The 56323-nt window shown below is 70.3% G+C and carries 56 protein-coding genes and 2 pseudogenes (1 of these 58 cut by a window edge); 32 read left to right on the top strand and 26 right to left on the bottom strand.

Annotated elements, in window-relative coordinates; translation table 11 throughout:
• From CUT39_RS18895 to CUT39_RS18885, 3 genes are all read left to right on the top strand, one after another.
• A protein-coding gene (locus tag CUT39_RS18895) for an endo-1,4-beta-xylanase (protein WP_157930836.1) crosses the window boundary here: on the top strand, positions 1 to 1465 show its 3' portion. Its footprint begins 578 nt before the window's first position; only the last 1465 of its 2043 coding nucleotides appear in the window; its start codon lies off the left edge, out of view; the stop codon is at positions 1463 to 1465.
• On the top strand, positions 1456 to 1953 hold the full coding sequence (locus CUT39_RS18890) for a GNAT family N-acetyltransferase (RefSeq protein WP_232805826.1): 498 nt from the start codon (positions 1456 to 1458) through the stop codon (positions 1951 to 1953). Before CUT39_RS18895 ends, CUT39_RS18890 begins: the two co-directional genes overlap by 10 nt.
• 100 nt (positions 1954 to 2053) lie before the next feature.
• Entirely contained in the window at positions 2054 to 3409 is a 1356-nt protein-coding gene (locus CUT39_RS18885) for a hypothetical protein (RefSeq protein ID WP_100449016.1), read from the top strand.
• Between the two features lie 22 nt (positions 3410 to 3431).
• Here CUT39_RS18885 and CUT39_RS18880 read toward each other — a convergent pair whose 3' ends face one another.
• Complete coding sequence (locus CUT39_RS18880) at positions 3432 to 3791, bottom strand: pterin dehydratase (RefSeq protein ID WP_157930835.1); 360 nt, start codon at positions 3789 to 3791, stop codon at positions 3432 to 3434.
• Between the two features lie 423 nt (positions 3792 to 4214).
• Here CUT39_RS18880 and CUT39_RS18875 point away from each other — a divergent pair, with 423 nt between their 5' ends.
• Positions 4215 to 4613 carry a (deoxy)nucleoside triphosphate pyrophosphohydrolase gene (locus tag CUT39_RS18875; protein ID WP_100449014.1) on the top strand — a complete coding sequence of 133 codons (399 nt, stop codon included), beginning with the start codon at positions 4215 to 4217 and terminating at the stop codon, positions 4611 to 4613.
• On the opposite strand, the gene CUT39_RS18870 is transcribed toward CUT39_RS18875, so the two are convergent.
• Complete coding sequence (locus tag CUT39_RS18870; RefSeq protein ID WP_100449013.1) at positions 4610 to 5812, bottom strand: type III PLP-dependent enzyme domain-containing protein; 1203 nt, start codon at positions 5810 to 5812, stop codon at positions 4610 to 4612. The genes CUT39_RS18875 and CUT39_RS18870 overlap by 4 nt on opposite strands.
• A 36-nt stretch (positions 5813 to 5848) precedes the next feature.
• Here CUT39_RS18870 and CUT39_RS18865 point away from each other — a divergent pair, with 36 nt between their 5' ends.
• Both CUT39_RS18865 and CUT39_RS18860 read left to right on the top strand, forming a co-directional pair.
• Positions 5849 to 6271, top strand: coding sequence for a RidA family protein (locus CUT39_RS18865; protein ID WP_100449012.1), 423 nt, complete (start codon positions 5849 to 5851; stop codon positions 6269 to 6271).
• A gap of 23 nt (positions 6272 to 6294) precedes the next feature.
• A pseudogene (locus CUT39_RS18860) lies at positions 6295 to 7872 on the top strand (N-acyl-D-amino-acid deacylase family protein); the annotation flags it as partial.
• 15 nt (positions 7873 to 7887) lie between these two features.
• Here CUT39_RS18860 and CUT39_RS18855 read toward each other — a convergent pair.
• Together CUT39_RS18855 and CUT39_RS18850 are read right to left on the bottom strand one after the other, a co-directional pair.
• A complete protein-coding gene (locus tag CUT39_RS18855) occupies positions 7888 to 10623 on the bottom strand; it encodes a S8 family serine peptidase (RefSeq protein ID WP_100449011.1) in 2736 nt (911 codons plus the stop codon).
• A 247-nt stretch (positions 10624 to 10870) separates the two neighbouring features.
• A complete protein-coding gene (locus CUT39_RS18850) occupies positions 10871 to 11614 on the bottom strand; it encodes a hypothetical protein (protein WP_100449010.1) in 744 nt (247 codons plus the stop codon).
• 41 nt (positions 11615 to 11655) lie between these two features.
• On the opposite strand from CUT39_RS18850, the gene CUT39_RS18845 reads away from it, so the two are divergent.
• The 4 genes from CUT39_RS18845 to CUT39_RS20575 all read left to right on the top strand — a co-directional run bounded on the left by CUT39_RS18845 (position 11656) and on the right by CUT39_RS20575 (position 14551).
• Complete coding sequence (locus CUT39_RS18845; protein ID WP_100449009.1) at positions 11656 to 12801, top strand: DNA recombination protein RmuC; 1146 nt, start codon at positions 11656 to 11658, stop codon at positions 12799 to 12801.
• A gap of 136 nt (positions 12802 to 12937) precedes the next feature.
• Positions 12938 to 13228, top strand: a complete 291-nt coding sequence (locus CUT39_RS18840) for a hypothetical protein (RefSeq protein ID WP_100449008.1) — start codon at positions 12938 to 12940, stop codon at positions 13226 to 13228.
• 631 nt (positions 13229 to 13859) lie between these two features.
• A complete protein-coding gene (locus CUT39_RS20580) occupies positions 13860 to 14264 on the top strand; it encodes a hypothetical protein (RefSeq protein WP_157930834.1) in 405 nt (134 codons plus the stop codon).
• Positions 14261 to 14551 (top strand): hypothetical protein, encoded by a 291-nt coding sequence (locus CUT39_RS20575; RefSeq protein WP_157930833.1) that lies wholly within the window; start codon positions 14261 to 14263, stop codon positions 14549 to 14551. The genes CUT39_RS20580 and CUT39_RS20575 overlap by 4 nt, the downstream gene beginning before the upstream one ends.
• A gap of 260 nt (positions 14552 to 14811) precedes the next feature.
• Here the strand turns inward: CUT39_RS20575 and CUT39_RS18830 are convergent, their stop codons facing one another.
• On the bottom strand, positions 14812 to 15771 hold the full coding sequence (locus tag CUT39_RS18830) for a 4-hydroxy-3-methylbut-2-enyl diphosphate reductase (protein WP_100449006.1): 960 nt from the start codon (positions 15769 to 15771) through the stop codon (positions 14812 to 14814).
• Between the two features lie 95 nt (positions 15772 to 15866).
• On the opposite strand from CUT39_RS18830, the gene xseA reads away from it, so the two are divergent.
• A complete protein-coding gene (gene xseA, locus CUT39_RS18825) occupies positions 15867 to 17066 on the top strand; it encodes an exodeoxyribonuclease VII large subunit (RefSeq protein ID WP_100449005.1) in 1200 nt (399 codons plus the stop codon).
• Positions 17066 to 17281, top strand: a complete 216-nt coding sequence (locus tag CUT39_RS18820) for an exodeoxyribonuclease VII small subunit (RefSeq protein ID WP_100449004.1) — start codon at positions 17066 to 17068, stop codon at positions 17279 to 17281. The genes xseA and CUT39_RS18820 overlap by 1 nt, the downstream gene beginning before the upstream one ends.
• Here the strand turns inward: CUT39_RS18820 and CUT39_RS18815 are convergent.
• Positions 17278 to 17826, bottom strand: a complete 549-nt coding sequence (locus CUT39_RS18815) for a DUF4245 family protein (RefSeq protein WP_100449003.1) — start codon at positions 17824 to 17826, stop codon at positions 17278 to 17280. The two genes, CUT39_RS18820 and CUT39_RS18815, sit on opposite strands and share 4 nt — an antisense overlap.
• 197 nt (positions 17827 to 18023) lie before the next feature.
• Here CUT39_RS18815 and CUT39_RS18810 point away from each other — a divergent pair, with 197 nt between their 5' ends.
• Both CUT39_RS18810 and CUT39_RS18805 read left to right on the top strand, forming a co-directional pair.
• Positions 18024 to 18911 carry a carbohydrate kinase family protein gene (locus CUT39_RS18810; protein WP_232805833.1) on the top strand — a complete coding sequence of 296 codons (888 nt, stop codon included), beginning with the start codon at positions 18024 to 18026 and terminating at the stop codon, positions 18909 to 18911.
• Positions 18912 to 19283: 372 nt separating this feature from the next.
• Positions 19284 to 19820: a hypothetical protein gene (locus CUT39_RS18805; protein WP_100449001.1), complete on the top strand. Its 537-nt coding sequence runs from the start codon at positions 19284 to 19286 to the stop codon at positions 19818 to 19820.
• Between the two features lie 73 nt (positions 19821 to 19893).
• Here CUT39_RS18805 and CUT39_RS18800 read toward each other — a convergent pair whose 3' ends face one another.
• The gene (locus CUT39_RS18800; RefSeq protein ID WP_198587278.1) at positions 19894 to 20637 is read right to left on the bottom strand and encodes an MHYT domain-containing protein; all 744 of its coding nucleotides are present in this window, start codon (positions 20635 to 20637) and stop codon (positions 19894 to 19896) included.
• A gap of 393 nt (positions 20638 to 21030) precedes the next feature.
• Between CUT39_RS18800 and CUT39_RS18795 the strand changes: the two genes are divergently transcribed.
• The 3 genes from CUT39_RS18795 to CUT39_RS18785 all read left to right on the top strand — a co-directional run bounded on the left by CUT39_RS18795 (position 21031) and on the right by CUT39_RS18785 (position 22233).
• Positions 21031 to 21303 carry a hypothetical protein gene (locus CUT39_RS18795; protein ID WP_100448999.1) on the top strand — a complete coding sequence of 91 codons (273 nt, stop codon included), beginning with the start codon at positions 21031 to 21033 and terminating at the stop codon, positions 21301 to 21303.
• 85 nt (positions 21304 to 21388) lie between these two features.
• Positions 21389 to 21622, top strand: a complete 234-nt coding sequence (locus CUT39_RS18790; RefSeq protein WP_100448998.1) for a hypothetical protein — start codon at positions 21389 to 21391, stop codon at positions 21620 to 21622.
• A gap of 5 nt (positions 21623 to 21627) precedes the next feature.
• Positions 21628 to 22233, top strand: coding sequence for a hypothetical protein (locus CUT39_RS18785; RefSeq protein WP_100448997.1), 606 nt, complete (start codon positions 21628 to 21630; stop codon positions 22231 to 22233).
• Positions 22234 to 22247: 14 nt separating this feature from the next.
• Here the strand turns inward: CUT39_RS18785 and CUT39_RS18780 are convergent, their stop codons facing one another.
• Both CUT39_RS18780 and CUT39_RS18775 read right to left on the bottom strand, forming a co-directional pair.
• Positions 22248 to 24389 carry a HelD family protein gene (locus CUT39_RS18780; RefSeq protein ID WP_198587277.1) on the bottom strand — a complete coding sequence of 714 codons (2142 nt, stop codon included), beginning with the start codon at positions 24387 to 24389 and terminating at the stop codon, positions 22248 to 22250.
• 72 nt (positions 24390 to 24461) lie between these two features.
• A complete protein-coding gene (locus CUT39_RS18775; RefSeq protein ID WP_100448996.1) occupies positions 24462 to 25154 on the bottom strand; it encodes a DUF2306 domain-containing protein in 693 nt (230 codons plus the stop codon).
• A 94-nt stretch (positions 25155 to 25248) separates the two neighbouring features.
• On the opposite strand from CUT39_RS18775, the gene CUT39_RS18770 reads away from it, so the two are divergent.
• Positions 25249 to 25908: a MerR family transcriptional regulator gene (locus CUT39_RS18770; RefSeq protein ID WP_100448995.1), complete on the top strand. Its 660-nt coding sequence runs from the start codon at positions 25249 to 25251 to the stop codon at positions 25906 to 25908.
• 401 nt (positions 25909 to 26309) lie between these two features.
• Entirely contained in the window at positions 26310 to 26852 is a 543-nt protein-coding gene (locus CUT39_RS18765; RefSeq protein ID WP_100448994.1) for a thioredoxin family protein, read from the top strand.
• Between the two features lie 62 nt (positions 26853 to 26914).
• Here the strand turns inward: CUT39_RS18765 and CUT39_RS18760 are convergent, their stop codons facing one another.
• The 4 genes from CUT39_RS18760 to CUT39_RS18745 all read right to left on the bottom strand — a co-directional run bounded on the left by CUT39_RS18760 (position 26915) and on the right by CUT39_RS18745 (position 30495).
• The gene (locus CUT39_RS18760; protein WP_100448993.1) at positions 26915 to 27508 is read right to left on the bottom strand and encodes a Maf family protein; all 594 of its coding nucleotides are present in this window, start codon (positions 27506 to 27508) and stop codon (positions 26915 to 26917) included.
• Entirely contained in the window at positions 27505 to 27762 is a 258-nt protein-coding gene (locus CUT39_RS18755) for an acyl-CoA carboxylase subunit epsilon (RefSeq protein WP_157930831.1), read from the bottom strand. Before CUT39_RS18755 ends, CUT39_RS18760 begins: the two co-directional genes overlap by 4 nt.
• Before the next feature lie 8 nt (positions 27763 to 27770).
• Positions 27771 to 28730 carry an NYN domain-containing protein gene (locus CUT39_RS18750; RefSeq protein ID WP_232805824.1) on the bottom strand — a complete coding sequence of 320 codons (960 nt, stop codon included), beginning with the start codon at positions 28728 to 28730 and terminating at the stop codon, positions 27771 to 27773.
• 190 nt (positions 28731 to 28920) lie between these two features.
• A complete protein-coding gene (locus CUT39_RS18745; RefSeq protein ID WP_198587275.1) occupies positions 28921 to 30495 on the bottom strand; it encodes an acyl-CoA carboxylase subunit beta in 1575 nt (524 codons plus the stop codon).
• A gap of 132 nt (positions 30496 to 30627) precedes the next feature.
• On the opposite strand from CUT39_RS18745, the gene CUT39_RS18740 reads away from it, so the two are divergent.
• From CUT39_RS18740 to CUT39_RS18730, 3 genes are all read left to right on the top strand, one after another.
• The gene (locus tag CUT39_RS18740; RefSeq protein ID WP_157930830.1) at positions 30628 to 31347 is read left to right on the top strand and encodes a biotin--[acetyl-CoA-carboxylase] ligase; all 720 of its coding nucleotides are present in this window, start codon (positions 30628 to 30630) and stop codon (positions 31345 to 31347) included.
• A 12-nt stretch (positions 31348 to 31359) separates the two neighbouring features.
• The gene (locus CUT39_RS18735; RefSeq protein WP_100448990.1) at positions 31360 to 32343 is read left to right on the top strand and encodes a hypothetical protein; all 984 of its coding nucleotides are present in this window, start codon (positions 31360 to 31362) and stop codon (positions 32341 to 32343) included.
• Between the two features lie 230 nt (positions 32344 to 32573).
• Positions 32574 to 33098, top strand: coding sequence for a PH domain-containing protein (locus CUT39_RS18730; protein ID WP_100448989.1), 525 nt, complete (start codon positions 32574 to 32576; stop codon positions 33096 to 33098).
• A gap of 78 nt (positions 33099 to 33176) precedes the next feature.
• Here the strand turns inward: CUT39_RS18730 and CUT39_RS18725 are convergent, their stop codons facing one another.
• A complete protein-coding gene (locus CUT39_RS18725; RefSeq protein ID WP_100448988.1) occupies positions 33177 to 33677 on the bottom strand; it encodes a GtrA family protein in 501 nt (166 codons plus the stop codon).
• A gap of 59 nt (positions 33678 to 33736) precedes the next feature.
• Entirely contained in the window at positions 33737 to 36262 is a 2526-nt protein-coding gene (locus CUT39_RS18720; RefSeq protein ID WP_100448987.1) for a sigma-70 family RNA polymerase sigma factor, read from the bottom strand.
• A gap of 363 nt (positions 36263 to 36625) precedes the next feature.
• Between CUT39_RS18720 and CUT39_RS18715 the strand changes: the two genes are divergently transcribed.
• Positions 36626 to 37456, top strand: a complete 831-nt coding sequence (locus tag CUT39_RS18715) for a hypothetical protein (protein ID WP_100448986.1) — start codon at positions 36626 to 36628, stop codon at positions 37454 to 37456.
• Positions 37456 to 38145: a tRNA (guanosine(46)-N7)-methyltransferase TrmB gene (gene trmB / locus CUT39_RS18710; protein WP_100448985.1), complete on the top strand. Its 690-nt coding sequence runs from the start codon at positions 37456 to 37458 to the stop codon at positions 38143 to 38145. The genes CUT39_RS18715 and trmB overlap by 1 nt, the downstream gene beginning before the upstream one ends.
• Positions 38146 to 38253: 108 nt before the next feature.
• Here trmB and CUT39_RS18705 read toward each other — a convergent pair whose 3' ends face one another.
• The 10 genes from CUT39_RS18705 to CUT39_RS18660 all read right to left on the bottom strand — a co-directional run bounded on the left by CUT39_RS18705 (position 38254) and on the right by CUT39_RS18660 (position 47113).
• Positions 38254 to 38469 (bottom strand): type II toxin-antitoxin system VapB family antitoxin, encoded by a 216-nt coding sequence (locus CUT39_RS18705; protein WP_100448984.1) that lies wholly within the window; start codon positions 38467 to 38469, stop codon positions 38254 to 38256.
• An 88-nt stretch (positions 38470 to 38557) separates the two neighbouring features.
• Positions 38558 to 39802: a deoxyguanosinetriphosphate triphosphohydrolase gene (locus CUT39_RS18700; protein ID WP_198587273.1), complete on the bottom strand. Its 1245-nt coding sequence runs from the start codon at positions 39800 to 39802 to the stop codon at positions 38558 to 38560.
• Positions 39803 to 39846: 44 nt separating this feature from the next.
• On the bottom strand, positions 39847 to 41703 hold the full coding sequence (locus CUT39_RS18695; protein ID WP_100448982.1) for a hypothetical protein: 1857 nt from the start codon (positions 41701 to 41703) through the stop codon (positions 39847 to 39849).
• Positions 41704 to 41761: 58 nt separating this feature from the next.
• Positions 41762 to 42520, bottom strand: a complete 759-nt coding sequence (locus CUT39_RS18690; protein WP_100448981.1) for an MBL fold metallo-hydrolase — start codon at positions 42518 to 42520, stop codon at positions 41762 to 41764.
• Positions 42521 to 42526: 6 nt separating this feature from the next.
• Entirely contained in the window at positions 42527 to 43330 is an 804-nt protein-coding gene (gene murI, locus CUT39_RS18685; RefSeq protein WP_100448980.1) for a glutamate racemase, read from the bottom strand.
• Positions 43331 to 43508: 178 nt separating this feature from the next.
• Positions 43509 to 43913 carry a hypothetical protein gene (locus tag CUT39_RS18680; protein ID WP_100448979.1) on the bottom strand — a complete coding sequence of 135 codons (405 nt, stop codon included), beginning with the start codon at positions 43911 to 43913 and terminating at the stop codon, positions 43509 to 43511.
• A 34-nt stretch (positions 43914 to 43947) separates the two neighbouring features.
• Positions 43948 to 44898 carry a PLP-dependent cysteine synthase family protein gene (locus CUT39_RS18675; protein ID WP_100448978.1) on the bottom strand — a complete coding sequence of 317 codons (951 nt, stop codon included), beginning with the start codon at positions 44896 to 44898 and terminating at the stop codon, positions 43948 to 43950.
• Between the two features lie 19 nt (positions 44899 to 44917).
• Positions 44918 to 45196, bottom strand: coding sequence for a MoaD/ThiS family protein (locus CUT39_RS18670; RefSeq protein ID WP_100448977.1), 279 nt, complete (start codon positions 45194 to 45196; stop codon positions 44918 to 44920).
• Positions 45197 to 45267: 71 nt separating this feature from the next.
• Positions 45268 to 45750: a Mov34/MPN/PAD-1 family protein gene (locus CUT39_RS18665; RefSeq protein WP_100448976.1), complete on the bottom strand. Its 483-nt coding sequence runs from the start codon at positions 45748 to 45750 to the stop codon at positions 45268 to 45270.
• Between the two features lie 43 nt (positions 45751 to 45793).
• Entirely contained in the window at positions 45794 to 47113 is a 1320-nt protein-coding gene (locus CUT39_RS18660) for an MFS transporter (RefSeq protein ID WP_157930829.1), read from the bottom strand.
• A gap of 218 nt (positions 47114 to 47331) precedes the next feature.
• On the opposite strand from CUT39_RS18660, the gene CUT39_RS18655 reads away from it, so the two are divergent.
• From CUT39_RS18655 to CUT39_RS18630, 6 genes are all read left to right on the top strand, one after another.
• Entirely contained in the window at positions 47332 to 48624 is a 1293-nt protein-coding gene (locus CUT39_RS18655; protein ID WP_100448974.1) for a nicotinate phosphoribosyltransferase, read from the top strand.
• Between the two features lie 72 nt (positions 48625 to 48696).
• On the top strand, positions 48697 to 49470 hold the full coding sequence (locus tag CUT39_RS18650) for a sporulation protein (RefSeq protein WP_100448973.1): 774 nt from the start codon (positions 48697 to 48699) through the stop codon (positions 49468 to 49470).
• Positions 49471 to 49631: 161 nt separating this feature from the next.
• On the top strand, positions 49632 to 50153 hold the full coding sequence (locus tag CUT39_RS18645; protein ID WP_100448972.1) for an EXLDI protein: 522 nt from the start codon (positions 49632 to 49634) through the stop codon (positions 50151 to 50153).
• A gap of 236 nt (positions 50154 to 50389) precedes the next feature.
• Positions 50390 to 51343, top strand: coding sequence for an ATP-binding cassette domain-containing protein (locus CUT39_RS18640; RefSeq protein ID WP_100449140.1), 954 nt, complete (start codon positions 50390 to 50392; stop codon positions 51341 to 51343).
• Positions 51340 to 52125 (top strand): ABC transporter permease, encoded by a 786-nt coding sequence (locus CUT39_RS18635; protein WP_100448971.1) that lies wholly within the window; start codon positions 51340 to 51342, stop codon positions 52123 to 52125. The genes CUT39_RS18640 and CUT39_RS18635 overlap by 4 nt, the downstream gene beginning before the upstream one ends.
• 89 nt (positions 52126 to 52214) lie before the next feature.
• On the top strand, positions 52215 to 52877 hold the full coding sequence (locus CUT39_RS18630) for a molybdopterin-dependent oxidoreductase (RefSeq protein ID WP_100448970.1): 663 nt from the start codon (positions 52215 to 52217) through the stop codon (positions 52875 to 52877).
• A gap of 145 nt (positions 52878 to 53022) precedes the next feature.
• On the opposite strand, the gene CUT39_RS18625 is transcribed toward CUT39_RS18630, so the two are convergent.
• Positions 53023 to 53445, bottom strand: coding sequence for a hypothetical protein (locus CUT39_RS18625; protein WP_100448969.1), 423 nt, complete (start codon positions 53443 to 53445; stop codon positions 53023 to 53025).
• 127 nt (positions 53446 to 53572) lie between these two features.
• On the opposite strand from CUT39_RS18625, the gene CUT39_RS18620 reads away from it, so the two are divergent.
• Both CUT39_RS18620 and CUT39_RS18615 read left to right on the top strand, forming a co-directional pair.
• Positions 53573 to 55108: a recombinase family protein gene (locus CUT39_RS18620; RefSeq protein WP_332870164.1), complete on the top strand. Its 1536-nt coding sequence runs from the start codon at positions 53573 to 53575 to the stop codon at positions 55106 to 55108.
• A 432-nt stretch (positions 55109 to 55540) separates the two neighbouring features.
• Positions 55541 to 56313, top strand: a pseudogene (locus CUT39_RS18615) (transposase family protein).
• The last annotated feature ends 10 nt before the right edge of the window (positions 56314 to 56323 follow it).

Genomic DNA, 56323 nt, shown 5'->3' with positions numbered 1-56323 from the left:
GCGCGCCTCGCTGGCCAAGGGCGAAGGCTGGTACCAGGCGCTCGGCTCCGACTGGGTGGAGCTCGCGTTCCTGAAGGCCGCGGAGGTGGTCGACGCGGGCGGCTGGGACGTCAAGCTCACCTACAACGACTTCGGGCTGGACTCCCCGGAGAAGGCGCGCGTGGTCTACGAGATGGTGCAGGACATCAACGAACGCAACGAAGGCGTCCGCCCGGACGGCAAGCCGCTGATCGAGGTGATCGGCATGCAGGGCCACTACAACCTCGACACCGACGTCGCAGACGTCGAGAGCAACATCCAGCTCTTCGCGTCGCTGGACGACGTGGAGGTCAACGTCACCGAGATGGACATAGCCCTCCCGCCCGGCACGCTGACGCCCGAGAACGAGAACAACCAGGGCATGAAGTACGCCGAGCTGTTCCAGGTCTACCGCGACCACGCGGCCGGCCCGGCCAACACCACGAGCAATCCGCACGTGATCACCGCCGTGAAGCTGGCCGGCGTCCGCGACGTCCGCACCGGATGGAAGGGCGGCGAGTTCGCCATGCCCTACGACTACGACGGCAAGGCCAAGGACGCGCTTCTGGGCATCCTGTACCCGGCCGGATTCCTCGCCGCGCACGACTACATCGAGACCCCGGGAGGCGGGGACCTCCCATCGCTCCCGGGCGTCCACGTCTTCGACACCTCCAGGGGCGACACCTGGAGCGGCGCCAACATCATCCTGGGCGACGACGCCTCGGTCTGGCCGTGGTCCACCACCGACGACGGCGAGGTCGCCTTCCGTCCGGAGCAGGGGGAGACCTACCGCTTCACCGTGAACTACACCGCCAAGGGCACGACCGCGATCCGCGTCCGGTGGATCGAGGACAACACCAACGGCGGGTACACCAGCGGCGACGGCGCGGTCGTCAACGACCACCAGTACGGGGCCGGCGAGACGGCCACGTTCATCCCCGCGTACTTCAACAGCGGCATGGTCAACATGGGCACCTACGACCTGGTAACGGAGATCACCCTCGACGGGAGCCAGCCTGCCGACGCCCTCGTCGGCAACATCGCAATCCGCGGCGGCGGGGGCGGCAACGCCTACTCGATCAACGCCATCACCGTGGAGCAGGTGAGCGACGACGGCGACCGGGTGCTCGTGAACTGGCCGGAGGGTGTCCCCGAGGCTCCGAGTACGACGCTGAACTACCGGGGCAACAACTGGATCAGCGTCTCGCTGGACGCCGAGGCCGCGGACCCGGCCGCCGTCGCACGCACCGAGTACCGGCTCGACGGCGGCGAATGGGTCACCTACACCGAGCCGTTCACGCTCAAACGCTCCGACCGGCAGACCCTGACCTACCGCACCGTCGACTCCTTCGGCACCGCCGAACCGGACCGCTGCGTGACGTTCGGCCCCGGCAACGGCAGAGTGGACGTCGAGGTCGGCCCCGACGATGAGAGCGCGTGCAACTGACGAACCTGCGATGGTCGGAGCTCGTTCGCCGGGACCTGGGGCGGTTGCGTCCCGCTCGCGCCGACGAGGCCGACGAACTCTCCGGGCTCGCCATGCGGTCCAAGAGCCACTGGGGCTACTCGCCCGGGTTCTTGGAGGCATGCCGGGCCGAACTGGCCATCACCCCCGAGAAGCTGGGCTCGGGGGTGACCGTGGCCGATCTGGACGGTCGGATCGTCGGTTTCCACAGGATCGAGGGTTCGCCTCCCGCAGCGGAACTCGCCGCACTGTTCGTCGACCTCGACATGATCGGTGCGGGCGTCGGCGGCGCGCTGCTGCGCGATGCCCTGAGCGCGGCCGCCGAGCGCGGTATCCGGCGGCTGGTGCTGGACGCCGATCCCGGCGCCGAGCCCTTCTACGCCCGGTACGGAGCCGAAAGGATCGGGCAGTCGCCCAGCGGTTCGGTCCCCGGAAGGGTGCTGCCGCACATGCGGTTCGAATTGGGCTGACGCAGGCCGGCCGGGACGCCGCCGCTCCGGCGTGCGAAATGGACGTGTCGCGGACTCCTGGCATACTGGTGGTAGCCCTTCGAGACCCGCGGAGCCCCGGATGTCCACAGCAGTCGAATCCGACCGGAACCGGCGGCCGGAGCGTGCCGGGCGGCACGTGCGCCGACTGGTACCGGTGCTGGTGGCCGTGCTGCTGATCGCGGTCGCGCTCCAGTTCAGGTCCGAAAGCGGTTCGGACGCCGCATGGCGGACCGCGCTCCCGGGAGAGGGCGCGCTGGACATCGTGGACACGAACGATTCGCTCACCCTCGTCCGGACCGAGCGCGGCTTCATAGCCGTCGACAACGACGACGGCGCCGTGGCGCACCGGTTCGAAGCCGAGGACGGCGAGCGGGTGGTCGACCTGGCCTTGGCGCGGATCGGCTTCTTCGTCGTACTGGCCTCGGAGTCGGACGGGACCAGGATCGGCGCGTTCACGCCCGGTCACGGGGACGGCTCCGGGTGGCGGTGGAGTTGGCAGCGGCCGGCACCGGCCGGGACCGAACTCATCGCGGTCGACGGCCGGAACGGCATGCTGTGGAGCCCCAGCACCGGCGTCCTGACCGAGCTCGACATGTGGCTCGGCAACGAATCGACGGTCGCCGAGGACGTCGCCGAGGTGACGACCATGCCCGACCGATTCGAACTCCAGGCATGGACCTCACCGCTGGTCGTCGCCCACCGGACCGGGTCGGCCGACCACTGGTCGGTGTCGAGGCTGGAGCTGGCGGAACCGGTCGTCGACGAGGGCGCCGAACTGATCCCGGTCGACGGCGACCGGCCGCCCCGGGCGATCGACGAGGCGATCTACACCCTCGACGAGGACCGCTGCGGCCTCCGGCTGTTCGGACGTGGTTCCACGGCCGAATGGACCGAGCACGAAGTCGACTGGCCGTCTCCCCCGAGGTCGTGCTCGCCCGTCGGCTGGTCCTACGGGGAGGTCCTGTACCTGACCGGAACCGCTGAGGCGGGGCACGACGCCCTATGGGCGGTCGACACGGCCGTCGCGCAGAGATCCGTGGGAGTCGGCGAGCGCGACTCGGCGGTCGCGATCGAGTTGGACGTGCCGCAGGCTCCGGCCGACCATGAAGCACTGAACCTCCGGTACGCCGCCGGATCGGACGACCGGGCGCACCTGATCGACGGCTTGACCGGAGAGACCGTCTGGGAGGCCGAGGCGGCCCCGGGCGGCTACACCGCGACCGGATTCGAGGCCGCGTTGCTGGCCAGGGAATCCGGCTGGTGGGAACGGGTGGTGAGGGGCCGCGCGGCCACCGCTTTCGATCTGCTGTCGGTCGAGGGCGATCGGGTCGGGACCTTCTACTCCGATCGGGAGCGGCCGAGCGACGGCCTCGTCAGGAACGGGAGCGCCACCCTGCTCCTCGGCGACACCGTCGTACGGATCGAACCGGAGTGACGGCACGCTCGGCGGGTCCGGGTCACGGGCTCCGTTTGAGCCAGCGGGAGAGGCGGCTGCGGGAGAGTGCGGGGTCCTCCCGTTCCGCGCGGTCTCCGGCGATGGAGAGGTAGGCGCTCTCGACCCTTCCGGCGAAGGTCACGTCGGTGAGGCTGAAGCCGCCCTCGCGGGCGAGCACGATGAGCGTCGCCTCCTCGGACCTGGAGACGTCCGGATGGACGTCGAGCGTGTCGGCGAAGATCTTGATCTGTTCGGCGAGCTCGGCGTGCTGGGATTCGTCGAGCGGCAGCGTCCGCGTGAGGCGGCCGTCGTCCGCGACCCAACCGTTGAGCTCCCTGAGTGCGTCCAGCAGCACGTTGTCGTCTTGCTCCGTTCTCCCCATATGGCACCGTCGCCATCTGTATCGGCCGCGCGATATGCCACCCTGGCGTGGCCGGGTCGCAGCCGCTCAGTAAGGTTGATCCACATACGGCACTCGCAGACAGCAGGGACGTTCGTGTCTGAATTGTCGCCGTATCTTTATCGTTTCTGAACCGAGTCTTCCCGCTCCCTCAGCTTCTGTCCAGGGTTGCATAACCGGCATTTCGGATATTTCGGAAGGGACGGTACGGTTCTTGTCTGGTTTTGTGCCGACGGCGACGATTCCTGACCGCACGTGCCATCGAGTCTCGACCGAACGGATGAGGGACGCCGGGAATACTCCCCGGTCACGGATCGTCGCACCACGCCCCAGTCCGGTACGCACCGTTACATACTCGCGACTTGGATGTGCTAGCCGAAACCGGACGGCGGTAGACTTCCGGCCGTGAACCAACCACGAGTCGTCGTCGGCGCCGCGATCCGCGCGGGCGACAAGATCCTCGCCGCCGCCCGCGCCCACCCCCCGGAGCTGGCGGGTCTGTGGGAGTTCCCCGGCGGCAAGGTCGAAGCCGGCGAGACCGAGGCCGAGGCGCTCCGCCGCGAGTGCCGTGAGGAGCTCGGCGCCGAGATCGAGGTGGGCGAGCGCGTCGGCGGCGACCTGGTCACCGGCGGCGGGCGCTACCTGCTGCGGGTCTACCTGGCGCGGCTGGACGGCGGCGAGCCCGAGCCCCTGGAGCACGGCGACCTGCGCTGGCTGGCCGCCGACGAACTCGACCGGGTCCGCTGGCTGCCGGGCAACCTCCCGGTCGTGGCCGCCCTCCGGGCGGTCCTCGCGGGCGCCTAGAAGAACGTCCGGATCGCGTCCACCACGCGGCCGGTCGCCTCCTCGACCACCGGGATCAGGTTCCACTTGTCGAACGCCGTGCACGGGTGCGACAGGCCGAGTGCGACCACGTCGCCGACGTCCAGGTCCTCGAGCGGGCCGGTCAGGAACAGGTGCTGGTCGCTGATCTGCGTGCACCGTGCGCCCTGCAGTCCCAGGGGCACCGGCAGGCCCTGGTCGAACGGGAGGTCGCGGCGCCCGGCGTCGAGGATCGCCAGGCCCGGTTCGGGCAGTGACAGGACGCGGGTCCGGGCCTCCAGCGCCGGGAGCAGGTCCGGTCCGTCCGCGCCCCTGGCCGCGGGGGTCAGGCGCGCGTAGAAGCCGTCGTCGTGGATCAGGTAGGAGCCCGAGCGCAGCACCACCTCGGCCGGTCCCGCCAACGGGCCGAGCACGGCCGCGACCCGGTCGACGTAGGCGCTGCCGCCGGCGGTGAGCATCGGGCGGTCCACTTCGAATTCCACGGCTTCCCAGAGGTCGGCGAGGTCGCGGAGGTAGGCGTCCACGGCCGCGAGTGCTCCGGGGGTGGTCTCGCCGGTGACCGCGCCCTCGTAGCCGCCGACTCCGGCCAGGCGCAGATTCGGAGCAGACCGGACCGCCTCGGCCACCGCCAGCGCCGCGTCGATGCCGCGCGCTCCTCCCCTGCCGCCGGCGACGCCGAGCTCCACGGCCACCTCCAGCGGCCCGCCTCCGGCTCGGGCGAGGACGCCGGCTGCGGCCGGGGAGTCGGCGAAGACGGTGATCCGGGCGCCCTCGGCGGCCCACTCGGCCAGCCAGGCCGCTCCGGCGGCGCCGGTGACCTCGTTGGCGACCAGCAGCCGGTCGGCGCCGAAGGCCCGCGCCACTCGGGCCTGGGGCAGGTTGGCGACGGTGACGGCGGCGGCCCCGGCCCGGATCTGGCGGTGCCAGAGCTGCGGCGCCATGGTGGCCTTGCCGTGCGGGGCCAGGGTGAGTCCGCGTTCGGCGCACCAAGCGGCCATCGCGGCGAGGTTGTGCTCGAGCGCCTCGGCGCGCAGGACCGCCAGCGGGGTTTCGAGGTCGGACAGGTGAGGCATGGACTCCAGCCATTCGCCGAGCCGCAGGCCGTGGGCGGCGGCGGGCGCCGCCTTGAAGCGCCAGTCCAGGGTTTCCTCGCGCAGCGCGCGGATCCGTCGGTCTTCCATCTCGGCCGCTCCCAAATATGAAGGTATATTTACTATATGACAGCGAAGACTCCGATCCACACCACCGCCGCCCCCGCTCCCGCCCACGCCTTCCCCCAGGGCGTCCGCAAGGGACCGCTGCTCCAGGTCTCCGGCCAGGGCCCGGTCGATCCGGCCACCGGCGAATACCTGCACCCCGGGGACGCCGCGGCCCAGACCCGGCGCGCCTTCGACAACGTCCACGCGATCCTCACCGCCGGCGGCGCGCACTTCGACGACGTGGTCGTGCTGCGGGTCTACCTGGCCGACCGCGGCGACTTCGCGGCCATGAACGAGGCCTACGCCGACTTCGTCGCCGCCCGCACCTCCGAAGGGACCCCGCCACCGGCCCGCACCACCGTCGTGTGCGCCCTCCCGAGGGCCGAGATGCTGGTGGAGATCGACGCGCTGGCCTACGTAGACTTACGCGTCCGCGTCTAGGGAAGGGATCGTGCATGTCCGAGCTGGACCTGGTCATCCGGGGCGCCGAGGTCGTCGACGGCACCGGCGCCGCCCGCTTCCGCGCCGACGTCGGCGTCGCCGGCGGCCGCATTGCGGCCGTCGCGGCGGACGAACGGCTCGAGGGGCGCCGCGTCATCGACGCGGCCGGTCTGGTCTGCGCCCCCGGCTTCATCGACATGCACGCCCACTCCGAGCTGGCGGTCCTGACCGACCCCGAGCACCTCGCCAAGCTCGGCCAGGGCTGCACCCTGGAGGTGCTCGGGCAGGACGGCCTCAGCTACGCCCCGGTCGACGAGGCCACCGCCCCGCAGATGTGGGACGCCATCAGCGCCTGGAACGGCCGCCCCGAGGGCCTGGAGGCGGACTGGCGCGGCGTCGGCGACTACCTCGACCGGCTCGACCGCGGCACCCCCACCAACGCCGCCTACCTGGTCCCCCACGGGACGGTGCGGATGCTGGCGATGGGCTGGGACTCCCGGCCGCCCTCCGAGGCCGAACTCCAGGCCATGCGGCGCGAGGTCGCCGCCGGGCTCGAGGCGGGCGCGGTCGGGCTCTCGGCGGGGCTCAACTACGCCCCCGGCATGTACGCCGACACGGCCGAGCTGGTCGAGCTGTGCGAGGTGGTCGCGCGCTACGGCGGGTTCTTCGCCCCGCACCAGCGCAGCTACGGCGCCGGCGCGCTCGAGGGCTACGCCGAGATGATCGCGATCGCCCGCGCCTCCGGGTGCGCCCTGCACCTGGCCCACGCCACCATGAACTACGAGGTCAACGCCGGACGGGCGGGGGAACTGCTCAAACTCGTCGACGAGGGCCGGGACGAGGGCCTCGACATCGGCCTGGACACCTACCCCTACCTGCCGGGGATGACGATGCTGGCCGCGCTGCTGCCGAGCTGGTCGGTCGAAGGCGGCTACGGGGCGCTGGCCGCTCGCCTGGCCGACCCCGGCGCCCGGGGCCGGATCGTCCGAGAGCTCGACGAGACCGGCACCGACGGCGCCAACGGCGTCCCGGTCGACTGGAGCCGCATCGAGATCGCCGGGGTCGCGCGGCCCGGGCTGCGGCGCCTGGTGGGCCGGACCGTCGCCGAGGTGGCCGCCGAACGCGCCGCGCCGCCGTCCGATGTGTACCTCGATCTGCTGGTCGAGGACGACTTCGGCACCGGCTGCCTGATGCACGTCGGCAACGAGGAGAACGTCCGCCTGATCATGCGCCACCCCACCCACACCGGGTCCACCGACGGGGTGCTGCACGGGGACAAGATCCACCCGCGCGGCTGGGGCAGCTTCGCCCGCTACCTCGGCCACTACTGCCGTGAGCTGGGCATGTTCACTCTGGAGGAGATGGTCGCGCACCTGACGGGCGCGCCCGCGAGGCGGCTGGGCCTGGCCGACCGCGGCGTCGTCGCCCCCGGTTGCGCGGCCGACCTGGTGTTGTTCGACCCCGGCACCGTCGACGCCCGCGCCACCTTCGCCGAGCCCCGGCGGCAGGCCGCCGGCATCCCGTACGTCCTGGTCAACGGCCAGGTGGCCGTCGACGACGGGCGGCGCACCGAGGCCCTGGCCGGCCGGTCGGTGCGCCGCCCGTCATTAACGGGCTCACTCCGCGGGGGTCAGCCGGAAGTCGGCGCCGACCACGGCGTCGGCGACGACCTCGAGCTCGGAGGAGCCGGACCCGAACGCCTCGGCCGAAGCCTCCAATGTGGCGGCTCCGGCATCGGTGAACAGGACGTACTCACCGCGGCCGTCGGTGACGGCGCCGTTCCCGGTGGCCGGGTCGAGGACGGTCGCGCCCTCGACCGGTTCGCCGTCCTGGTCGGCGACCGTGCCGCGCACCAGGCCGCCGCCGAGGAGGTCGCAGCCGATGCGGACGTCGTCGACCTGCCAGACGAAGGCCCACGTGTCGTTGTCGGTGTAGTGGAACCGCAGTTGCACCGCTTCCTCGTCGGCCCAGGCCGAGAGGTCTATCTCCTCCAGCCCTCCGATCAGTTCGGCGTCGGTGTGCCACACCTGTTCCCAGGTGCCGCCGCCGTCGGCCGAGACGGCGATGTCGGCCTCCCCGCCGAACTCGTAGTCCGCGAACAGGTGCCGGAATGCCAGCGTCGGGTCGTCGGCCTCGGTCAGGTCGAACGGCGCGGTGATCATGTCGGTGTCGACCAGCGCCTCGGGGCCGGCCGCGTCCGAATTGGCCTGGGCGAATCCGCCGGTGCCGGTGGTGGAGTTGCCGTAGCCGAACGGGGCGTCGAAAACCCAGCCCTCGGCCTCGCCGCGGTTGACGACCTCCCAGCCTTCGGGGCGCTCGGAGGCCCCGAAGCGCTCGTCGAGGACTTCCGATCCGTAACCCGGTGCGGTGCATTCCTCCTCGAGGAAGGGGATCTCGATCAGGTCCGACTCGTCGGCGCCGACCGAGACCCCGCCGTACCCGCGGTCGAAGGCGCGGACGTCGAGTTCCCAGTCGCCCTCGACGGGGACCTCCAGGCTGAATTCCCCGGTGAACGGGTCGGTCTCGGCGTAGGCCTCCCCGCCGGAGGTGCCGATCTCGGCCGACAGCGGCCAGCCGTGGCCCGATCCGTCCGCGACCACGCCTTCGACCGTCTCGACCGGCACCCGGGTCAGTCGGGCGCTGAACTCGGCGTCGGCGCGGCGCTTGACCTTGACCCAGCCGGTCGCGGTCTCGTAGGTGAACCGCTCGGCGGTGACCCGGTACCACCCGGCCGGGATGCGGCCGATGTCGAAGGCGCCGTCGGAGTCGGTGGCGGCCACCCGGTCCACGCCCCATCCGTCGAGGGTGAGGCGGGCACCGGCGACCGGTCGGCCGTCTTCGTCGACGACCTCGCCGTCGAGCGAGCCGAACCTCCCCTCGGGCGGGTCGAGCGCGGCCTCGTAGGCGTCGAGGCGGCCGTGGCCGTAGACGTTGTTCAGCTTCGCGGTGCCGCCGCACGAGGTGTCGTCCTCGGCTACCGCGTTGCGGGTCAGGTACTTGTAGACCTTCCAGTAGTCGCCCTCGAGCTTCGGCGAGGAGGACATCATGAGCGCGACGGTGCCGGCCACGTGCGGGGCGGCCATCGAGGTGCCACGGTTCTCCTCGTAGCCGTCGCCGGGGACCGAGGAGAGGACGCCGTCGCCGGGGGCGGCGATGTCCGGCTTGACGAGTCCGTCGGCCGTCGGGCCCTTCGACGAGAAGGGGGCGATGTTCCCGTCGATGTCGGTGGCGCCCACGGTGATGACGTCGCCGTAGTCGCCGGGGCTGCCGACGGTCTCGCAGCCCTGGTCTCCGGCGTTGCCGGCCGCGAAGACCGGGATGATCCCGGCGGCGTGCCACAGGTCGACGATGTCGGCGAAGAACGGGTCCTCGGCGGGGCCTCCCCAGGAGTTGTTGACCACGTGGGGTGCCATCGCCGGGTCCGGGTTGAGGCCGCGCCGGTCGGTCGGCGCCGCGATCCACTCCCCCGCGGCCAGGAAGGTCTCCGAGGTGGGGGCTTGGCCGGCGGAGGCGGCGATCCAGGTCGCGCCCGGGGCCACCCCGATCCGGTTGCCGTCGCCGTCGTCCCCGACCATCGTGCCCATCGTGTGGGTGCCGTGGCCGAACAGATCGCAGGGGTCGCGGCCGCATTCGCCGGCGGCGTCGAAGAAGTTGTAGTCGTGGGTGAACGTCCCGTCGCCGTTGTTGCCGCGGTACCGGTCGACGAGCGCCGGGTGGTCGTACTGCACACCGGAGTCGATCGAGGCGACGACGATGCCCTCGCCGTCGACGCCCTCGTCCCACGCCTCGGGTGCGCCGACCTGCTCGAGGTTCCACAGCGGATCGTCCTGCTGCGCTTCGGCCCCGTCGGCGCCCGGGGAGAGGTGGTCCGGGCGGTCCTCGGTCCCGACCGGTTCGATGTAGTGGTATTCGGAGGGCTCGACGACCTCCTCCACCTCGTCGAGGGCCACCAGGTCCTCGAGCAGGTCGGCATCGCCGTCGACCTTCACCGTCGATGAACCCCAGAAGGTCTCGTAGTCGGCGCCGGCCGCCTCGAGCTCCTCGACCGCCTCGGCTTGGCTGGCCTCGGCGAATTCGCGGGCGGCCTCGACGGCGGCCCGGCCCTTGGCTTCCTTGTCGTCGGCGGCGGCCGCGCCGCTCCAGTCGGGGTCGCCGGCGAAGCGGAGCCACAGCTCGGACTCGCCGGAGTCGTCGATCTCTTCCAGGAGGTCGGGATCGACCTTCTGCTCCAGGAGCAGTTCGGTGTCGGAGGCGGACCGCTCGGCCCAGGCGCCGGAGGCGACGCCGGTGGATACGAGTAGACCGGCGAGCGCGGCCGCCAGGGTGCGGCTTCGCCGCAGGGTAGGTGTCACGGGATCTCCTTGTTCGGGGGGTCAGGCTGCGCGGGAGGGGTCGCGAAGCGGCGGTTTCTGCCTTTATCGGCGTTCTGGGGATCGGTGACTCGAATGCGGTAGAACCTGCTGCAGTGTTCCTACTGGGGTTGACGCGCTGAAGATCCGGAACAGTTGCATCCGGCCGGGGTTCGGCCGAAAAAAATCGGGGCCCGGAGGTTGCACCTCCGGGCCCCGAACGTCGGCCGTTCCGGGTGGTAAGACCGGGTCAGAAGTCGAAGCCGCCGAAATCGGCGCCCATGTCGCCGCCCATGTCGCCGCCGCCGTCGTCCATACCGGCGTCCCCGGCGTCGCCGCCGGCATCGGCGCCCGCGTCGGCACCGCCGGAGCCGCCCTCGACCATGCCGCCGGCGTACGCCGGCATCACCATGGCGTTGATGACCATCATGCCGACCATGCCGCCCGCGAGGCCGCCGAGCGCGGGCTTCCACCACGGCGTGTTGTACCAGCCGGACGGGACCGGCCGCCCCTCCACAGTGCCGCCCGGGTAGTAGTGGGTGTTCTGGTCGTCCGGGGTGGGCGAGCCGGTGTAGTTGCGGCCCTCGACCTCGGCCGAGACCGGCTCCTTGAGGGAGCCGGCGCGGCTCTGGCCCGGCAGGACCGGGATCTCGGGCCCGGGCTCCAGGCCCATGGCCTCCCGCGCGGCGCGGACGTAGTGGAGGCCCTCGACGGCGGTCTCGGAGACCAGCCGGTGCTGCTGGAGGGTGGCGGCCGACTCGAGCTGGGATCCGGCGGCGGTGTAGCGCTCACCTGCGTCGGCCAGGGCCTGCCCCGCCGCGGGGTTGTCGCCCGGGGCGGTCAGGTTCATCGTCTGGCCGCCGAGCCGCTCGTACAGGCGCCGCGCCTCCGCCTCGGCGTCGGCGAGGTCGCGCTCGGCGCGCCGCTTGTTGGAGTAGACCACGAAGGCGATGATCGCGATTGCGATCAGAAGCAAGGTCAACCACAGTTCCATGGAGCGAGCCTACCCGCGAGCGCGTCCGTAGACTGTCCGGTATGACATGGGTCCTATTGGCGGTGGTGTGCCTGGCCGCGGGCGCGGCCGGCGGCTGGTTCGCCGGGCGCAGCAGGCAGGCCGCGCAGTTGGCCGCGGCGCAGGCGCGGCTGGAGGCGGCGGCCGACAACGAGCAGCGCTTGGAGGCCAAGCTCAAGACCGTCGCCTACGAGGCCACCGACCACTCCAGGCAGGCCGTCGGTGAGGTGCTCGCCCCGATCGCGGACACGCTGGCGCGCTACGAGACCCGGCTCGGAGACGTGGAGCGGGCGCGCACCGACGCCTACGCGCAGCTCCGGATCCAGCTCTCGGGGGTCGCCGACATCTCCGAGGCGCTGCGCGACCAGACCGGGCGGCTGCTGACGGCGCTGAGGTCGCCGCAGGTGCGCGGCCGGTGGGGGGAGGTCCAACTGCGGCGCATCGTCGAGTCCGCGGGGATGCTCGAGCACTGCGACTTCAGCCAGCAGCAGTCCGGCGAGGTCGACGGGCGCGCGGTGCGCCCGGACCTGGTGGTACGGCTGTCGGGCGGGCGGACGGTCGTGGTGGACGCCAAGGCCCCGCTGCAGTCGTATCTGCAGGCCCTGGAGGCCGAGGACGAGGCCGACCGGGACGGGGCGCTGCGCGCCCACGCGAAGCACCTGCGCCGGCATGTGGAGACCTTGGCCGCCAAGGAGTACTGGCGGGCGTTCGACGACACGCCCGAGATGGTGGTGCTGTTCGTGCCCGCCGACGCCTTCCTCGACGGGGCGCTGCGATCGGACGCGACGCTGCTGGAGGACGCCTTCGGCCGCGGCGTGGTCGTGGCCTCGCCGGCGACGCTGATGGTGCTGCTGCGGACGGTCGCCCACACCTGGCGGCAGGAGGCGCTCGCCGAGCACGCCAAGGAGGTCCACAAGCTGGGGCGGGAGCTCCACGAGCGGCTGGCCACGGTGGCCGGGCACTTCTCGAAGCTGGGCACCTCGCTGGAGTCGGCCGTCAGCTCGTACAACGCGGCGGTCGCGAGCGTGGAATCGCGGCTGCTGGTGACCGCCAGGCGGTTCAGCGAACTGGAGGTCGCCGCCGACGCCCCGGACCCACTGGAGCCGGTGGTCACTCCTGCGCGCAAGCCCACCTGGGAGTCCGAGCCGGAGGCCGCGGAGCGTTCCTAGGCGTATTGCCCGGGGCGGTTTCGCTGTCCTTGCGGCGGTTCACTCCGGCCATCGGTTCTGCGTGGACTGTGCACAATATGTGCGAGTGGCAACCTGACCGGCGTTACGATCCCGCCGCTCTCCGAAGGAACACCCCGTGCCTCTGTACGACCTGGACAAGATCGAAGAAGTCGGCACCAAGCACGCCCCGGCCCTCGCGGACTGGTACTTCGACACGCTCGAAGCGATCGACAAGGTCGGCCGGTGGCGCGAGGACGCCTTCAGCGCCTACCTGGATCCGCTCTGGCACGACTGCTTCGTGTTCACCTACGAAGTGGTTACGAAAGCGCGATCAACCTCACTGTCGACCTCAGGGCTCAGATCGAAGAGATTGGGGATAGGTGCATGCTCCTCGAAGCGGCGGCGATTGCATGCCGACACTGGATGAGCCGGGCGCCTGGCTGTTCGAGGAGTACGCCCCCGCTGTAGTCGAGGGCATCGAATCCAGACTAGACAGATAGGACGCGCCGGGACTGAGCTGGCCGGCGTTGCAGAAAGGACTTCTTAGGTCGTGGTTCCGGTCCATGACGATGCAGCAGACGTTGGCACGGTGTGAGACGTCACCGTCGACATCGTCCTCAGCGTCGTCCAGGGCCGAGTGTCGGGCGGGAGCTCTGTGAACACGTCGCGGGGCCGGGAGATTCACTCTCCCGGCCCCGCGGTGCGTCTAGTCAATCTTCGCACGGCTGGGCGTGTCGTCCTTGACTCGGATCTGGCCCCGATGCCACAGTTTCGACACGCGCCCAGCGCAGCGAACTGAATAGGAAGCGGCGGCCCGCCCTTCCATCGCCAAACAGACTGGCGGGCCGCCCCAGTAACCATCGGAAGGAATACCTCCCTTGGTCTCTGTCAGGCTACGCGAAAACTCCGCATGCACACCAGCACGAAACGCCGCCTCGATCGAGTGGACCGCCGCTCGTCCCACCTCCGCGACCCCGGTTTGGGCGCGCCCGGCCACGCCCGGCGCACCGCGTCCGCGCGCTCCGTGGGAGCCCTGGAGACTCCCGGCCGGGCGACCCGTGCCGCACTCGGCCCGCCGCCCGCCTCAGCCCGAACCGTCCTACGCCTGGCGCATCTCGTTCGAGCAGCCCGAAGTCGATACCAAACCCGACCCCGAGCCCCGCACCGGCAGACGGCTGCTGCAACTGCTCGGTCTTGCCTACCTCATGTTGGCCGCTCTCGCCTCCGGCCTGGCCTGGACCGCCTACTTCACCGACCGCGACGACCGCGAAGGCCGGGACTGCGACGGCCAGTCCGAACCGCAGACCACCACGCCCCCGGCCGAGCCGCCCGAGCCGGATCCGAACGCGCCCGGCCTCCACACCCGCCCCGACGGGTCCCGATACCTGATCGTCCCGATCTCACCCGGGCTGGACGGACGGCGGCGACCGATCGCCGCTATCGCCCCGGGCGGTGCCGCATGAGGACGCACACCGACACCGACACGGCCGGGCTCCCCGTCCTCGGGGTCAAGAGCGTGGACGGCCGCCTCGTCCAGTACTCCTGGCCGATCGGGCAGCACCGGCTCCGGCTGCTGCTGTGCGGACAGGACCCGCCCGGACTCGGCTCGGTGGTCGGACTCGACGGCGACTCGCCCCGCCTGGTGCTGTCCGAACCGGCCCACGCCGACTGGGCCGGAGGCCAAGCCGGGCCGCTCATCGCCGCAGGCGTCCGCATCTGGCTCGGCACCTTCCGCGACTGCGAAGGATGAACGAGGTGCTCGGGGACGGCGCCGTGCGGTGAGCGGGCAAGCTCATGGGCGGAGCCCATCCCTTTGCAGCCGGGGTCCCTTGGCCCGTGGTCGTTGTCCTGTGCTACGGCGTCCGGTGCCGAGAAGGGACTCCGATGGGAATCCCCGCCTCGAATGCGGCGCGAGGCCGCGAATCGCCCCAGCGGCCATAGGGGAAGCCAGGCTGCAAAGGGACGGGCTCCGCCCGTGAGCTTGCCGGATCGTCGGCAACCGGCCCCGGCTCAGGCTTCGGCGGCTCGCATGTCGCGCGTCAGTTCGCGCGGCAACTGGAAGGTGATCTTCTCGGTGACCGGCTCGACTTCCTCGACGTCGGTGAAGCCGTGCTCGGCCAGGCGCGAGAGGACGTCGTCGACCAGGTCGTCGGGGACCGACGCGCCCGAGGAGACGCCGACCGTGTCCGCGCCCTCCAGCCAGGCGTCGTCGATCTCGCTGGCGAAGTCGACCAGGTACCCGGTCTTGGCGCCGTGCTGCACGGCGACCTCGACCAGGCGCTTGGAGTTCGAGGAGTTCTCCGAGCCGACCACGATCACCACGTCGCAGTCGCCGGCGAGCTCCTTGACCACCTGCTGGCGGTTCTGGGTGGCGTAGCAGATGTCGTCGCTCGGCGGGTCCTGCAGCATCGGCAGCCGCTTCTTGAGCCGGTCGACCGTCTCCATGGTCTCGTCGACCGACAGGGTCGTCTGCGACAGCCAGACCACCTTCTCGGGGTCGCGGACCTCCACCCGGTCGGCCGCCTCCGGGCCGTCGACCAGCGTGATGTGCTCGGGGGCCTCCCCGGAGGTGCCGACGACCTCCTCGTGGCCCTCGTGGCCGATCAGCAGGATGTCGTGGTCGTCGCGCGCGAACCTGCGGGCCTCGTTGTGGACCTTGGTCACCAGCGGGCAGGTCGCGTCGATCGCCTTGAGGCGGCGGTCGGCGGCCTGGTCGTGGACCTCGGGCGCCACGCCGTGGGCGGAGAAGACCACCACCGACTCGGGCGGGACCTCATCATTCTCCTCTACGAAGACCGCGCCCTTGTCCCGGAGCGTGTCCACCACGTGGCGGTTGTGCACGATCTCCTTGCGGACGTAGACGGGGGCGCCGTAGAGCTCCAGCGCCTTCTCGACGGTCTCCACGGCCCGGTCCACGCCCGCGCAGTAACCGCGCGGTTTGGCGAGCAACACTCGTTTCGGGTCAGCCACACCTCGATGGTAACGGTCTCGTCCGCCACGTCACAGCCTGCCGTTAGGCTGGCGACGTGACCGACGCAGCGCCACGCACCGGACCGGATGCGCCGATGAGCGCCGAGAACCCCTGGCCGCTGCGGGTGATCTCCAAAAAGATCGGCGACTGGGTCGCGCGCCTCGGCGAGGTGTGGACGGAGGGCCAGATCACCCAGATCAACCGGCGCGGCCGCGTCGTCTACCTGACCCTGCGCGACCCCTCGGCCGAAGTCTCGATGCGGGTGGTCGACTTCTCCGGCACCGCCGCGGCCGCCGACCCGCCGCTGCGCGACGGCGCGCAGGTGATCGTCCGCGCCAAGGCCCAGTGGTGGGACAAGAACGGCACGCTGTCGCTGCACCTGCGCGAGATCCGCCAGGTCGGCCTCGGCGAGCTGCTCGCCCGCCTCGAGCGGCTCAAACGGCTCCTGGCCGCCGAGGGCCTGTTCGCGGCCGAACGCAAGCGTGCGCTGCCGTTCCTGCCGTACCGGATCGGGCTGATCTGCGGTCGCGAGTCCGACGCGATGCGCGACGTGCTCAAGAACGCCAGATCCCGCCTGCCCTCGGTCGACTTCGAGGTCCGGCAGGTCGCCGTCCAAGGCACCAAGGCCGTGCCCGAGGTGTGCGCGGCGCTGGCCGAGCTCGACGCCGACCCCGACATCGAGGTCGTCGTCATCGCCCGCGGCGGCGGCTCCATGGAGGACCTGCTGCCGTTCTCCGACGAGACCCTGTGCCGCGCCGTCGCCGACGCCGCCACCCCCGTGGTCTCGGCGATCGGCCACGAGCCCGACACGCCCCTGCTCGACTACGTCGCCGACTGGCGCGCCTCCACCCCCACCGAGGCCGGCAAGAAGATCGTTCCCGACCTCGCCGAGGAGCAGCGCGGACTCAACATCAGCCGCACCCGCCTCCGCCAGGCGGTGAACGCGATCCTCACCCGCGAGTCCGACCGGCTCGCGGCGATGCGCGCCCGCCCGGTCCTGGCCCGGCCCGAGACCATGCTCGAATCGCGCGCCGAAGCGGTCGAGAACCTCACCCACCGGATGCGCACCCGCGTCCGGGCCCGCCTCGAGCGCTCGACCGACGAGCTCGAACATCTGCGGGCGCGGCTCCGCACCCTCTCCCCGAAGTCGACACTCGACCGCGGTTATTCGATCGTCACCGACGCCGCCTCGGGCGAGATCCTGCGCGACGCCTCCGACGCCGGCGAGCGCATCCGAGTCAGACTGGCCGCCGGCGGCCTGACGGCGGCCGTCACCGAGAAGGAAGAGGACTGATGGCCGACGAGAACCTGACCTACGAGGACGCCCGCGCCGAACTGGTCGCCACCGTCGAACGGCTCGAAGCGGGCGGCGCGACCCTGGAGGAGTCCCTCGCCCTGTGGGAACGCGGCGAGGCGCTGGCCGACCGGTGCCGGGCCCACCTCGAGGGCGCCCGCGAGCGGCTCGAGGCCCGCACCCGGAGCGACGAGGACGAGCAGGAGGAAGGTTAGGAGCCCAGACCGGCGGCGACGCCCGCCGCCAGCTCGGGCAGCTCGGCGATCCCGTCGGTCTCGGCGGTGAGGATCACCGTCAACCGCTCCGACTCCATCACCCAGGCCTCGCCCTCGGGGATGTCGTAGGAGGACCATTCGATCCCGGCGGCCTCGACCGGCTCCCCCGCACCGGCGACCGCCTCGTTGACCTCGGCCGCCTCCCCGTCGGTCTGCACCAGTTGCAGCCCGGCGCCCTCCGGGGAGTACCAGCCGGTCCGCAGCGTGACCGCCTCCTCGCCGGCGGCGAGCGCGCTGGAGATCGGCCGCCACTGCTCCGGCAGCTCCGGATGCACCGGAGCCAGCCCCAGGCCCTCGGCGGCGGCGTAGTCGGCCGAGGTGTCGGCGACGCTGACCTGTCGGTCGTCGGCCGCCCACTGCCACACGCCCAAGAAGATCCCCAGCGGCACCAGCAGCACCGCCAGCGACAGCACCATGTCGCGCAGGCGACGCTGCTTGGGGCGGGTGTGAGACGCGCCCGTAATCTTGAGGTCATCGCTGGACATGACCCCATGTTGAACGACCCGCCGCGACGGCCCGGCGGCACCCCACCCGCGGGTGGCGCATCCGTCGCGCTCCGCAAGGCCCGATCGCGGGACGACGGTTGTCCACAGGCCGCGCCGAACGGCCGGGCAGCCGCTTGCAATACCCTCAGCGAAACTCCATATGCCCGATCGACCGGAAGGAGTCCCCGTTGATTCTCGTGGCAGGCGAGAACGTGATCGACCTCGTACCCGCACCGGGCGGCCAGTTGCGGCCCACGTGCGGCGGCGGTCCCGCGAACGTGGCGGTGGCTCTGGCCCGGCGCGGGGTGCCGACCGCGCTGGTCGGGTCGGTGGGCGGCGACCACTTCGGCCGGCAGGTGTGGCGGCGCCACATCGCCACCGGGGTCAATCGCGAATACCTGGAGCGGACCGATTTGTCCTCCACCCTGGCGCTGGCGGTGGTCGACCGGAGCGGGGACGCGAGCTTCGACTACTGGACCACCGGGACCGCCGATTTCGATTGGAGCAGCAAGAAGCTGCCGCAGCCGGAGGCATCGAAGGTGGACGTGGTCCATTTCGGATCCCTGGCGGCCTACATCGAGCCGGCGGCCCGGGTGATCGAGCACTGGGTCAACCGCTCCCGGCGGGCGGTGCCGATCTCATTCGACCCGAACATCCGGTTGAGCGCGATGGGCGACGCCGACGCCGTGCGGCGCCGCACCGAGCGGCTGGTGGGGCTGTCGAACCTGGTGCGGGTCTCGGAGACCGACCTCGCGCAGATCTACCCGGACACCGATGTCGACAAGGTGGCGCACGAGTGGCTCGAACTCGGGCCGGAGCTGGTGGTGGTGACGCTCGGGGACGCCGGGTCGGTGGCGTTCCACCGCAGGCACGTCACCGAGATGCCCGCCCCGCAGGTCGAGATCGCCGACACCATCGGCGCCGGCGACACGTTCACCTCCGGCCTCCTGGGCTGGCTGACCTCGGCCGGCTGGATGCGGGTGGACCGGATCGCGGCCTGGAGCAACCGCACGGTGGTGGCCGCGGCACTGCGGTACGCCAGCCAGATCGCCGCTCAGGCCTGTACGGTGCCGGGAGCGCCCTGAGAGGCATAGGATCGGGGCGTGGCCGAACCGGTACCGCGCCTAAGCCGAGCGAGTGAATCTCGTCCCACGAAAGAGGGACGCACCACAGGCCCGTTGCCGATTGAACCTTCAACTGCCAACATGGATGGCACCGCCGAACATACCGCGCATACGGATCCGCTGGTGCCCGTCGGCGACGTCCGAGTAATCAGGCCCGGACGTGCCCCGAACCCCATCGATAATCCGAGCGGACGCGGCCGAACCCGCCTCCGCCCAGCGCCACAGTGCCGTGCGCCCGAATACGCCTCTCCCACGCGCTCCCGCCACACCAGGGCGGTGGAGCGTGCGGCGAGTCGACTGATGTCAACCAAGCATCATGCGAGGAACCGCGCCATGGACTACCTGATCAACTTCGACAGTTCGACCTCTCCGGCCGTCGTCAAGCGGGCCGTCATCGAGCAATGGGGGCTGCATCCGGCCAACGTCTTCGCCGGGGCCGATTTCGAGCTCGACACCTACGACGGCCCGGAGTTGGACGTCATCATCCAGTCCGGCATCGCCGCCGGGTCCTCGTTCGGCACCGAGATGCAGGCGGGCATCGATTTCGCCATGCGGTGCGACTACGCGAGCGAACTGGCGGTGGCGACCGAGCTGTGCCTCGCGATCGGCACCCGCGCCGTCATCAGTGCCGAGCTCCCCGATCCCACCAGGAGCGTCCTGATCACCGAGGACGGCTGGCACGGGCGCGTCGCGCTGGACTCCGAGGAGCTGGAGCGGGGGGCGATCATGATCAACTTCGCGCTCCAGCCGATCCCGTCCGCGCCGACCATTCCCGTCCGGACCGCCGCCTGCTGGGACGCGGGCGCGCTGGACTTCCTCCGGCTGCCGAAGCTCGGGTTCGCCCCGATGCGGCGGCTGTGGGACTGCTGAACGGGACCGCCGAGCGCCCGCCCCCGTTCGATGGCCGGTAGGTAGCGAGCCGGGCGCTCGGCGGCCGCCGCTGTCAGCCCGCCCGGTTCATACCGGGTTCGCGCAGCGGCGGCTCGGTGGCCACCACGTAGATCAGGATCAGCATCACGAACACCGTCAGGGTGGCCATCGGGAAGATCAGGTGCCACGACTCGACGCCGATGACCGGTCCGCCGCTCGCGGCTCCGGTCCGCACCCCCAGCATGGCCGTGTAGTGCATCGCGTTGACCGCCAGCGCCATCACCCCGGAGGCGAGCCAGATCGACGCCGCCCGGTCGAGCCGCCAGGCCAGCCAGAGCGCCGTCCCCGAGGCGGCGATGGCGATGCCGATCGCCGACCAGACGTAGGCCGGGTCGTGGTGGAGTTCGATGTTCGCGGTGAGCGCGGCCATGCCGGTGTAGTGCATCGCGGCCACGCCGAGGCCGGTGAGCAGGGAGGCCGATACGAGCTTGAGGGCGTTGTAGCGGCCGAGGCCGATGATGAGCAGTCCGCAGCCGACCACCGCCACCGCGATGACCGCGCTGAGCGCGGTCAGCAGCGGGTCGTAGCGGACGGTGGCCCCGTCTACGGCGAAGCCGAGCATCGCCACGAAGTGCATCACCCAGATGCCGACGCCGCCGATGGCGAAGGCCGCTCCGAGGAGCCAGGGGACACGGCGGCCGGGTCGGTCCGACTGCCGGGCGCGGCGGGTGAGCAGCAGGCCGACGGCGCTGCCGGTCATGGATACGCCGAATGCGACCAGGAGCGTGATGTAGCCGTGGGAGAAGTGTTCGATCATCGGATTACTTCCGTTAACCAAGTGCCGGGAGTTTTCTGAGGGGCCGAAGGGAATGGTGGTCCCACTGGACATTCTTACAGCATGCGAGCCGTGGGGACATCGTCGAAGCGAGCGACATTCATCTCACCGGAATGATGTATCCGGTCGTCCGCTCATCGAACGAGGGCGCTCAAGGTCGGCGCTCGGGCGGCGTTCGCCCTGGTGAAACCCGGTTCCACCCGACCCGTCGGCACGTCTAAGTGGATGCATGACTTTCACCGGGACGGCCCTCCGAACCGGCCCGACTTCACCCATTCGTGGGAGTCCCCGCTACGGCGCCGCATTCGCGGGAACCGTGCCGATCGCCGCATAGGCCTAAACTGACTCCAAAGCCACCGGAAAGGAACTACACCCATGGAAGCGGTTCTGATCTCGGTCGCCGCCGCGGCGGCCGGCAAGGCGACCGAAGCGGTCGTCAAAGGCAGCGGCACGGCGATCCGGCAGGCCGCCGACCTGGTCCGCCGCCGATTCGCCGACGAACCCGAACTCGAACGGGCCGAACTCGGCCGCCTCGGCATCGAGGACTTCGCCGAGGCGATCTTCCGCACCTGCGCCGAGGACGAAGGCTTCCGGCGCAGCCTCAGCGAGGCGGTCGGGCGGCCGATCCGGATCGCCACGGCTCGGTGACGGCTTCCCCGGCCTCCCCCGGCCTCCAAGTAGGCTCGCCGGGTCCTCGGAACGAACACCCGACCGACACCCTGGAACGACCCTCGTGAAACGAATCCTGCAGTTCTCGGCCTTCGTCGTCGGCGGCTACCTCGTAGTGCGCGCGGCGATCGACCCGTTCACCCGCGACGCCTCCGACCCCTCCACCTACGAGAACGACTGGGGCGGCCCCACCCTGATCGGCGCCTACGCGGTCCACATGGGCCCGGGTATCGTCTGCGCCGCCCTCTTCGTCTGGTGGCTGGTCGCCAGGTCCAGGCGCAGGAGGGCCGCCGAATAGCCCTCATGTTGGAACCGCTCACCGATATCGCCGTCCTTGCAGCATTCGCCCTCCCGATCCTCGCCGTCATCGGCCTCGGTGCGGCGGCGGTCTTCAGGGCGACCCCTCCCTGGCCCGTCCCCGGCTCCAGGCCGAAGCCCGCGCACCGTCGGCGCCTGGCGACGATCGGTGGACTCCTCTCGATACTCGTTCTCGTGAACCTCGCCTCGGCGATCCAGACCGCCTACGGTGCGCCGACCGGCGAACGGAGCTCCATCGCCTTCGAGGTCCTGTCGGTCGAGGCGTGCGAACGTCCTCCGACGGGCTTCGGCCTGGTCGAACAATGCCGCGCGAACGGGTATTCGTACGATTCCCCTGACCTGATCAGCTACGAGGACCTCCCGGCGGATTCTCCGGTATCGGATGCACTGGAGCCGGGAGACCGGGTCGCCCGGTACACGAGCGTCCACTGGAGCGAGCGGATGCCGCTCCACAGCGGTACGCAGTGGCGATCGATCGACGGCGAGACCCGACCCGACCTCTCCTGGCTCCCCACCGCCGTGCTGGTCGCGGGCCTGCTCGCGATCGGCGCGATCCATCTCGCGCTGCGCCGCCGATCCGCACCGACCTGAGCGTCCCGCCCGGATCAGACCACGTCGACCCTGGTGAGACGCTGGGTGGCGCGGGTCAGGACCACGTAGGCGACCCCCGGGCCGTGCCCGGTCGCTATCCCCTCCAGATCGGCCGCAATCACGGCGTCCCATTCGAGGCCCTTGGACTCCAGCGGTCCGACCAGGGTCACCCGGTCGTCGTTGACCGCGGCCGACAGCTCCCCGTGGCGGTCGTAGGGCGCGATGATGCCGACCGTGCCCTCGACCGCGTCCAGGGCTTCGGCGACCGCCCCGGCGACCTCGGGCAGGAGCGCGTCGGTCGCGACCGTCCGCTCGGCGACCTCCACCCCGGTCTCGCGGACCGCCTCGGGCAGGTCCAACGGGTCCAGGCGCGGCTTCGCCCATTCGGCCGCGTACTCGAAGACCTCCTTGGAGTTGCGGTAGTTCTTGGTCAGGTGGAACTCGTGGATTCTGCCGCGCGGGACCGCCCGCTTGCGGGCCGCGGCGCTCTCCTTCGGGCGCGGCCAGCTCGACTGGGCCTGGTCGCCCACGATCGTCCAGCCGGCGGCGCCGCCGCGGCGTCCGAGGGCGCGCCACTGCATCGGCGACACGTCCTGGGCCTCGTCGACGATCACGTGGGCGTAGTCCTCGTAGAAGGCATCTCGGGGCTGCCGCTCGGTGCGTTCGTAGTAGCGGTCCTGGGTCGTCGAGACCTCTTCCACGCCGCTCCAGGTGCGGATGCGCTCGCGGTGCTGCGGCTCGGGCTTGACCCCGAGCAGGACGCGGAGCTCGTCGAGCAGCGCCACGTCCGGGATCGAGAAGTCCGGCTCGCCGAGGGACTCGGCCAGCGCCTCGATCGAGTGCCGTTTCAGGTGGCCTTCGGCGGCCGATGCCAGGCGGTTCGGGTCGGCGCCCCAGCCGAGCACCTCGGCCGGGTCGAGGTCGGGCCACCAGTGGTCCAGGAAGGCCAGGAACTCGCCGCGGGAGCCGAGCTCCCGCGAGAACTTCGCCGGCTCGATCTCCGGGATCACCGGCTTGACCTTGCGCCACAGGGCGACCAGCAGGGCGCGCCCGGCCTCGGTCTTGGCGAGGTTCGGGCGCTGCTCCTTCTCGAACACGCGGGCGCGCGCGGCGGCCAGTTCGGCGGCGTCGAGCCGGAACACCTCGCCCTTGTAGGTGAGGCGCAGCTCGTCGGGTGCGCCCGGCGGGGTCTGCCGCACCAGGCGCCGCAGGACGGGCAGCATCACGGTGCCGCCCTTGACGGCGGCCACCTCCGGCCGGTCCTGGCGGGTGGCCTCCACGCCGGCGTAGAGCTCGCCGAGCGAGTACAGCGCGGCGGTCTCCTCGCCCAGGCTCGGCAGCACCCGGCCGATGTAGCGCATGAACACCGCCGACGGCCCGACGACGAGGATTCCGGCGGCCTCGTAGCGGCTCCGGTCCTGGTAGAGCAGGTAGGCGGCGCGGTGCAGCGCCACCACGGTCTTGCCGGTGCCCGGACCGCCGGTGATCAGGGTGGCGCCTCTGCCGGGAGCACGGATCGCGGCGTCCTGCTCGGACTGGATGGTGGCGACGATGTCGCGCATCCTGCCGGTGCGCTTGCGTCCCAGGGCGGCCATGAGCGCGCCGTCGCCGATGACCGGCAGCCGGTCGGCGGCGTCCTCGTCGAGCAGGTCGTCGCTGACCTCTTCGACGGTCCTTCCGAACGAGCGGATCACCCGGCGCCGCGCCACTTCTTGGCGGTCGACGGCCGTGGCCTGGTAGAACGGCGCGGCCGCCGGTGCGCGCCAGTCGACCAGGAGCGGCCGGTACTCCTCGTCGCGCACGCCGAGCCGACCGATGTGCCGGACGCGGCCGTCCTCGAAGTCGAGGCGCCCGAACACCAGGCCCTCGTGCTGGGAGTCGAGGTCGGCGATGCGGCGGGCGGCGCGGTAGACGAAGACGTCCCGCTCGAACTGCGCGCCGGGGACGGTGGCGTCGCGGTGGGCGAACCCGGCCTGGCGGTGGGTCTCGGCGTCGGCGCGGAGCACCTCGACGCGGTCGTAGACGCGGTCGACGAATTCCTGCTCGATCGCGACTTCCTGCTCAGAGGTGTTGGCGGGGTCGGGTGCCGGCACGGCGTGGGACGTGTCGGCGTCCTGGGGGTGTTCGACGTCGACTGGGCCTGGTTTCTCGGACACGGCGCTCCTCGCTCGAATTCGGGAACGAACCAGCCTAGCGCGTGGAAACGCCGCCCGTCCGGGAATCGGTCCTCACGCCGGGCCGGGCGCGGCGGTTCGCCGGCGCCGCAGGTAGATCTCGATGAACATCCAGTTGCACAGGAACGAGGCGACCGCGGCTCCGGTGTAGGCGGTCGCGAAGAGGCTCTCGAAGTCTCCGGAGTAGACCGGCCCCAGCAGCGGGATCTGGAGGCCGATGAACAGCCCGAGGTAGGCGCGCAGGGTGACTCCGGCGAACGTGAAGGCCATGTTCCGCATCATCCAGCGCTCGTGCTCGGCGATCCTCCCGGCTCTGACGGCGCCGAAGGCGCGGTAGGCGGAGTAGAACCAGGCCACGTCCAGCATCACCCAGGCGGTCATGGCGATGGGACCGGCGGTGGTCAGGAGCGCCACCACGATCCCGCTGAGGCTGCCGGGGAGGACTCCCGCGAGCAGGTAGGTGCGGCCGATCGCGCGGTGGACCTTCGGGTGCCTGCGGCGGATGCCTCGGAAGAACTGGAACGGCCCCAGGATCAGGGCCAGTCCTCCGGTGGCGGCGTGGAAGGACAGGATCGGCAGATGGACGGCGACGTCGTCGCGGTACTCGATCCGGGGTTCGGCGCCGGGGACGAGGTAGCGCGGAACCGCCCAGAGGGCGATGCCGACGCTGAGGACGGCGACGACGACGGCCGCGATGCGCCCGCGGCGGTTCCCGGTGGGTCGCTTCGAGTCGGTGAGTGCGGTCATGGGGGGCGGACTCCTCGATGTCAGTTAAACTATCGATAGTTAAACTATCAGAAAACCTCTCGGCCATCGAGTCCGCCTCCGGTATGAAGGAGCAATGCGAATCGGAGAGCTCAGCGCCAGGACCGGCGTTCCCACGCCGACCATCAAGTACTACGTGCGGGAAGGGCTCCTGTCCGGCGGCGAGCGGATCAGCAGCAACCAGGTGAGCTACGACGAGGGACACGTCAGGCGACTGCGGCTGGTACGCGCCCTGGTGGAGATCGGATCGCTGCCGATCGCCAAGGTCCGGGAGGTGCTGTCCGAGGTCGATTCCCCCGATCGCGACCTGGGCAGCCGTCTCGGCATCGTCGGTGCCGCACTGAGCGCTCGGCAGGACCAGCACGAAGCCACCGCACCCGCGGACCTGGACACGGCGATGGCGATCGCCGAGCGCAACGGCTGGACGAGGATGACTCGCGACCACCACCAGATCGCGACCCTGGCCGAGGTCGTCGGCACTCTGCGGCTGCTCGGACTGGAGGAGCTGATCGACCGGGCCGACCAGTACGCCCGGGCGGCGAACCTCGTGGCGGCTGCCGACATCGCTGTTCTGAAGGCCCGCAGCGACCGCGACGAGGTCCTGGAGACGATGATCGTCGGGACCGTGTTCGGCGACGCCCTGTTCGGGGCGCTCCGGAGGATCGCCCAGGTCGAGACCTCGGCGCTGCATTTCAAACAGTCCGATAAACGACACGGGTTCGCGGACGACCGGTAACCCTCTGGGGGCGACTCCCTGCCTGCGCACCTACACCCGCGCGTCCCTGCTTATGCAAGCATCATGATGTCTGCACCTGTCGGGTTTTTGACTTCGCAAGTTGATTATGCCGCTGTACGGTATTTCTGCGCACTCAAGTGATGGAACGGCCATATGAAGTCGCTGCTCGACATGAGACTTCGCTTCCATCACCAGGGGGGCCGCCCGACAAGTGGGGTAGACGGGCGGCCTGCGGCGGGGCTCCGATCACCTGGCCCGGGGCCCCGCCGCCCCACGGCCCCGCGCCGACGGCAGTGCGGCTCCCCGGATCTCGGCCTCCGGCCGGTTTCGCCCCGGTTCGATCGCCCGGAGCGGGCTAGGATTGGCCCCGGAAACGCAGTCTCAAACTAGGAGCAAAACCCGTGGCTCTCAACTCGCAGATGGTTCCGCTCGGCACCCCCGCCCCCGACTTCACGCTCCCGGACCTCGACGGGACCGACCGGTCACTGTCCGATTTCGACGCTCCGGCCCTGCTGATCGCCTTCGTCTGCAACCACTGCCCGTACGTGAAGCACATCGAGCAGGCATTCGGGTCGTTCGTCTCCGGGCAGGCCGACCTCGACGTGGTGGCGATCTGCTCCAACGACGCCGAGAACTACCCCGACGACGCCCCGTCCGGACTCGCCGAGCAGGTCGCCCGCGCAGGCTGGGACTTCCCGTACCTGGTCGACGAGTCCCAGGAAGTCGCCCGCGCCTACAACGCCGCCTGCACCCCCGACTTCTTCCTCTACGGCCCCGACCGCAAGCTCGCCTACCGGGGCGCCTTCGACGGCTCCACCCCCCGCAACGGCGTCGAACTCACCGGCGAATACCTCGCCACCGCCGTCGAGCACGTGCGCAAGGGCGAACCGGTCCCCGAGCCGCACCACCCGTCCACCGGCTGCGGCATCAAGTGGCGCGAGTGACCGACCGCTGAGCGGACCGGCGCCGTCGGCCGACACTGCCCGGCGGCGGTCCGCTCGCCGCGCTAGCGCCACAGATCGGTCAGGGCGATCTCGAGCTCGCCGAGCATGACGCGCAGCAGCGGCATCGACAGTCCGATGACCGTGCCGGGGTCGCCCTCGATCCGGTCGATGAAGGCCGAGCCGTACCCGTCGAGCGTGAACGAGCCGGCCACGTGCAGCGGCTCCCCGGTCGCGACGTACGCGGCGATCTCGGCGTCGGAGGCCTCGGCGAAGTGCACCACCGTGCCCGAGGACCGCACGATCCTCCGGTCGGCCTCCGGATCGATCAGGCAGTGCCCAGTGTGGAGCGTCCCGGTCCGGCCGCGCATCCGCTTCCACCGCGAGGTCGCCTCCTCGGCGCTCTCGGGCTTGCCGAGGATCTCGCCGCCGAAGTGCAGCACCGAGTCGCAGCCGAGCACGAGCGCCCGCGGCCCGACCATGTCGAGCACCGCCCCGGCCTTGAGCTCGGCAAGCGTACAGGCGAGCTCGGCCGGATCATGGCCCATCACCCGGCTCTCGTCGACCCCCGAGACCACCACCTCGGGCTCGATGCCCGCGGCGGTCAGCAGCTCGCGCCGGGCCGGCGAGGCCGAGGCCAGAACGAACGTCCTCGTCACCGGTCCATGCCCCTCCGCGCCGGAACCGAGGTGTCGCGCCAGGAGCGCCGCACCCGCAACCGCAGCCCCGGGTCGGCCCAGGAGGCGGCGCGGCGGCGCCGTCCGCCGTTCTCGTCCGGCTCCTCCTCGCGCGGCAGGGCCAGGACGGCGCCCACGACGGCCGCAAGTTCCGAGTCGGAGGGACGGCCCCGGATCACCCGGAGTACGGGCTCTCCGGCGGACTCCTCCCGGAGTCCCTGGAGCTCTGTGGTCATCGGCTCGCTCACTCCTCGATGTCGAATTCGCGGTGGACCCTCTCCCAGAAGCCGTCGCGGACCCAGATCCGGGCTTCGGGGTGGTCGCGTAGAGAGTAACCGAGCTCCTTCTCGGCCTCCACAAGGAGCTCCTTGTCGATGACCGTCGGAAGCTGCGGACCGGGCAGGAGGTCGGCGACGTTGTCGGCGCCGCGGGTCAGCAGCCACTTGTGGCCCACGTACTCCCCCACCGACCTGACCGTCTCCGGATCGAGCTTCTCACCGGTCTGCTGGGTGCGTACGAACTTGGGACGGGCGGACTCGGCCTCGGCCAGGGCGTCGGCGGCGTTCATGGTCACCGCGACCGATTCGCGGTGGCCGAACACCGCCGCGGGGCTGGGAACGCTCGGCTCCGGCTCGGCGACCGGCGCCCCGACCATGCCCCGGGTCGCCTGCGCGGCGGTGCCGCTCTTGACGAAATAGGGCTTCAGTTCCTCGGCGTCGATGGTCTCCACGGTGTCCGACTCCCACACCAGGCGCTCGGCCTGATTGGTCCCGTAAGGCGGCTCCACGCCCCACAGGTGGATCCGCACGCCGTAGGCCTGGGCGACCTCCACGGCCGGCACCATGTCCTCGTCTCCGGCCAACAGGATCGCCTCGTGGATCGCGCGGTGGCGGGCCAGCAGCTCCAGATCCGAGCGGATCTGGGCGTCGACGCCCTTCTGCTGGCCGCGCGAATTGAGGTTGCCCAGCCGGACCTTCACGTACTCCATGTTGGCGATGACGCGCTGGTCGACCGTCGGCACCCGGTCGCGCGCGGCATCGAACCAGTACAGACGCAGCACCTCGCCGTCGGGGATGTGCCGCGCCGCCCGCTCCATGAGCGATCCGATGACCTTCTCGGCGTCGACGCGGTAGTCCTTGCGCGAGCTCGCGTCGAGCAGCAGCTCTCCCGCGGCCGCATAGAGGTAGCCCACGTCGATCAACATGGCGTACCGCCTGGTCCAATGCCCAGGAAGCATCCCTACGGTCTGTGTCATGGCCCACTCCCAATCTCGGGCGGGACGAAATGTCCCGCTTCCCCCGGCTCCCTAAGACGGTACCCGGATACGGCTTGTGAGGTGGGAGTGGTGCGCTCGGCCCCGCGTGCCGCCGCGGACGCGCGGGACCCGGCCGCCGCTAGAGCGGGATGTTCCCGTGCTTCTTCGCCGGCAGCTCGTCGCGCTTGGAACCGGTCATGCGCAGCGCCCGCGCGAGCTGCGCGCGGGTCTCGTGCGGCTGGATGACCGCGTCGATGTAGCCCAGCTCGGCGGCGACGTACGGGTTGTTCAGCTTCTCCTCGTACTCGGCCATGAGCTCGGCGCGCTTGGCCTGCTCGTCGTCGGCCTTGGCCAGATCGCGCCGGTAGAGGATGTTCACCGCGCCCTGGCTGCCCATGACCGCGATCTCGGCGGTCGGCCAGGCCAGGTTGACGTCGGCGCCGACGTGCTTGGAGCCCATGACGCAGTAGGCGCCGCCGTAGTTCTTGCGGACGACCACGGTCAGCTTGGGGACGGTGGCCTCGGCGTAGGCGTAGATGAGCTTGGCGCCGCGCCGGATGATCCCGTCGTGCTCCTGCGAGGTGCCCGGCAGGAATCCCGGCACGTCGACGAAGGTGATCACCGGGATGTTGAACGCGTCGCAGAAGCGGATGAACCGCGCGCCCTTCTCCGAGGCATCGATGTCGAGCGTCCCGGCGAAGTGCATCGGCTGGTTGGCCACGATGCCGACCGGGCGGCCGTCGAGGCGGCCGAATCCGGTGACGATGTTCTTGGCGAACAACTCCTGGGTCTCCAGGAACTCGCCGTCGTCGAGCACGGCGTGCAGCACCTTGTGCATGTCGTAGGGCTGGTTGGCCGAGTCCGGGACCAGGGTGTCGAGCTCATGGTCGGTGCCGGTCAGGTCCAGCTCGACGTCCTTGGACTCGTAGAGCGGCGGCTCGTCGAGGTTGTTCGACGGCAGGTAGCTCAGCAGGTGCTGGACGTACTCGAGCGCGTCGCCCTCGTCGCCGGCGAGGTAGTGGGCGTTGCCGGCCACCGCGTTGTGGGTGCGGCCGCCGCCCAGCTCCTCCATGCCGACGTCCTCGCCGGTGACGGCGCGGACCACGTCGGGACCGGTGATGAACATGTAGCTGGTCTGGTCGACCATGACGGTGAAGTCGGTGATCGCCGGCGAGTAGACCGCGCCGCCCGCGCACGGGCCCATGATCAGCGAGATCTGCGGGATCACGCCCGAGGCGCGAACGTTGCGGAAGAAGATGTCGCCGTAGCCGCCCAGCGAGGCCACGCCCTCCTGGATCCGGGCGCCGCCGGAGTCGGAGATGCCGATCAGCGGCCGGCCGGTGCGCAGCGCCAGATCCTGGACCTTGGTGATCTTCTCGCCCGAGACCTGCCCGAGCGAGCCGCCGAGGACGGTGAAGTCCTGGGCGAACACGCACACCTCGCGGCCGTCGATCGTCCCGTAGCCGGTGACGACGCCGTCGCCGTAGGGGCGGTTGGCCTCCATCCCGAAGTTGGTCGAGCGGTGCCTGGCGAGCGCGTCGAGTTCGACGAACGACCGCTCGTCGAGCAGCGCCTCCAGGCGCTCGCGGGCGGTGCGTTTGCCCTTCTCATGCTGCTTCTCGATCGCCCGGGGGTTGCCGGTGGCGGCCTCGTCGCGGCGCGCGGAGAGGTCGGCGATCTTCCCGGCGGTCGTGTGGATGTCGATGTCGGTCACGACTCGGATCGTAACCGCTGGGGCGGCCACTACTCTAGGTGCGTGAGCACACCAGCGCGAACTCCACTGGACCGGCGGGGACTCCGGTCCCGGTTGCGGGAGAAGTCCGATTTCTGGACCGAGCTTGATGTGGTGGATATCACTGGATCCACGAACGCCGACCTGGCCGAAGCGGCGCGGCACGGCGCCGAGGAGGGCCGGATCCTCATCGCCGAGCGGCAGACGCGCGGCCGCGGTCGGCTCGACCGGTCCTGGGAATCCCCGATCCACGCGGGCCTGACGATGTCGATGCTGCTGCGTCCGGCCGCGCCGCCGGAGCAATGGGGAACCCTGAGCCTGGCCGCGGCGGTCGCGCTGGAGGAGTCGCTCCGCGCCGTCGCCGGGGTGTCGGTGAGGCTCAAATGGCCCAACGACGTCCTGCTCGAAGGCCGGAAGGTGTGCGGGATCCTCGCCTCGGTCGAGGACGGAGCGGTCGTGATCGGGATCGGCCTGAACGTGTCGCTGACCGAGGCCGAACTTCCGGCTCCCGACGCGACCTCGCTGCTGCTCGGCGGGGCCGCCACCCTCGACCGCGAGAAGATCGCCGCGGCATTCCTGGCCCACTTCGCGGCCGTCTACCGCACCTGGAACGAGGAGGGACCATCGCACGTGGTGGCCCGCTGGCGCGAGTATTCGGCGACGCTAGGAAGATTCATTGAGGTATCTTTCCCCAACGGCCGCAAGGTGGCAGGCACCGCGGTCGACATAGCCGAAGACGGCCGCCTGGTCGTCCGGCGAGGCGAAGGCGAGGGCGGCGAGGAGGTGCTGACGGTCGCCGCGGGCGACGTGGTCCACCTCCGCCGACGCGATTGAGGAGCAGCGGATTTGACCGAGGACGCACCAGTCGAACCCGACCCGGCGCCCACCGGACTCGGCGCGGACGCCGAGCGCCTCTACCGGCTGCTGCTGTCCAAGGCCGACGCCTCGGTCTCCCAACTGGCCTCCGAGGCGGGGATGGGCCTGGCGCAGGTCCGCGCCGCCCTCGGCGAGCTCGTCGACGGCGGCTTCGCCACCATGATCGCCGACTCCCGCCACCGCGCCGTCGCGCCCGACGTCGTGCTGGGCGGGCGCCTGGCCGAGCAGTTGAGCACGGTCCGCGCCGGATACGAATCGCTGCGGGAGCTGCTGGAGATCCACCGCACCGGCCCCGGACAGGGCGGACGCGACGACCGCGGCCGCTGGGAGCAGGTCACCGGGGCCGTGGCGATCAGGTCGCGGCTCGACCAACTCCGCGCCACCGCCGAGGAGAGCGTGCGGACCTTCGTCAAGCCGCCGATCATCGCGGCGGTCCCGGACGGCGAGCGGCACCGCGAGATGCTCGAGCGCGGCGTGCGCTGCCGGCTGCTGTTCGACCGCGAGGTCCTCGAATCCTCCCCCGAGGCTGCGCATCTGCGGCAGTCGATCGACTGGGGCGACGAGGTCCGCTTCGCGGGGCGGCTGCCGCTCAAGTTGCTGATCGTCGACGACCGCACCACGATGATCGAGGACCCCGGCGCCGGCCGGGCGCGGGCCATCATCACCTCCAACAAGTCGATCGTGCAGCTCGCGACCACCCTGTTCGAGCAGTTGTGGGAGACGTCGATCCCGGCCCCGTCGGCGGACCGGGACGAGGAGCCGGACATCGACGAAGACGATGCGCTGCTGCTGAGTCTGCTCATCGCCGGTCTGACCGACCAGTCCATCGCCTCCAAACTGGGCATCGGCCTGCGCACCGTGCAGCGCCGGGTGCGGGACCTGATGGACCAGGCCGACGTCGACACCCGCATCCAGTTGGGCTGGCACGCGGCGAAGCACGGGTGGGTCGCCTAGGGTGCCGCATCTGGACGGTCGTATCCGGAGCGGCGGCCGTTCGGGACGGACCTGCGCGCGGCCGGGACTCGAAACTGGTGTCCCCGCGGGCTGACGCGGTGTTGTACTGTGCAGAAGTATCGACAACCGCCCACCCACGGCCGGGCCAATTCACGACTCGCCCGCTTCGGCGAGAGGCTCGCGAGCCGTCAATTCGCACAGCCCGTTTTTTCACTCCTGGAGGTCACGCAGTGGGGTATCCCGACGATCAGCTTGCCCGCGGCGAAGAGGTCAAGCTCCACACTCGCCCGCACTGGAAGGAGGCCGTCGGGCCCGTCCTCTGGTTCGTCGTCTTCCTGCTCCTCGCGGCCATCGCCGTCTATTACACGACCGGCACCGACTGGTCGATCAAGACCTGGGTCATTCTCGGCGAGGTCGTCGTCTTCCTCGGCCTGATCGTGTGGCTCTCGGTCATCCCGTGGATCGCCTGGCAGACGACCCACTACGTCATCACCGACCAGCGCGTCATGTGGCGGGTCGGGATGATCACCCGGGAGAGTCGGCACATCCCGCTCGGGCGGGTCAACACCGTCTCCTACACTCAGTCGATCGTCGAGCGGATCCTGGGATACGGGGACCTGAAGATCGACTCCGCCTCCGACGACGGCGAGATCGAGCTCATCGACGTCCCCAAGGTCGACACGGTGAAGGCGACCATCTACCAGCTCGCCGAGGACGACCGCAGCCGCCGCGCCGCCTCCGGCGACGGCGCCTGATCGGAACGATTGCGAGGCCCGGCAGCCGCTGCCGGGCCTTTCTTCCGTCCGAGACCGGAAGGATCCGGTGGGTCGGGACTAAGCCTCCTGGCGGCGGCGGAACACCCAGGTGCGGTAGGCGTAGAAGCGGAACGCCGAGGCGATGCCGACCCCGACGACGTTGGCGGCGATGTTCTTGGCCAGCGGATTGTCGAAGTGCTCCGGCCAGACCTGCGCCAGGCCGTTGTTGGCCCACAGGCACCCCAGGGCGATGAGCAGGCCGATGCCGTTGAAGAAGAAGTACAGGAGGTATTGGCGGTGGGCTGCGGCGCTGCCGATCCGGTCCCGCCAGGTCCAGTGCCGGTTGCCCAGGAAGGCGCAGGTGGTGGCGATGGCGGTCGCGAGGGTCTTGGAGATCCAGTCGGGCCATCCGAGCACCAGCAGGCAGAGGTTGAACAGCCCGATATCGATCAGGTAGGCGGTGCCGCCGACGCCGACGAAGCGGAAGAGCTCGCCGCTGTGCCGCCGGAACAGGTCCCAGGCGCGCGCGATCGGTGTGCCGGGGCGGATGCGCGGCGGGGTCTGCGGTGAGGTCGGCATCGCTCACAGCCTAACCCGCTCCGCCTCGGTTCGATCCGGGACCGTGGCGGTTCCGGCTGTCAATCGATCGGGCCGGCCACGGCCACGACCCCCACGATGAACGGGTCGTCGCCCCGGGAGTACCGGATCACGCCGTCCTCGTCCAGGTCGACGGTGTGGACGGCCACGTCCACGCCGAAGGTGTACCAGTGCGGGTTGTTCAGCGCGCCGTTGGCGCGGGACCGCGCCGGCTGGCCCAGGTTGTGGCCGCCGATGCCGTGCGAGTCGCCTGCGTTGTAGGCCGATCCGCCCCACAGCGTGTGGGCGACGGTGACCTCGCCCGGCCCCCGCACCCCGATCTCGGCGTCGTCGGACGGGGCCCCGTCGTAGACGGCCACCTCCCGCTTCTCGGCGCCGGACTCGGCGAAGACCACGGTGATCGACCAGCCGGCCCATTGCGGATCGGTGCAGTGCGGGTGCCCCCTGGGGTGCCAGGGCTTGCACTTGGAGGAGGGGAGCCGGTGGTTGTCGACGGCGACCCAGTGCTCGCCGCCCCCGTCGACCAGGTCGGTGACCTCTACGAACGCCTGCCGGCCCGGATCGGTGTCGGTGGTCTCGCCGGCCGAGAGGTCCGTCCACGAGCCGTCCGGTCCGGCGAGCGAGACGTCGCTCGGGAGGTCGTCGTCGACCCCGGCCCAGTACAGGCCGGCCCACAGCACTTCCGAGCCCGCGGGGACGTCGAGGACGGCGCCGCTCACGGACTCGCCGTCCTGCCCGGCGGGCGGCTGCGGGTGTCCGCGCCCGGGTTTGTAGGGCTTCATCGGGTAGCGGTCGCCGATGCCGCCTTCGGCGCCCTCGCGGCAGCCGGGGAGCGAGCAGGTGAGCCAGGTGTTGCCGGAGGCGGTGACGCCGGTGGCCTCGAGCCCGGCGTAGCCCACCTCGGCGCCGGCGGGCGCTACCGCGATGCGCAGCTCGGTGGTCCCGTTGATGTCCGGCCCGTCGACGGCGACGGTGAAAGTCTGGAAGCCGGTGACGCGGTCGGCGATGTCGACGCGGACCCGGGCTTCGGCCGGGTCGGGCATCTCGCCGATGGTGCAGCGGACGTCGGCGCCGGCGGCGTCGCACTTCCAGCCGGGTGCCGCTTCGGACGAGGCGAGCGTGATGCCATCGGGGAGCGTGACGTCCAGCTTGACATTGGAGGTCGCGGTCTGGCCCCAGGCGGCGGGGGTGCCGGTTCCGCCGGACTCGGTCGCCCGACCGGTGGAGGGCACGTAGCCGCCGCCCGACCGCATCTCTTCCAGAACGATCGGAAGGACTCCCTCGCCGCCGGCGACCAGACCGGTGTTGCCGAGGTCGTGGGCGATGGTGTAGGTCTCCGGCTCCTCGGCGGGCGGGTCGTCCGACTCGGTTTCGTCGGGCGGGTCTTCCGGGTCCTCGGGATCGGCGCCGGGCGGCGGTTCGTCGGGCGGGTCGTCCGGGCCGGGCTCCTCCGGCGCCGGGTCGTCGGGGTCGTCCTCGGGCTCGGGTTCGGGCTCGGCGACCGGGTCGTCCTCGGTGGCGGCGGGCGGGTCATCGGTGGCCTGCGGCTGCTCCTCGGGTTCGCCGGAGGTGAGCGCGAAGACCGCGAGCGCGGCGGCCACGGCCGCGGCGGTGCCGACCGCCGTACTGCCCTTGGTGCCGAACTGCTGGAAGATCCGCCGGATCCAGTTGCCGACGGCGACGAACGGCGCGGCCAGGGTGCCGAGGACGCCGCCGACGGCGACGCCGGCGGCCGAGGCGACCCCGGCGGCGAGGTACGGCGTGGCCGAGGCGCCCAGAACGATCGGGGCGAGGATGAGTCGCAGACCGGAGTTCAGCTCGCTGAGCTCGGCGAACAGCAGATTGCAGGAGACGCAGCCGTCGAGGTGCTCATCGACCTGGGCGGCGTCGCGGGAGGCGAGCTTGCCGCGCACCCGCGCCCCGAGCCGGTCGACCGTCCAGCGGCACCGGTCGGGCGGGGCGTCGGCGGCGTGCTCGGTGAGGTAGTTCTGGCGGAGCTTCTCGCGGGCGCGGTAGGCCAGTGCCGACACCCCGTTGGCGGTCATGCCGAGCATGGCGGCGACTTTGGCCGGGGGTTCCTCCTCGACTTCGGTGTGCCAGAGCACCATCTGCCAGCGTTCGGGGAGCTTGCCGAAGGCGAGGGCCGCGTAGCGGCGCTCCTGGCCCTCGACCGCCGGGTCGGGCTGGATCTCGCCGGAGTCGTGCTGGCTGAGGTCGTCGGTGTACTCGATGCGCTTGTCGCGCCTGACCCGGTCGTAGAAGGTGTTGCGGAGGGTGCGCAGCATGTAGGGCCGGAAGGCCAGCTCGGGGCCTCGGCCCTCTTGGAGGGTGTGGAGCAGTTTGGCGAAGGTCTCGGAGACCAGGTCGTCGGCGGCGGCTACGTCCTGGGCGAGGACTCGGGCGAGCCGGCGGGCGGCGTGGATGTGGCGCTCGTACAGGACCGCGTAGGCGGTGGTGTCGCCGGCCCGGGTGGCGGCGATCAGTTCGGGGTCCGAGAGCTGTCCGGGGACGTCGGGGTGTGGTGAATCGACGCTGGGGGAATCTCCGGCGGGAAAGGTTTCGGGCATGCGCGCCGGTGCTCCTTCCTGGTGGCGCCGAGCTCGTTGGATTCGGGGGGCTCGGTGGCGGGTACGTCGCGAGGCGTTCGATCCTCATCCGTAAGGGAGTATTTTTCGGAGCCTCCCTTGAGTAACGAGCCACTACGGTTCTGGTTGTGCCTAGAGATTAGGCGAAATAGACCATGATGAGAAGCCGCAAAATACGCATTTAAGCCCATATATCTAACAAGCCCACTGATTGTGGCTCGATTGTGACCGTCCCGTCGCCCGATAGGGTGACGGCTGCTTCCGGTCAACTGTCGGAAATATGCCAGGCTCTTGCGTACCGTGGTGTAACGCACGAGACCGCGAATACCGCCCGGGAGGTGAGAGATGCCCGCTTCGGTGCTGCTGGCGCTGCTCGCGGCCACCAGTCTGCTCGCGCTGACGCCGGCGCTGGTGCGCCGGTACGACCCCGACGAGCGGATGATCGCCGACCGCGCCGCCTCCGACGCCCGCGTGCTCGCGCGCGAGGCCCACCGACCCGGCCGGCCCGCGGCCCATCCCGCCCCCGAACTGGGGGGTCCCCACGAGAACCCTTCGCCCCCAACGGGTCCGGCCGGGGGCGCGCCGATGAGCGCGGTCCCGGCCCACGCCCGGCGATGGGAGCGGCGCGGCGTTCGGTGCGGCGACTCGGTACGGTTGGAACTCGACCAGTCGTTGACCGGCGAGGACCCCGAGATGCGTGAGACGGCCAGGCTTCGAAAGATGCGCGCCGAATGGTGGCGCCGACGCCACCGCAGAGTCCTCTACGTCCTCATCGCCCTGACCCTGGTCGAGCTGCTCGGCGTCGTCGTCGCCGGGCCCGGATTCTGGCTGGGCGCGGGCATCTCGGTCGCCGCCCTCGCCGCCTACGTGTACTACCTGCGCTCGCGCGCGAAACGGCTGCTGCGCAGCAAGGCCGCCCACCCCGCGCGGGCGATGCTCGCCGCCGAGCCGGAGTACCCCGAGGAGGAGCCGCCGACCTACGTGCCCGAGCAGCCCGGGGCCGACGAGGACTGCGACCGGCCCGGGGAGGGCCGACGGGAGTCGTTCCTGTTCGAGAACGGCACGCTCCACGAGGAGCCGGAGGACCCGCCGCACCGCCCGGAGGCGCGCCGCAGCGATCACACCGGCGGCGTACGGGGCCGCTCGTACGAGTCCCCCGCTAAACTCGAACGGTGATGAGTGAGCAGCTCGAACGGCACATCCTGACGTTCAACTTCCGCCAGGGCCGCAAGAAGCCCCGCCACGACGAGGCCATGCGGCGGCTGTGGCCGCGCTACGGCGTGGACTGGGAGCCGGCGGACGGCCGGATCGACTTCGCGAAGCTGTTCGGGCGCACCGCGCCGCTGATCCTGGAGATCGGGTCGGGCAACGGAGAGGCCGCGGCCGCGATGGCCGACGCCGACCGCGAGCGGGACCTGCTGGCGGTCGAGGTCTACCCGCAGGGCGTGGCCGACCTGATGGCCCGCGCCGAGGAGCGCGGCCTCGGCAATGTGCGGGTCTACTCCGGCGACGCCCTGCCGCTGCTGTGGCACGGGATCGGACCGGGCTCGATCGAGGAGATCCGGGTCTACTTCCCCGACCCGTGGCCGAAGAAGCGCCACCACAAGCGCCGCATCATCCAGCCGGCCCACGTGGCGACCATGCGCGACCTGCTGTGTGAGGGCGGCGTACTGCACTGCGCGACCGACATCGAGGACTACGCCGAGCAGATGCTCGAGGTCCTCACCGCCGACGAGGCCCTGGAGAACTCCGCCGACGGCTTCGCCCCGCGCCCGGACCACCGCCCGGTGACGAAGTTCGAACGCCGCGGCGTCGCCGCCGGGCGGAGGATCTTCGACCTCGTCTTCCGCAAACGGGGCGGTTAGATCCGCGGGCGCCCGTACCACTCGGCCGGCCGCCCGGTGACGGCCGCAACGCAGTCGAAGTCCCTGCCATGGTGCAGCAGGGTCGGATCGTGGAGTATCGAGCGGGACTCACCGTCGGTAGTTCCTCTTGTCCTCGAACAGCGAGAGGTCCACGGATCCATCGGCGGCCGAGGCGCGCAGTCGAGTCAGCGCCATGGCGCGCCGACGGCTTTCGAGGACTTCCTTCAGCGCGGCGTTGACGGTCTCCTTCTTCGTCGACGTTCCGAGCACCTGGCTCACTTCGCCGAGCAGGTCAGCGTCGATGTCGATCACGGTGCGAGTCATTGCCGCAGCTCCTTAGATATCCGGCGCGCCAGCGAAGACAAGATATACGCAATGGCAGCCGAGTGCCGGACGACGCGCCGTGACCTCGTTACGCCAGGGGAAGGCCGGCCAGGCGGGCGTGCCAGACGGGGGCCGAGGAGTCGGTCAGGGACGCGACCTGGTCGATGACCGCGCGGAGGCGTCCGGCGTCGTACCGGGCCTCGTGCCAGGCGGCGGCGAACATCGGGTCAAGGTGGTCGGGGGCGCGGTCGCTCAGGATCGCCACCAGTTCGGCCAGGATCTCCCGCTGCCGCGAGTACCAGGCCTCGCTGGTCCTCGGCTGCATCACGTACCGCCAGGCGATGCCCTTGAGCAGGGCGCACTGGATCCGCTCGGCCTCGGGGACGATCAGTTCGGCGTCGTAGCGTCGCAGCCGCTCGCCGCCGTAGCGACCCCGAGTCGCATCGACCGCGGCGTTCACGAAGCGGCCCACCATCATCGAGGTGAAGTCCTTCAGCGCCACCTGCGCGCCGAACGAGCCGTCGTAGTCGTGGAGCGCCCGCACCACCGGGTCGCGCAGCAATTCCCGCAGGGCCTCCTGCAGACTCGCGGCCGACTCGTCGGCGTAGCGGCCCGCCACGTCCTTGCAGACCCCCGACTGCTCGTCCGGGTCGTCCATCAGCGCGGCCAGGTCGATGTAGCCGCCGTGCAGGCCGTCCTCCACGTCGTGCACCGAGTAGGCCACGTCGTCGGACCAGTCCATCACCTGGGCCTCCAGGCACCGCACGCCCGCCGGTGCGCCGCCCCGGAGCCAGTCGAAGACCGGCCGGTCGTCGGCGTAGACGCCGAACTTGCGCGCGCCCGGCTCGGCCGGCCACGGGTACTTGCAGGTCGCGTCCAGCGACGCCCGGGTCAGGTTGAGCCCTGCCGAGCGGTCCTCATCGTCGAGGACCTTGGCCTCCAGGCGCGTCAGCACCCGCAGCGTCTGCGCGTTGCCTTCGAAGCCGCCGCAGGCGCCGGAGACCGCGTGCAGCGCGTCCTCGCCGTTGTGCCCGAACGGCGGGTGCCCCAGGTCATGGGCCAGCCCGGCCACGTCCACCACGTCGGGATCGCAGCCGAGCTTGTTGCCCGTCTCTCGGGCGATCTGGGCGACCTCCAGCGAATGGGTGAGCCGGGTGCGCAGGAAGTCGTCGGTCCCGGCGGTGTGCACCTGCGTCTTCGAGGCCAGGCGGCGGAAGCCCGCCGAGTGCAGGACCCTCGCCCGGTCCCGCTGGAACGGCGACCTCGTCGACTCCGGCTCGGGCACGCGGCGCTCCTCTGCGGGCCGGCGCCCAGGCGAAACGGGATCGGTCACGCCGTCGAGCCTAACGTGACCGATCCCGCGGTCGGGAGGTGTGGTTACTTCAGGTAGAGGCGGGCGAGGCCGATGCCGTCGCCGTCCTCGGTGCCGTGGGACCAGGCGAAGGCCGACAGCGGCTCGGCCTGGTCCATGTCCTCGCCGAAGGTGTGGATCTCGCTGAGGTCGACCCACACGCCCAGGGCGGCGCTGCCCGGGCTCTGGTCGGCGAAGTCGCTGAACCGCGAGTCGTCCGACAGGTTCCCGTCTGCGACCGCGCCGCCGGTGTAGGACAGTTGCGAGCCATCGGCCTCGATCCCGTCGGGGAGCTGCCGCCCGCCGGAGAGGTCTTCGAGCATGTCGTTCAGCTCGGCGGCGCGGTCGTCGGACAGCAGCGCCGAGAGGAACAGCGACTCGGGGTCGACCCCGCTCTCGGCGTCGAAGTCGGCGGTGAAGCTGAGCTGGGCGCCCGAGAGCAGCTCGATCAGCTCCTCGGCCTCGCCGAAGGCGTCGCCGAAGTCGTTGGAGTAGGGGTCGTCCTCGAGGTACTCGGAGGGATCGTCCTCGGTGCCGTACATCCAGTACCGGTCGTCGAGATCCCAGTAGCGCTCCTCCTCTTCGTCGCTGAGCTCGCCGTCGATCCACTTCTGTTCGAGTTCGAGGTACTCGTCGTACTCCTCGTCGGTCAGCGGGGAGCCGGTGCCGGTGTCCCAGCCGGTTTCGTCGCCCGACCCGGAGAAGGAGTCCTCGAATTCGCTCGCCCACTCCTCGGTGATCTCGTCGAGGTCCTCGGGGACGTCGGCGGTGACGGCGAGGTCGGAGGCGGGCAGGTCGCCCATGTTGCCCATGAGGTCCTCGGCGCCGGTCCACGGGTGTTCGGACTCGCCGAACATGCGGTACGAGAGCTCGAAGCCGTCGTCGAATGCGGACATGCCCATGATGAGGTGGCCCGAGAGCATGTCGGAGAACTCGCCGAGGCTCTCGTCCTCACCGGCGGCCTCGGCCATGTCGGTGATCGCGTCGAGGTCGAACCAGTACACGACCACCTGGTCGCCGTCGAGCCACGAGCGGGCCTCGTCGTAGGCGTCGGTCTCCGACAGCGGCGAGGTTCCGGCCTCGGATTCGGCCGCTTCGAGCGCGTCGGCCGCGCCCTCCTCTCCGAACACCATGAGCGCCGAGTCGTCGGTGACCTCGTAGGCCCACTGCTCCTCGGTCGCGCCGGTGGCCTCGCGGATCCGGTCGAGCCCGTCCTCGGCGGCCTCGGCGTCGGTGCTGGCGAGGTTGGCCACGCCGTACGGGGCGCCGTCGTACTCCCACATGGCGAGGCCGTGGCGGCGACCCAGCCAGGAGCTCAGGTCCCGTTCGGCGTCAACGCCCTCGAGCCCGGACTCGTCGAGCAGGTCGGCCCACAGGTCGTCGGTGTCCTCGTAGTCGAAGCCCTCGAACTTGCTGAGGTGCTCCAGGAGCTTCGGCGTCTGGTCGAACGACGGGTCGAGGTTGAGTTCGACGTACATGCCGGCGGTGGCGGGGAAGCGCTCGGCCGGGTCGGGCCCGGAGGTCCAGACGTACTGGAAGAACACGAACGCGCCGACGCCGAGCAGCAGCACGACCGACAGGACCGCGGCGATGATCGGCCCGCCGCGGCGCTTGCGGGGCGGCGGCGGGGGCGCGGGCGTGTAGCCGCCCGGCGGGAAGTAAGGCGGCTGCCCGCCGCCGGGCTGCCCCGTTCCGGGCTCCACGTGGACCTGCGGCTGCGCGTACGGCTGCTGCGGGTGGTACTGCGGAGGCTGCTGATATTGCGGCGGCTGTTGGTACTGCGGTGATTGGTACTGCGGCGGCTGCTGGGGCTGCTGGTACTGCGGCGGCGGCTGCTGCGGCGGGCCGACGTTGTATTGCTGGGGATTGTTGTAGCTCGACATGGTTCGACGCTATGGCGTCGATGCAACGGCGGCATCCCGATAACGTGCCAACCGGAATTCAGAACTCGTACACCTGACCGGGCTCGACCAGTTCGACCGGTCCGGTGTAGGCGGCCCGGGCTTCGGCGAGCGTGGCGGACTTCGAGCCCCACGGCTCCACCAGGTGCGTCAGCAGCAGCCGGGCGGCACCGGTCTTGGTGGCGTAGTCACCGGCCTCCTTGCCGGTGAGATGCACGTCCTTCGGGTTCTCACGCCCCTCGAGGTAGGACGCCTCCGCGAGGAGCACGTCGCAATGTGCCGCGAGCGTCTCCAGCGCCTCGCACGGCCCGGTGTCGGAGGAATAGGCCAGTGAGGACCCCGCGTGTTCGACGCGCATGCCGTAGGTCTCCACCGGGTGGGCGACCTGCTCGACGGTGATCGTCAGCGGCCCCAGCTCGAACGAGCCGGAGTGCAGCTCGCGGAAGTCGTAGACGTCGCGCAGCGAGGGGTTGCACAGCTCCCCCTGGCCGCCGTAGGCGGCCACGATCCGGTCGGACACGCCGACCGGCCCGTACAGCGGGATCGGATCCTGCTGCTCGCCCGGCGAATAGCGGCGCATGACCGCGTACCCGCAGGTGTCGAAGAAGTGGTCGGGGTGGAGGTGGGTGATGACGATCGCGTCCAGCAGGTGCGGATCGAGGTGCCGCTGCAGCTCGCCCAGCGAGCCGGTGCCGAAGTCGATCAGCAGGCGGTACCCGCCGGCCTCCACCAGGTAGGCCGAGCAGGGGGTGTCCGGGGCCGGGAAGGACCCGGCGCAGCCGATCACGGTCAGTTTCATGGCAGATCACACCTCGTCCAATGCGGCCGTCGCGGCCTGTGGAAACAGGTTCCCGAGGAAGCGGCGCGCGGTCCGATTGAAGGCCGCGGGGTCGCCGGTGGCCAGGATGCGGTGCTCGCCCGGCCCATCGCCCTCGGCGAGGAGGTCGTTCTCGGTCAGCACCCGGTACAGCTCGCGGGCGCATTCGTCCGCGGACGACACCAACGACACGTCCTCTCCCATCACCAGTCCTATGAGTCCCGACAGCAGCGGGTAGTGGGTGCAGCCCAGTACGACCGTGTCGACGCCGGACTGCTGTAGCGGCTCAAGGTACCCCTGCGCCAGGCCCAGGAGCTGTCGGCCCGTTGTCACTCCTCGTTCCACGAAGTCCACGAACGCCGGGCACGCCGCGGCGGTGACCCTCACGTCCGGGACCACGGTGAAGGCGTCGAGGTAGGTCCCCGACGAGATCGTGGCCGCCGTCCCGATCACTCCGACCCGGCCGTTGCGGGTGGTCGCCACCGCCCGCCTCACGGCGGGCCTGATGACCTCCACGACCGGGACGTCGTAGCGGTCCCGGATATCCGCCAGGCTCGCCGACGAGGCCGAATTGCAGGCGACGACCAACGCCTTGACCTCCTGTTCCACCAGGTGGTCGCAGATGTCGAGCGTCAGCTTGCGGACCTCGGCGATGGGCCTGGGCCCGTACGGGACGTGCTCGGTGTCGCCGACGTACAGCAGCCGCTCGGAGGGCAATAGTTCGGCGACCGCTCGGGCGACGGTCAGGCCCCCCACACCGGAGTCGAAGATCCCGATGGGCGCGTTGTTCATGGGCTCCGAGCGTACGTCCGGGGGCGGTTTCGGCGCCCGTTCTCGTCACGGGAATGTCGTCAAAATGACATGGTGGCGAACGCCACAGGATTTTTCTCCGGCGGTGGCGCGGGACACAACGTGCGCTGGAGCGGCCGAGCGGCGATGCGGCCGACCGCGACTCGGTGGGCCGACTCGCTCAGGCGAGCTTGAGCATCACGAACGCCGCCAGGAGGGTGGCCGAGGCGGCGCCCATGAACAGCCACGGGACGCTCTTGAATCGGATGGTCGCGAACGCCATCATCGTCAGCAGCATCCCGACCACACCGGTGGTGATGAACGCCGGGGCGAACCAGCCGGCACCGTCGCCGAAGATGCGGAACAGGCCCACGATCGCCGAGGCCGATCCGGCCAGCACCAGTGCGAGCGCCCAGATCGCGACGCCCGCGAGGCGGCGGAGTCGGACCGCCGACTGGTCGGGAGCGTCCGGCTCCTCGGCCGGGGCGTCGGTCGGCTCGTCCCGGTCGGCGGTCGGCCCGCCCTGACGCGGCACCCCCGGCGCCTCTTCGACGACCGAGGAGCCTTCCTGCTCGGAGGAACTCATCGGACCAGGCTAGCAAGCGGAAACGGACATGTCGTCATGCCCACACCTGACCGTCCAGGGCGTTCGCCGCGTCGTCGAGCTCGTCGGAGTAAGCGCCGGTCGACAGGTACTTCCAGCCGCCGTCGGCCACCAGCAGCGCGATGTCGGCGCTCCGCCCGGCCCTGGTCGCCTCGCGGGCCAGCGAGAGCCCGGCGTGGACGACCGCGCCGCTGGACAGGCCCACGAACAGGCCCTCGGAATCGAGGACCTGGCGGGTGCGCCGGAGGGCGTCCTCGGTGCCGACGCTCAGACGCCGGGAGAGGACCTTCTCGTCGTACAGCTCGGGCACGAAGCCCTCGTCGAGGTTGCGCAGGCCGTACACCAGCTCGCCGTAGCGGGGCTCGGCGGCCACGACCTGCACGTCCGGGGCATGGTCGCGCAGGTGGCGTCCGACGCCCATGAGCGTGGCGGTGGTGCCGAGCCCGGCCACGAAGTGGGTGATTCCCGGCAGGTCGCGCAGGATCTCGGGCCCGGTGTCCTCGTAGTGGGCGGCCTCGTTGGCCGGATTGGCGTACTGGTTGAGCATGACCAGCTCCGGCTTGTCGACCGCCATCTCGCGGGCCTTGGAGACGGCGGCGTTGGAGCCGCCGGCGGCCGGGGAGAACACGATCTCGGCGCCGAAGGCCGCCAGCAACTGGCGGCGCTCCAGGGAGGTGTTCTCGGGCATGACCGCCACCAGACGGTAGCCCTTGCGGCGGGCCAGCATCGCCACGGCGATGCCGGTGTTGCCCGAGGTCGGCTCCAGGATCGTCCCGCCGGGCCGCAGGCGGCCGTCCGCCTCGGCGGCCTCGATCATCTTGGCGGCGACGCGGTCCTTGACCGAGCCGGTCGGATTCTGCCCCTCCAGCTTGGCCCACAGCCGGACCTCGGGCGAGGGCGAAAGCCGGGGCAGGCCCACCAACGGCGTGTCGCCGACGAGTGCGGTGATGTCTTCGTAGCGCGCCACGGCCGATCGGTCCCCGTGACTACATGCCGCCCGCGACCGCGGGCAGGATGGTGACCGAGTCGCCGTCCGACAGCTTCGCCTCGAGACCGCCGATGAAGCGGACGTCCTCGTCGTTGACGTAGACGTTCACGAAGCGGTGCAGGCCGCCCTCCTCGGTGACGACGCGGGCCTTCAGGCCGGTGTGGTTCCGGTCGAGGTCGTCGAACAGCTCGGCGAGGGTGTTGCCGGAGCCGGACACGAGCTTCTGGCCGCCGGTGTGGCTGCGGAGGATGGTGGGGACGCGGACTTCAACAGACATGGTTTCGGCTTCCTTCGGACGTGGAAAATCGGCAGACTCGTCTCGCCGCACTCAGCGGAGGCGGCCGGGAATCAGTGACAGTCGTAGACCGTCGAGTCGGGGCTGTGCGCGAACTTGTAGGTCTGCACCGCGTCGGGAGCTCCGACCGCCTCGATGGGCTCCTCGGTGACCTCGCCGTCGGCGATCCGGAACGAGCGCACCTCGGCGACCTCGGGGTCGCGGGTGGCCACCAGCACGTAGTGGGCCTGAGGCAGGCCCAGCTCGGAGGCGATCCCGGCGTCGGTGCGCGACGGGTAGGCCTCCGTGGCGGTGTGGGAGTGGTAGGCGACGACGACCTCCTCGTCGTTGCCCCACATCTCGTCGTAGACCCGCTTCCACTCTTCGGCATCGAACTCGTAGAAGGTGGTGGAGCGGGCGGCGTTGGTCATCGGGATGTGCCGTTCCGGCTCCCCGGTGCCCTCGGGTCCGGCGATGAGCCCGCACGCCTCGTCCGGGTGGTCCCGGCGGGCGTGGGCGACGATCGCCTCGACCAATTCATGCGCTATCCGCAACACGACGACAAGGTTACACACCCGGCGGCCGAACCGCCGCAGTCGCTCAGCTCGTGAGATGTGACTCCCCGTCCGGTCCGGGTCGCGGCATCGGCACTACGAGCGCGGCGACGCCGACCGCGAGCGGCACCAGTGTGGAAAGCCACAGCACCGGCCCGAACGACCCGGTCCAGGAGTAGAACAGCGAGTACAGCACCGGGGCGAACGCGGTGCCGGCGATGGTCGTCGAGGAGACCACGCCGCGGATCGCGCCCAGGTGCGCGGTGCCGAACAGCCGCGGGGTCATCGCGCCTTCGATGGACCGCAGGGCGTTGGCGCCGACGCCGATGGCCATGCCGAAGCCGATCGCCGACCAGCCCGGCTCGACCGCGGTGCCCCAGGCGATCGCGAGCGCGAAGCCGGCCATCGAGGAGGCCAGCAGCAGCCGCGGATTGCCGCGGTCGATGAGGTAGCCCAGGACCAGGGACGACACCGTGCCGGCGATGGTCTGCGGCAGGAAGTTCACCGCGGCCTCGGTGGGGGTCAGACCGCGCTCGCCCAGCAGCGCGATCTGGTGGAAGCCGATCGCGGTGCCGAAGAACCCGGAGGTGGCGATGCTCGCCACCAGGACCCAGAAGTAGGGGTGCCGGACCGCCTGGCCCCGGGTCATCCCCCATTCGGCCTTCGAGGTGCCGCCGTTGGCGGGGTCGCCGTCGACGAACTGGCCGATGTCGGCGGGCCGGTTGCGGGCCGCCAGCAGCGCCATGGGGATGACCACGGCGGCGACCGCGGCGGCCTCCAGGAGCAGGGCGGTCCGCCAGTCGGTGAAGTGGATGACCCGCTCCATCAGGACCGGCGAGAGGGAGATGATGGCGGTCCCGGCGGCGGCCTGGATGCCGAGGACGAATCCGCGGCGCTTCCGGTACCAGCGGGACACCAGGGTCGCCGCGCAGAGGCTCAGCGCGCCCTGGCCGAGCATGCGGATGCCGACGAAGCCGGCGCCGAGGCCGAAGATGTCGGTGGCGAACGACAGGCCCACCAGCGCCAGGCTGAGGGCGGCGGCGATGACCGCCATCGCCTTGCGGGTGCCGTACTTGTCGACCAGGCGGCCGATCAGCGGCAGTGCGGCGGCGCCGACGAAGGTGCCGATCATGTAGGCGGTGGAGATCGCGGTGCGGCCGACGCCGAGATCCTCGATCATCGGGTCGATGAAGACGGAGATGGCGGCGGTCTGGCCCGGGAAGGTGAAGCCGATCGCGATCGTGGCGACGACGACCATGCGGGGGCCGGAGAACTTCCGGGGGGCGTTGCGCGGGGCGGTGGCGGTCACGGGAATGGACTCCAGGAGGTAGTGCGTCGGCGCGGCCGCTTGCCTGCCGGTCGGCAAGATAGCCTTTTCCAGCTTAGGGCCTGGCTCGAGATAAGCCATACTCTTCTCGATGGGTGAGCGGCGGGATGAGTTCACGGCCGTCTCTCCGCAGGCTCCCGCCGGCTGCGCGGCGGTGGGTGAACTCACGCCGGACGGACCGGTCTCCGGGGGCCACGGGTTCCCGGGCTTTGAGCGGACGTCGGTGCGTCCGCGCGGGGTGGATTAGGCTCGGACGCATGTCCGTGACGCTGCCGAACACACCCTTGTACACCGACCACTACGAGTACACGATGCTCGAGGCGTCCCTGCGGGACGGCACGGCCGACCGCCCCTGCGTGTTCGAGGTGTTCGGGCGCCGCCTGCCGACCGGACGCCGCTACGGCGTGGTAGCCGGGATCGAGCGGCTGGCCGAGGCGATCCAGCGCTTCCGTTTCGACGAGGAGACCCTGTCCGGCCTGGTCTCGCGCGGCGTCATCAAGGAATCGACGGCGGACTGGCTGGCCGACTACCGGTTCTCCGGTGATATGGACGCCTACGCCGAGGGCGAGCTGTACTTCCCCGGCTCCCCGATCCTGACCGCCTCCGGCGGATTCGGCGAATGCGTGCTGCTGGAGACGCTGGTGCTTTCGATCCTCAACCACGACTCCGCGGTGGCCGGCGCCGCAGCCCGCATGGTGACCGCCGCCCGCGGCCGCCCCATCCTCGAGATGGGCTCGCGGCGTACGCACGAGGCCGCCGCGATCGCCTCCTCGCGGGCGGCCTACCTGGCCGGCTTCGCCGCCACCTCCAACCTGGAGGCCGGGCGGCGGTACGGGGTGCCGACGTCGGGGACCAGCGCGCACGCCTTCACTCTCCTGCACTCCTCGGAGCAGGCCGCATTCCGGGCCCAGGTCGACACCTTCGGGACCGACACCACGCTGCTGGTCGACACTTACGACATCTCCCAGGGCATCCGCAACGCCATCGCCGTGGCGGGCACCGGGCTCTACGCGGTCAGGATCGACTCCGGCGACCTGGACGTCATGGCGACCGAGGCGAGGGAGCTGCTGGACGAGCTGGGCGCGACGGACACCAGGATCGTCGTCTCCGGCGATCTCGACGAGTACGCGATCGCCGCCCTGGCGGCCGCGCCGGCGGACATGTACGGGGCCGGGACCGCGGTGGTGATCGGCTCGGGCGCTCCGACCGCGCAACTGGTCTACAAACTGGTCGAGGTGGAGGGTCGCCCCGTCGCCAAGCGCAGCGAGCACAAGGTCACCACCGGGGGGCGCAAGACCGCGGTGCGGCGGCACAAGCCGACCGGGACGGCGATCGAGGAGGTCGTGGTCTCGCGCGGCGAGCCCGAACCGCGCCCCGGGGACAAGCGGCTCCAGGTACCGCTCTTCCGCTCCGGCGAGCCGCAGCCGCTGCCGACTTTGGACGAATCGCGGGAGTTGCTGCGTCGGCGGCTCATCTCGATCCCTTGGGAGGGTTTGAAACTCTCCCCCGGGGACCCGGCGGTGCCGGTCCTCATGCGCGAGAACTCCTGAACACGCTACGATTCAGTCACCCGATTGTGCCACTCCCCCAAAGACGATCCTCCGTGAAAGGACCCTGCCCCTATGGTGTTCAGCAAGATCAAAGCCGTGCTCGGCAGCGGTGTTTCCATCGACACGCTCCTTCATGACCCGACCGTCACTCCGGGAGGGACGCTGAAGGGCGAGGTGCGGATCTCCGGCGGCGAGGTCGACGCGTCCGTCGAAAGCGTCGACCTCGAGTTCACCGCCCTGGTCGAGGACGACGCCAAGGCCGAGGACGCCACGGCCGTGCACGAATACTTCAACGCCCAGGTGTCCGGAAAGTTCGACCTGCCCGAGGGCCAGGCCCACTCGCTGCCGTTCGAGATCCAGGTGCCGTGGGAGACCCCGTTCAACTCCAACGACGGACGGCCGCTGGTCGGCGGTATGAAGCTCGGCGTGGCGACCAAGCTCGCGCTGGACCAGGCGTTCGACAAGGGCGACCTGGACTGGCTGACCGTGGAGCCGCTCCCGGTGCACCGCGCGGTGTGGGAGGCGCTCGAAGGCCTCGGATTCTCGTTCCAGGAGACCGACCTGGAGGCGGGCAAGATCCAGGGTGCGACGGTGCCGTTCTACCAGGAGGTCGAGTTCTGGGCCACCGGTGAGCCCTACCAGGGCCGCGTCAATGAGCTGGAAGTGACCTTCGTGGCCGGCGAGGCGAACACCGAGGTGGTGTTCCAGGCCGACAACAGCGCCGGGCTGCTGGCTCCGGACCTGAACACGACGATCCGGTTCAGCCTGCCGACCGACGAGGACGGCGACGTGACCGAGAAGGTGCGGGAGCAGCTCGACGAGTTGCTGGAGCAGAAGGGCTCGTAGCCCGGCTGCAGGCGTCCCAGGGCGGTTCCGCGAGTGATCGCGGGGCCGCCCTTTTGCGTGTCCGCGGAAAAAACCGGGCCGCGACTTGCACTCAATATAAGTATACGTATATGATGTACGCATACGCAGCGCAGGCCGTGGAAGGAGGTTAGGATGCCGCCATGCCCAACAAGACGATCTACGTTTCCGACAAGGACCTGCCGGTCTATCGGCGGGCGCAGGAACTGGCCGGCGGCAACCTGTCGAAGGCCATCTCCAAGGCCCTGCGCAGATTCGTCGAAGCAGAGGAGGGTCGCCTTGAGGGCTACGAAGAGATCACCGTGAAGGTCGGCGTCGGCCCGGCCCGCAAACGCCGCCGCCAGCGGTTCACCGGCGTGAAACTGGGGCAGTGGGGCCAGGTGACCGAGAAGGGGCGCTCCGAAGCCTTCACCGTCTACCGCTCCAAGTCCGGCAAGTTCGTCATCCACATCGAGCGCAGCGCCGACTGGTCGTGGGACGTCGAGTCGAAGGGCTGGAAGCAGCACCTGGGGATCGGCCCCCAGACCTGGGCGTCGACCGCCGAGGAAGGCAAGCTCATCGTGGTCGACACCCTCGAGGAGCTCCGGGAGCGGATCCCGGCCGAGTTCTACGAGATGGTCGCCGACAGCGCCCAGGAACCGCCGATCGAAGACCTCGACATCTAGTCGTGCCGCCCCGGGAGGTTGTGAACACTTGACGGCTTAGCCGCCCGGCGACGGCGGCCGAGCATTTCCCACCGGCCACAGGCCGGGGTTCCACCCTGCGATCCGAACGATCGCCGAGGCGGGGGACGACTGCACCCAAGATCAGTCCACTTAGAACACCAACACAGTGAGGGGACACGGACGTGTTCGACCTCGGCCTCCTCCTCACCCTCTACCCACCCGCGAAGCGAGGAACCATGAACACCGAACCACTGGCCATCGAGGCCCGAAACCTGCGAAAGTCCTACGGCGACGACACCGTCCTCGACGGCATCGACATCGCCGTCCCGCGGGGCGGCATCTACGCCCTGCTCGGCCCCAACGGCGCCGGCAAGACCACCACCGTGAACATCCTGTCCACGCTCATCGACGCCGACGGCGGCGAGGCTCGAATCGGCGGACGCGACGTGTCCGCCGAGGCCGACCGGGTGCGCGAACAGATCGGCGTGACCGGCCAGTTCGCCGCGATCGACGACCTGCTCACCGGGACCGAGAACCTGCGCCTCATGGGCCGCCTGCACCACCTCGACCGGTCCGAGAGCCGATCCCGCGCCGAGCGGCTGCTGGAGGAGTTCGACCTGGTCGACGCCGCCGCCCGGCGACCGTCCACCTACTCCGGCGGAATGCGCCGCCGGCTCGACCTCGCGATGAGCCTCATGGGCGACCCGCGCGTGATCTTCCTCGACGAGCCCACCACCGGCCTCGACCCGCGCAGCCGCCGCACCATGTGGACGATCATCCGCGAACTGGCCGCCGAGGGCGTGACGATCTTCCTGACCACCCAGTACCTCGAGGAGGCCGACGAACTGGCCGACCGGATCGCGGTCCTCGACGGCGGCCGGATCGTCGCCGAGGGCACCGCGGACGAGCTCAAACGGCTCATCCCCGGCGGGCACCTCAGTCTCCGGCTGAACCGCGACGACCAGATCGAGGCCGCCGCGGAGTTGCTCGGAGCGACCGCGACCGACCCCGAGCAGCTCACCGTCCAGGTGCCCGGCGACGGTTCGGTCGACTCGCTGCGGTCCCTGATCGAGCGGCTCGACCGGGCCTCCATCGAAGTGGACGAACTGACCGTCCACACCCCCGACCTCGACGACGTGTTCCTGGCCCTCACCGAACGGCCCGAGAACCGGAAGGAGTCCGTGCGATGACCACCATGACCTACGCTCTGCCCGACTCGATGACCATGCTGCGGCGCCAGCTCAAGCACATGCTCCGCTACCCGTCGCTGACGCTGCAGCTCCTGATGATGCCCATCCTGTTCCTGCTGCTGTTCGTCTACGTCTTCGGCGGGACGCTCGGGGACGGCATCGGCGGCCCGTCCGGCGGGCGCTCGGCCTACCTCGACTACGTCGCGCCCGGGATCCTGCTGATGACGATCGCCTCGGCGGTCATGGGCACCTCGATCTCGGTCGCGATGGACATGACCGAGGGCATCATCGACCGCTTCCGCACCATGGCCATCGCCAGGGTCTCGGTCCTGACCGGGCACGTCCTGGGCAGCATGGTCCAGATCTTCATCTGCACCGCCGCCGTACTCGGCGTCGCGATCGCCGTCGGGTACCGCCCGCAGGCCGGGGTGGCCGACTGGCTCGCCCTCATCGGAGCCTTCGCGCTGATCGCCTTCGCCCTCACCTGGCTCACGGTCGCGGCCGGCATCAGCGCCAAGAGCGTCGAGACCGCCAGCAACACACCCATGCCGCTGGTGTTCCTGCCGTTCATCGGCTCCGGCTTCGTACCGACCGAGTCCATGCCGGGCTGGATGCAGTGGTTCGCCGACTACCAGCCGTTCACGCCCTACATCGAGGTCACCCGCGGTCTCCTGAGCGGCACCGGCGTCGAGCAGAGCGACGTGGTCCTGACCTTCGCCTGGTCGATCGCGATCGCCCTGTTCGGCTACACCGCCGCCCGCATCAAGTTCAACCGGCGCTGAACCTCCGCTCCACAACCGGGAACCCGGGCCGGGCCGCCGATCGGCGGCCCGGCCCTCACGCACCGCCCCGGCACGGGCATGCTGGCCCCATGTCCCAAGAACTCCCGCCGGGCCAGCGGCTCGGCCCCTTCGAGCGGTTCGGGCTCCCCAGGTTCGCCGCCGAACCCCGGCTCCCCGCCGCTCCGCTCATCGCCGTATCCGGGCTGGTCGACCGGCCCGGAGAGATCGACCTCCGGTCCTACCGGTCTTCGGATGACCGCCGGGAACAGGTGAGCGACCTGCACTGCGTCACCACCTGGAGCGCGGTCGGACTCCGCTGGGGCGGGGTGCCGTTCCACATCGTCCACCGGCACCTGGCCGACTCCATGGGGATCGCCGAGGAGGCCGAGTGGGTCCGCTTCCGCGGCTTCGACGGCTTCCGCTCCAGCATCAAGCTCGAGGACGCGCTGGCCGAGAACGTGCTCCTGGCCGACCGCCTCGACGGCGACCCGCTCGGAGCCGACCACGGGGCGCCGCTACGGCTGGTCGCGCCGCGGCACTACGGCTACAAGAGCGTGAAGCACGTGGTCGCCATCGAGTACATGCGGCACTACGACCCCGGTTCGGCCGGAGCGATGGTGCATCCGCGCGGGAGAGTCGCCCGCGAGGAGCGGAGCCGGTGGCTGCCGGGGTGGTTCTGGCGCCCGATCTGGAGATCGTTCGTCCCGTTCGTCCGGAGGCGCTACCGCCGCGCGGACGCCGGCAACCGGTAGGGACCCTCGGACCTCCCATCCGGCCGGGACCGGCGGGCCGAATCCGGTGTCCGCGCATGCCGAAGGGCCCGACCCCCGCATCGGGTTTCGGGCTGGGCGGTATGTGAGCCCTCCCCTCGGCACCGGCCGGGCGCCGAGGGCGGCCTCAAAATGGTATCCAGTCGTCTGCCGAGGGGCCTTCGCCTTTGATCGGCGGTGGCAGCGTCGCACCGGCCCCTACGGGAGTCGAGTCCGATTCCTCCGGCGTCGGTCGCGGCTCGGTGTCCGGTGCCGCGGAGGTCCCTTCCTCGCGGCCGGCCTCGGCCCTGAAGGCCGCCCGGGTCCGGGCGATGGCGGCATCGGCGGCCTCCATCGCGTGCTCGGCGGCGAGGTCGTTGAGCTGCCGCCGATACTTCGGCGACCATTCGTCCGGGTACAGGCCGGTCGGGGTCTCGTCCTGGGACAGGTCCCAGTCGGTGTCGGCGGCGCCGTCGGTGTGGCGGATCGTCGCCTTACCGGGGCCCGTCTTGACGACCGCCCACTGTCCTGTATGGATTCGACCATCGTGGAATCGACACAGCAGAATCAAGTTCTCGGCCGTGGTCGGGCCTCCCTCCAGCCAGTGAAAAGTTACGGTTTTACGGCCTTCATGTATACTGTTTAGTCCGAATAATCATCATTTACGGGCTTTAGGAGGCCATCGTGAACCTTGACAAATACCTCGCGTCGATCGGCACCGCCGCAGCTTCGAAGTTCCAGCGGGACCACGCCGCATCCTCGGTGTCATCCGGCTCTCGCACGAGACCGACGCGACCACCTCCCCGGAGCGCCAGCGGGAGGCGATCATCCTGTGGGCCGAACAGCATGATTGCCAGATCGTCGGCTGGGCGGTCGACCTCGACGTCTCAGACGGGGTAGATCCATGGGAGCGAGGTGAACTCGGGCATTGGCTGCGCCATCGCAGCCATGAATTCGACGGCCTGTGTGCCTGGAAGCTCGACCGATATTCGCGCTCGGTCTCCCACTTCTCGAAGTTCCTCGACTGGGCGAAGACGAACGACAAAATGGTCGCCACGTCGGACAACGTGCTCGACTCGACCACGCCGACGGGGATGATGCTCGCCTACGTGATGAGCATCTGCGCCGAATGGGAGCGGGTGATGGCCTCGCAGCGGTCGGCCGACATGCGCGCCAAGGCCCGACGCGAGGGTCGCTACGTAGGCGGACAGCTCGCCTACGGCTACCGGGCGGTGCGCCAGCCGGACCGGTCGTTCCTGGTCGAGGCCGACCCCGAGCAGGCGAAGGTCGTGCGCGCGATGATCGCCTGGCGGCTCGACGGCTGGTCGATCGGCCGGATTCGCCGCGAGCTCAACGACCGGCAGGTGCCCACCCCCCGCGGTGGAGGGTTCTGGCAGCAGAACTCGGTCAACCGGATCCTGACCAGCCCGACGCTGCTGGGCTACACGATGCACCAAGGCCGCGTGGTCTGCGGCGAGGACGGTATGCCGGTCCAGTTCGCCGAACCCCTGGCCACCGATGAGGAGTACAAGGCGCTGCTGACGATGGCCGACGAGTCCAAGAAGACTGAGTTCTACGGCAACCGCCCCAAGAAGCCGGTCACCGAAACCTACCTGCTGAAGGACCTCGCCCGGTGCGGAAACTGCGGGGAGCGGCTCTACCGGTATTCACGCACGCGTCCGGGCAACCGGCCAGATGAGCCGATCTACCGCTGCGCGAAGCACCGCAAGAACTGCGACAAGGTACCCGAGATCCTCTTGCCCAAGCTCGAACGGGTCGTGATCGAGGCGGTCATGGGCGATCTGGACGACACCGAGGTCTTCGCCAAGGAGTTCGTGCCCGCCAATGACGTCGCCGACCGCCTGGTGAAGATCAACCGCGCGATCGACCAGCACCGCGGCGACCGCGCCGCCGGTGTCTGGGACGGGGATGACGAACGCTTCCGCCAGATCATGACCCGCCTGATCGACGAGCGCAAACGCCTGGAGGCATTGCCGCAGACCCAGGCTCACTGGCGGAATGTCCCAACCGGCACAACCTACGGACAGCGCTGGGCCGAGGCGGACTTGGAGGGCCGCCGCGAACTGCTGGCACTGGCGGGTGTCGAGCTTGTGGTGTGCGCGAACGAGAACGTTCCTGCGCCGAACTGGTGGAAGGAAGCGGGCCCAAACCGGGCCCAGGCGAAGATCCATTCCCGACTGGTCTATCTGCGCTGGGCCATCGATTCGGTATAGAACGCGTTCGTCGATCGACCGAAACTGTCGGCCGTATCTATTGCAGTGCAATCGATACGGGTCACCGGCGCGCCCGCCCAAGGATACGGCGCCAGCCTGTGTTTCAGCGGCCGGTCTTTCTTGGTTCTAGGCGTCTTCTTGTCAAGAGACGAGACGGGCTACGACATTTCGACATGTTCGTAGGAATTGTCGCATAAGCGCCACCTCTACACCGACTTACGGACGGCACCCTCAGGACTGCTCAGTCAATCTTCCGCCTCGATTTGAAGCTCGCCCTGCAGTCTGCAGAACCAACACCACGGAGAGAACGGTGGTGGCCAGTCCAGCGATCCATGAGCCTGTTTCAACGACGTTGAGTTCCGTTGCAGTGCATGGAAAAGGCTCCTGGTAGAACCAGAGGTGCTTCAATCCCTCGGCCTCCCAGGAGCCCTCGTGTTGTTCTACCCTGCCGCACTGTCGCCGTCCACCGCGACCCTCAACCGAGTAGCCGGCCTCATCCGGGCCCACCGCAAGGCCATCGGCTCGCACTGGCGCACCCTCGATCCCGGCACCCAAGCCCTGCTCACGCTCGCCTACCTGCGCAAGGGCGAGACACTGCGCGATCTCGCGGCCGGCTTCGGCATCTGGGCCGCCACCGCGTGGCGACGTACCCGCGAGACCATCGGACTGCTCGCCGCCCTGGCCCCGGGCATCCGCGACGCCCTGCGCCACGCCAATCGGTCGGGCGCAGCCTTCGTGATGCTCGACGGCACCCTGGTCCGGATCGACCGCAACCGAATCGACCGGCCCTGCTACTCCGGCAAGCACCAGCGACATGGAATGAACCTCAGGCCATCGCCGATGCGCGCGGGAACCTGCTGTGGATCTCCGGTGCGATCCGCGGCTCGATCCACGACACCAAAGCCGCCTGGATCTGGCGAATCCCCTGGCTGCTGGCCGAGCACGATTTGTTCGCCCTGGGCGACAGAGGCTATGACGGTCTCGACCACGATTTGGTGGTCACGCCGATCAAAGGCAAGAACAAGCCCGCGTGGCAAACGGAGTACCACCGGCTCCACGCCCGGCTCCGCGGCCCCGGCGAGCGCATGTTCGCCCAGCTCAAGACCTGGTCGATTCTCGACCAGATCCGCTGCGACCCGCACCAGGTTACCCAGATCGCCAAAGCCGTCCAGGTCCTCAACAGCTACGAACACCACTCAGCTTGAAACAGACTCA

This window comes from Glycomyces xiaoerkulensis (assembly GCF_002798405.1).
GTDB lineage: Bacteria > Actinomycetota > Actinomycetes > Mycobacteriales > Micromonosporaceae > Glycomyces > Glycomyces xiaoerkulensis.
Note: the sequence above shows the minus strand (reverse complement) of the source record. Positions and strands in the feature narration are given on the sequence as shown.

Coding starts and splice junctions, on each gene's coding strand:
- CUT39_RS18885 (WP_100449016.1), top strand. CDS start 2,054: ATGTCCACAGCAGTCGAATCCGACCGGAACCGGCGGCCGGAGCGTGCC.
- CUT39_RS18880 (WP_157930835.1), bottom strand. CDS start 3,791: ATGGGGAGAACGGAGCAAGACGACAACGTGCTGCTGGACGCACTCAGG.
- CUT39_RS18870 (WP_100449013.1), bottom strand. CDS start 5,812: ATGGAAGACCGACGGATCCGCGCGCTGCGCGAGGAAACCCTGGACTGG.
- CUT39_RS18865 (WP_100449012.1), top strand. CDS start 5,849: ATGACAGCGAAGACTCCGATCCACACCACCGCCGCCCCCGCTCCCGCC.
- CUT39_RS18850 (WP_100449010.1), bottom strand. CDS start 11,614: ATGGAACTGTGGTTGACCTTGCTTCTGATCGCAATCGCGATCATCGCC.
- CUT39_RS18845 (WP_100449009.1), top strand. CDS start 11,656: ATGACATGGGTCCTATTGGCGGTGGTGTGCCTGGCCGCGGGCGCGGCC.
- CUT39_RS20575 (WP_157930833.1), top strand. CDS start 14,261: ATGAGGACGCACACCGACACCGACACGGCCGGGCTCCCCGTCCTCGGG.
- xseA (WP_100449005.1), top strand. CDS start 15,867: ATGAGCGCCGAGAACCCCTGGCCGCTGCGGGTGATCTCCAAAAAGATC.
- CUT39_RS18820 (WP_100449004.1), top strand. CDS start 17,066: ATGGCCGACGAGAACCTGACCTACGAGGACGCCCGCGCCGAACTGGTC.
- CUT39_RS18815 (WP_100449003.1), bottom strand. CDS start 17,826: ATGTCCAGCGATGACCTCAAGATTACGGGCGCGTCTCACACCCGCCCC.
- CUT39_RS18805 (WP_100449001.1), top strand. CDS start 19,284: ATGGACTACCTGATCAACTTCGACAGTTCGACCTCTCCGGCCGTCGTC.
- CUT39_RS18800 (WP_198587278.1), bottom strand. CDS start 20,637: ATGATCGAACACTTCTCCCACGGCTACATCACGCTCCTGGTCGCATTC.
- CUT39_RS18795 (WP_100448999.1), top strand. CDS start 21,031: ATGGAAGCGGTTCTGATCTCGGTCGCCGCCGCGGCGGCCGGCAAGGCG.
- CUT39_RS18785 (WP_100448997.1), top strand. CDS start 21,628: ATGTTGGAACCGCTCACCGATATCGCCGTCCTTGCAGCATTCGCCCTC.
- CUT39_RS18775 (WP_100448996.1), bottom strand. CDS start 25,154: ATGACCGCACTCACCGACTCGAAGCGACCCACCGGGAACCGCCGCGGG.
- CUT39_RS18770 (WP_100448995.1), top strand. CDS start 25,249: ATGCGAATCGGAGAGCTCAGCGCCAGGACCGGCGTTCCCACGCCGACC.
- CUT39_RS18755 (WP_157930831.1), bottom strand. CDS start 27,762: ATGACCACAGAGCTCCAGGGACTCCGGGAGGAGTCCGCCGGAGAGCCC.
- CUT39_RS18750 (WP_232805824.1), bottom strand. CDS start 28,730: ATGTTGATCGACGTGGGCTACCTCTATGCGGCCGCGGGAGAGCTGCTG.
- CUT39_RS18725 (WP_100448988.1), bottom strand. CDS start 33,677: ATGCCGACCTCACCGCAGACCCCGCCGCGCATCCGCCCCGGCACACCG.
- CUT39_RS18720 (WP_100448987.1), bottom strand. CDS start 36,262: ATGCCCGAAACCTTTCCCGCCGGAGATTCCCCCAGCGTCGATTCACCA.
- CUT39_RS18715 (WP_100448986.1), top strand. CDS start 36,626: ATGCCCGCTTCGGTGCTGCTGGCGCTGCTCGCGGCCACCAGTCTGCTC.
- trmB (WP_100448985.1), top strand. CDS start 37,456: ATGAGTGAGCAGCTCGAACGGCACATCCTGACGTTCAACTTCCGCCAG.
- CUT39_RS18705 (WP_100448984.1), bottom strand. CDS start 38,469: ATGACTCGCACCGTGATCGACATCGACGCTGACCTGCTCGGCGAAGTG.
- CUT39_RS18695 (WP_100448982.1), bottom strand. CDS start 41,703: ATGTCGAGCTACAACAATCCCCAGCAATACAACGTCGGCCCGCCGCAG.
- CUT39_RS18690 (WP_100448981.1), bottom strand. CDS start 42,520: ATGAAACTGACCGTGATCGGCTGCGCCGGGTCCTTCCCGGCCCCGGAC.
- murI (WP_100448980.1), bottom strand. CDS start 43,330: ATGAACAACGCGCCCATCGGGATCTTCGACTCCGGTGTGGGGGGCCTG.
- CUT39_RS18680 (WP_100448979.1), bottom strand. CDS start 43,913: ATGAGTTCCTCCGAGCAGGAAGGCTCCTCGGTCGTCGAAGAGGCGCCG.
- CUT39_RS18670 (WP_100448977.1), bottom strand. CDS start 45,196: ATGTCTGTTGAAGTCCGCGTCCCCACCATCCTCCGCAGCCACACCGGC.
- CUT39_RS18655 (WP_100448974.1), top strand. CDS start 47,332: ATGTCCGTGACGCTGCCGAACACACCCTTGTACACCGACCACTACGAG.
- CUT39_RS18650 (WP_100448973.1), top strand. CDS start 48,697: ATGGTGTTCAGCAAGATCAAAGCCGTGCTCGGCAGCGGTGTTTCCATC.
- CUT39_RS18645 (WP_100448972.1), top strand. CDS start 49,632: ATGCCCAACAAGACGATCTACGTTTCCGACAAGGACCTGCCGGTCTAT.
- CUT39_RS18640 (WP_100449140.1), top strand. CDS start 50,390: ATGAACACCGAACCACTGGCCATCGAGGCCCGAAACCTGCGAAAGTCC.
- CUT39_RS18635 (WP_100448971.1), top strand. CDS start 51,340: ATGACCACCATGACCTACGCTCTGCCCGACTCGATGACCATGCTGCGG.
- CUT39_RS18630 (WP_100448970.1), top strand. CDS start 52,215: ATGTCCCAAGAACTCCCGCCGGGCCAGCGGCTCGGCCCCTTCGAGCGG.